Below are 57,671 nucleotides of genomic sequence, written 5' to 3'. Positions count from 1 at the left end.
AAGATATTGATCAGGTCGAGATCATTGGCACTAGATCCGTGATTGCCGATAAAAGTGAATATGTGGGAAAAATTCCATTAAAAAATCTCGAAAATCCCCAGGTCTATACAGGAATTACCAGCAGGCTTATTACACAGCAAAAAATTTATGATCTGGAAGATGTCGTGCGCTATGCGCCGGGACTAAATAAATCAAATGATGGTTGGGCAGGCAATATTATGTACGGCGGAGCCAGTTTCGTGATGAGAGGTTTTTCCACTCAGATACGTGCAACCAACGGATTGGCAAGTGACATCGCCTTACCAACGGATGTTCAGAATGTTTCCAGGATAGAGGTGATAAAAGGACCGTCCGCCACCTTGTTCGGAGGTGTTGTCACAACCTACGGAGGATTGATCAACAGGGTCACAAAACAGCCCTACAAGGAACTGAATGTTGCTACAGAGGCCAGTTTCGGTTCTTATAATTTCCAGAGAGTCGGCCTGGATGTCAACTTACCGGTAAATCAGGAAAGAACGCTTTTGTCTAGGCTCAATGCATCCTATACCAATCAGGGAACTTTTATGGATAATGGAGGGTATGTAAGAAATGTTCTGGTTGCCCCATCATTCTCCTATCAACCCAATGACGATCTGAAATTCACGGTCAATACGGAAATATTCAGCACTCAGACCGCCGGAAAGGTAAACGCATATATGTTTTCTATCCTTCCCTCTTCCGTGAAGCAGTATCTGCAACAGATCCTGACCGGTCAAAATGTTCCACAAGCCAATATAGACCATATCTTATGTCAGTTACCTACCACTGTAAAGGATGCTTTCGGCACTAACAATGTGAATGAAATTGGTCTGGACCGTAAACGTTCTTTTACCAATAAGAATATGACTTCCGGCTCCAAGGGATTTAATATTAATTTCGAGGCAGAATACAGGATAAATCCACAGTGGAAATCGGTGACAGCAGGCATTTTCAGTTCGGGATCAGATGAAGGGTATGAAAGCAGGCATATCATATTACCCAATATGGTAGAGGCCATTCTTACTTCGTTTCCGACAGGACAGATCAATTATGGAACGGCTGGCGCAGATTATATGGCCAGAACTTCAAGAAAATATGAGAGTTCCGTGGATGCGCACGACATCCAACAGAATTTTGTGGGAGATTTCAATATAGGAAATCTCAGAAATCGCATGGTCATCGGAATCGATTATTATCATTACAATGGTGTTTCCAACTGGCGTAATTATACCGGGAAACTATTCACAGTTCCCTATGAGTCTATTTTCGATGTCGTAAAGATCAATGGCGATAATCCAAATTACTACGATTTTGAACGTTATGCCGTAGATAAATTATTACAAAACAATCAGGCAAAGAAGACAACTTATGGCAACAATACGAATATCTACAGTGCTTATGTAAATGACGTGCTTAACATTACTGAAAGCCTGCTTTTCAATGCCGGGGTGAGATATGACCGCTTCAATGAAAAAGGAAGTTATAACGGAGTTACCAATACCTGGGATGGCGGCTACAATCAGACCGCATTTTCTCCAAAATTTGGTATCGTCTACCAACCTGTCCTGGACAAGGTCTCCTTATTTGCCAACTACCAGTCCGGATTTAAAAATGTTGCCGGAACAGATGAAAATAATAATTCTTTCAAACCTGAGCACGCCTTCCAGTGGGAAACCGGTGTCAAGTTTGCCTTCTTTAAGGGGCTGTTCACAGGAAATATGAGCTACTATAACATCATTGTCAATGATAAGGTAAGAACAGATCCTGACAATATATTCTTCAGTATACAGGATGGGACTCAAAGAAGCAAAGGCTTTGAAGCGGAACTTTTAGGTAATCCCATCCCTGACTTCAACCTGATGGTGGGATATGCCTACAACGACAGTAAGATGACAAAGGCAGATCCTTCAATAGAAGGACTTAGACCGGCAGGTTCCGGACCCTATAATCAGTTCAACATCTGGGGCCATTACCATTTTACCAAAACGTTCCTCAAGAATATGAGTGTCGGTGCGGGAATCAATTATGTGGGGGAAACATTTGTGATGAACCAGAATCCTGATGGAGCTTTCATAGCCCCTGCCTACTCTCTGGTCAGTGCGAAAATATCCTATGACGATCCGAAATATAGTTTAGGGCTGCGTGCCAATAATCTGCTGAACGAAGAGATTTGGACAGGAAACTGGTCCGTAACGCCTCAGATGCCCCGTCAGATCATCGCAAGTATCGCCTTGAAATTCTAATTATACTGCATCAATAATGACCGGTGGGCTTTATCAGTAAATTTCATGGTCTTTTATACTACTCACTATTATGCTTTTGAAAAAAATACGATCGCTCCGATTTAGGAAATTAAAAAAGATACAATAGGCATACCATCAGAAACGATGGTTCGGGAAATGGCATCTTTACGTAGGTATCTTTGCCGGATTTATATTGGCCATCGTAGGGCTTACCGGCAGTATCCTTGTTTTTCAGGATGAGATCGACCAGGCATTTAACCCGGAGCTTTTTGAAGTTGTAAGAACACAAAGAAGAATTCCGATAGAAGAGATCATCCCTGTCATACGATCCAAATATCCGGGCATCAAATTCGAATATATCATGGATACCGATGAGAATAATCCTTTCTCGACCTATCGGTTCTACGGTTCCGATAATGGACAGGAATATTTTATAAATCCCTATACAGCAGAGCTGTCGGGAAAAAGAATAGCAAGCAGTGCATTCATTAGAGTTGTCACCACGATACACAGAACATTGCTTATTCCTCAGGCGGGAAGGTATATTGTCGGGTTGTCAGCGCTCTGCTTACTTATACTTACCATCAGTGGCATCCGGCTATGGTTGCCAAAAAAGATCAAGAATCTGAGAAAGAGTCTTTCGGTCGATTTTAAGGCCAGTTTCAAAAGACAGAATTATGACTGGCATAATGTATTGGGGGTGTTCAGTGCCCCTGTTGTAATAAGTCTGGCCTTGACAGGTCTGGTGATCACTTTCAACACGATGTTCATTGCACTGTTGTTTTTATTCAATGGCAGGTCACCACAATCTACAGCTTCTATTTTCGGTTCCAAATCAAAGGTCATCCCTTATCAGAAACCATTGTCCCCTAAACAACTGAGTGAAAAGATATATAAGCTATTCCCAGATAGCAAAATAAAAGGTATTTCTATTCCAAAAGAAAAGAATGGATCCTATCGTTTTGATGTATACAAAGATGGAATACCGAAAACAGGAGAACGTATGCTATTTATCGTAGACCAGTATTCCGGTAAGATCCTAGTCAACAGTGAAACTGATTTCCCCAATACAGGGAAGTCATACCTAAGCTGGGTCACCCCTATTCATTATGGGACTTTCGGCGGATGGCCTACCCGTATTCTGGCATTATTGGGCAGTTTGATTCCTCCGGCATTGTTTATTACAGGGATCATCATCTGGTGGCCAAGATATAAGAAACAAAGGAAAAGCAAGACCTTCGGAACAGCTGCGGTAAAGGTTTCAAAAGAAAGATCGTTTGAAAACTTAAACTTCAGTTTTTATTTCAAAAACGGAGTTCGTTATGCATTGGTAATATTGGGATCATCATTGTTGTGTGGAGCTTTGTACGGACTTATTTCAGGGATTGTTACTGCACCTGCATTTTTTATGGCTTACTACATCAGCATGATCGTTGTCGTTAATTTCATCATCTCTGTGATCTGCTATCTATTCCGTTTGATAGGATTGCTTTTAAAAAAAGAAGGAAAATTATTAATGAGATATTTTGCCTATTCACTTGGTTTTGTGATTGTATTTATACCTTTGATCATAATTTTAAATGTTTTTGATATTAAAGTTTTCTAGTGAATATTCCTTAATGGAGCACTTGCATAGTACATTTGCAGTATCAGTCTAAACTAATAAATGTTACTGTTTGCCATTAGGAATATCAATGTCCTCCTAAGAACTTTTGTCTGGTGTAACATCCGATTTTTGATGTCGCTTATCTTTCCATTAAGCTAGATAACAACTGCCAGAACATCATCTAACCTTTCACCCGCCTGACGCACTACAGCGTAGATCACATCAACTGTGATGTTCTCGGCCTTATCACAGCTTGCCTTTTTCAAAGTCAAAAAGACCTCGGAACTCTTTTTTTTCCTGAAACAAGCTATTAGATTCCATATTATTCTTTTTTAATCTCCACGGCCTACAGAGTAATCCAGATTCTTCTTATTTGATCCACTCCCCTCTAACACTATTGTTTTCAATGTTTTAATGCTACAACTTTGCAACAGAAATCTTAATCAAAAAAAGATGAAAACACTTCTTTACTTTTTCTTTAGCCTTTTAACGATATCCGTCTCGGGGCAGGTCGGCATCAATACACCAGATCCCGAAGCTACCTTGCAGGTCGTCGGAAAACCTGACGACCCTAATCATTACGATGGTATCATTCCACCAAGCATCACCGGTGATCAGCTTTCAAAGAAAATCTATTCCATCTCAAAGAAGGGTGCACTACTATTCGTAACACTTCCGCCTTACATATTGTCCGGGCAGGTCATCAACATTTCAGAGCCTGGGCTCTATTATTTTGACGGCAAACTATGGCAACCTGCAAAAAACGATCAGAAGGTAGAATATCAAACGATCCTTATTTTTGACCGTAATACAGACAGTCCACTTACGGCATCTTCCAAATGGAGTGAGCCTGTCAAACTTTGGGACCATAAGGACACTTATCCTACCTCTACGAAATTCTACAGTTTGGGAACAAAAAAATTTGGTGGCTTAGAGGGAGCAGTCTCGTTCAAAAAAATTGACGGGATCATCAATGTGAAATTTCTGGTTTCACGAACAGCAGGGTCCGAACCTGTTTCAGATGATGCCATCATGAACATTTCTGATATCTGTAATGAAATAGGATACTTCCCTACTGACGTCGCCTGGCTCCATACGGAAAACTCCACAGCCCTGATGTCCGTTTTTCTGCAAAACAATTCAATTCATATCCCGGCATCAACTTTAAATGCCATAACTTCCAATACAGTGGGCGAAGCCAAAGGATATTCAAGCTGGACGAAACCTCATTTAAAATAAGCCAATACAAAATGCTATCAACAGCATTTCGAAAAATGATGAACGATTCTAAAAACACAATAAACCTTAACAAAAAAACAAACAATGAAAAACAATTTCCTAACCTTACTTTTTGCACTGGTCACTGTTAACCTGTTTTCACAGGTCGGTATTAATACACAGACACCAAAAGCTACGTTGGAAGTGGTCGGAAAACCAAATGATGCAAATCATTTTGACGGCATCATTCCGCCACGCATTACCGGTAATGAATTAGCAGCAAAGACCTATTCAGCGGCACAAAAAGGAGCTTTCGTATTCGTGACCTCTCCTGCAACCAATCTAACCGGACAGGAAGTTCACCTGACAAGATCGGGACTGTATTACTTTGATGGACAGCAGTGGCTTGAGATCTCTAAAGACGATCCACTGGAAGCGGTTGCACTAAGAGGCAATACTTCCACGGTAGAACTTGTCGTAAAGGATTTCCTTAAACTCGATTTTGACCAGAAAGAAAATTATATCCTGGGAAAATCCAGAAGTCCGATCACCGGTGAATACAATACCATCGTGGCAACAGATTCCAATATAACCTCCGGCAAAGGGAACTCAGCATTTGCTTATGCTATGTCTCAGGGAAAGGTGACTGGGAAATTGAATTACGGAGCGGGCGTATCGGCACTGAACGGTATTGCTAACGGAACCATATCCGGCAACAGGAATATTGGTATAGGACCCGGCGCCATGTCATACATCACTTCGGGAAATGATAATATCGCCATTGGCTATTTATCCGGAACGGGAAACCGCTCAGGGTCGAACAATATCTTTATTGGTGTGGGAGCAGGAAGCCCTGCCGTCGGAGATAGAAGCGTCAGTAACAAGCTGGCCATTCATTCTACGCCTGTCACTACAAACCAGAATGGTTTTTGGGATAGTATAACAAATAACTATACTGATTACAAATTTGCCCTTATCTCAGGCGATTTTTCTGAAAGATGGCTGAATATCAACGGCAAATTAAGTGTAACGCCCTCACAAATGCCCAATGCAGACGGAGATTCTGCCTATACAAAGAAAGTAGTGGCAAAGTCCGATGGTTCTTTTGGTTTCGCTACTGAAGTCATTCCCCCGCCACCAGCCGTTGGAACCTACGTCCTGAAAAGTGTGAACGGCATTCCGAGTTGGAGCTCACCGTGAAAAAAGATGGGAATACGAATTCTGAAGTGATCTTATTCCGTATTAAAAACGAAACAAAAGAGAACTGGAAACAAACATGTAAGGAACGAAATATTTCCTTGACCAGCCTGATCATCGATTCTGTAGAAAAAAGGCTTATGGATGATGAGAGAAGAAAGGTTCTTGAGTTCATTGAAAAACAGGATAACATCTTTGTAAAGATCGAAACCAATGTCAATCAGTTGGCAAGAGTGGTTAACGGACAGAAGTTCATCTCGGAAAGTCAATTAGAAGTATTTTCCGCACAGCTCACAGAAATAGCAAAACTGAAAGCACAGCAGAATATAATATTTGAAAATATTTACGCATTACTTTCAAAATGATCGTCAAGCTCATGAAGCCGGCAGGAGAAAACTTTCCCGGAGTAGATTACAACGATAAGAAGATAGATAAAGGAAAGGGAGAACTGATGCTGATGAAGAATTTTCCGTCATTCATCGATCAGGACAGTGGCAAGCAACAGGTCAGGGATTATCTCAAAGCGGTATCGAAAAGCAAGAAGGTACAAAAACCACAATTCCACGCGGTGATATCCACTAAATTTCAGGAGCATAACAAAGAGGAACTTGCAGCGATCAGCGAGGATTTTATGGATAAAATGGGTTACGGACAGCAACCATATATCGTGGTTTTTCACCATGATACGGAGAACAATCACATCCATATTGTTTCCACAAGGGTGGATAAACAAACCGGGAAAAAGATCGATGACAGCTACGAAAAGCTAAAAGCCCAAAAAGCTTTGGCCGAAGTGATGGAAAAACTTTACGGAATCAATGAAGAGGAAAAATTTAATCAACTTTTAAACTACAAAATTGGCTCTTTTCAGCAGCTGAAAACTTTGCTCAACAGAAATGGTTACCAACTGACCGAAAACGCAAATGATGGAAAATCCATTACCATTTCTAAAAACGGCATTGTGCAGCGAAGGATCTCGGCAGATCAAATTGTTTTCAGCAATAAGGAAAGCGAGAGACGGATCAGGCAGATCAGGGCCATTTTTTCAAAATACAGGCAGCTATACTCAAACAAAGTGTTTAGAGTAGATGATTACAGAAAACAGGAAGCCATGCTTCCCATAGAAAAACTGAAAGATCATTGGAAACCGGAAATCGAATATGAAAGTGAGCTACAGAAAAAACTAAGAGACTCTTTCGGCATCGACATCGTATTTCATCATAAGGATGATCGAATGCCTTTCGGATACACGTTGATCGATCATAAGACAGCAACAGTTTATAAAGGCAGTGAGATCATGAAGATGGGGGAATTGTTTGAATTCACTTCTGCTACGATGGATAAAAGGATATTTGAACAGCTGAAAGATTATAGCATTCCCAATGCGGAAACCAAAACGATAATGCTGAAATATCTGAAAGAAAGATACCCTGGAAATGAGCTGAACGATTTTATGCTGTTTGAGAATAAAAAGCTGAAGAACAGGGAAACATTCAATGCCATCAGAAGTGATGTAAAAGAATATCTTAAAAGTCAGGGTGGAGATCAAGTCAGTCTTTTAAGATCCGAGAAAGGAAAATATTACGCGATCCATGCCAGGTTTCACTTTGTCGGAGAGCTGCAATCTTTGGTCGGCGAACAGCAGTATCAAAAGTTTCTCAACACTGTACTGATCGATGAAAAACAGCCTGAAAACAATACCGAAAACGAGCTAAAGCAAGCGGTCAACAAAATGATTTTTGAATGGATGAAATCTTCCGGAACAGAAAAAGACCCGTCCGAGAACGAATTGAAAAAGCGAAGAAAAAAGAGATAAAAAACAACAATAAAGATGATTATCACCTTTGGAACACAAAAAGGAGGAACAGGCAAAACCACACTTGCGATTGCTTTTGCCAATTATATTTCGGGAATATCTGAAAGAAAGGTCAATGTGTTCGATTTTGATTTTCAGAAATCTTTCTATCACAAATGGATCGAAGATGAAGAATCAGAACTGCCTAAACTGTATGAAGTCAGGATTATTGATGAGGACAATGAACAGCCTTTCTCCGATCTTGAGCATCTGATCGAAATGAAAGAAAGCGATGATATCAACCTTTTTGATCTTGCGGGAACGTTAGACGCCCGGTATAGCGACCTTCTGATCTACAGTGATTTTATTGTGATCCCATTTGAGTATTCCAACGTCTCCGCAAAATCGACGCTGGTCTTTATCAACTTTTTGGGATTGCTTGAAAGCCAGGCAGAGCGAATATTCATCCGTTCCAAATATGACAAAGGCTATAAATACCATAACCAGGAAGGAATGGATGCTGAGATCCTTAAATACGGCATCCTGTTGAAAAATCCTGTGTTCAAAAGGAACTGTCTTCAAACCATTGATACGAGAAAACTGACCTATGAACAGAAATATGCGGTCAAACATCCTTTCAATGAACTGATCGATCACATCAACCATACACTTGAAATTAACATATAACGATTTTAAAAACACTTAAAATGATCAAAATATTTCTTATCATCCTGGCCATTTATCTGCTCTATTACGCAGGAAATATTGTCTACGACCTTTTTCTGAAAAAGGATGGCCTCGCCAAACAATCTGAAAGTGAAGAATATGCCCTTACAGCTTTTGCAGAAGAGAATACAAATCAAATAAAAGCAGTCAGCATCGATGATGTGGAGCATCTCAATACACCCGCTTCATTTAATAAGAAGGAACTGTTTTCTACAACTGACGAAGAATTTGATGAACCGCACGATTTAGAACACTGGCGTCAGAAATTTGAATTCGAGCAGGATATAGATGCATTTGAGACCAGGCCTGAAAATAATAGACATTCAACGGAAATAAACGAACTCAAGGAATACCATTCGGTTGAACAAGAAAATATTCATGGCGATGAGATAAAAGAGTTGTCAGCAGCTCCTTCTGAAAAAGAAGATAATGTTCAATCCAAACACAAGAAAGAAGATCCTGCTTTAAAGCTCAAACAACAATTCAACCAATTCCTCAACCTTGCCGAAACCCAGGTCCAGGTCCTTTCAGACCGTGATGGCTTTAAGGTCTACCATTCAATGATCTAAAAGAAACCCCAAGCTTTTAAATCTTCAGATGATTCGCTCCATTGAGCCGGATAGCACACCTCCTATGCCCTTTTCTGAACTAAAAAACACAATTCAAATATAAAATCTCAAGTATTATGAAACACAAATGCAAAAGTTATCCAACAACGAAAAAATTATACACTGCGGCACTACTTCTTATGGCGGTCACGCCCATGCTGGCACAGGGCGGGGCAACAGCCATTTCCAACGCAGCCAATGACATCAAGGACTATTGGGATCCTATCAAGCTGATCTTAAAGGCTGTAGGGGGACTGGTCGGTTTCATCGGTGGTCTGAGAGTATACAACAAATGGACAAACGGCGATCAGGATGTCAACAAAGAGATCCTTGGTTATGGAGGAGCGATGATCTTCCTCATCGTTGTTCCTGAATTTGTAACCTCATTCTTTGCCTAAGTTATGGGTTTCTATTTATACAAGGGGTTGAAAAAGCCTCTTGTATTCTTCGGGCTTAAGGGAAAGTATATCATTTATGCGATTGGAGTGATCGGTGCAGGTGTTGTTGCCGCACTGGTCTTATCCAAATTCGGATTGCTAGGCTCTTTGATCGGGCTTGCTGCTACCGGAGGTGGCGTTTATCTCATCTTCAACAGGCAGGACAAATACGGACTCTACAACAAGACCAAAAACTTTGATCAGATCTTGATCTTCCCAAAAAGATTAAACAACAAAACATTTTTAAAACGAAATGAAACCGAAAAAACAAATATTTGATATTCCCTTTATCGGCTATGATCACGGAAAAGATCACGGTTGGAACTTTGATGTACTTTTCGGACAGTATGGGAATCCCATTATCGGTATCAAAATAAAAAATACTGTGGAGCAGTATTCTGCAGATCCCGATAATTACCTGAACTTCCATACGGTTCTTAATCAGGTCGTGTCGATCATCGGTGAGGGAAGGATCGTTCAGAAACTCGATATCTTCAGCAAGAAAAAATACAAGGCAGAACCATCAAATCAATTTTTACAACAAAAATATTCAGAGCATTTTGACGGACGACTTTTCAAAACCATTGAAACGGTGCTTTTCTTCACGGATATTGTTGATGATAAACTTAAAAAGAAAAATAAGCACTACAATTTTTCCGAAAAAAGCTATAAAGAACTTCGGGACAAATGCCAGAAAGTATGGATGCTTTTGAAGCAAAACGAATGCGAGCCTCAATTTCTGTTCGAGAAAGATTTTGAATATTATATCTCAGGGGTTTTGTCAATGCAGTTTTCAGATATCCCAGTATTTGACAACATTAAAAGTACCAGTGAATATCTGAAAATAGGCAACCGGTTTGTCAAAAATATCTCCTATGTCGATGTGGAAAATATTGATTTGCCTTCTGAAATAGAACCCTACTCCATCCTAGGTGGAAACGGAGCAGCTTCCGAAACAGCGGTTGATAATTTTACCTTTATCAATGAGCTGGAAAACTACGAAACCATCGTTTACAACCAGGTCATTACCATTTCACTTCAGGCGCAACAGCAAAGGGAACTCGATAAGAAGAAGAAAAAGCACGAAGGTGCCGCTAACAATTCACCTTCCAATGCCATCATCGCAGAAGAAATCCAAACGCTTTTGCATAATATCGCTATTGATGGCCAACTGGTGGTCAATGCCCATTTTTCGATACTGTTTTCAACCAACACGCTGGAAGAAATGGAAGGGATACAGTCCCAGATTGAAAATAAGCTATTCACCAAAGGGATTATCATATCCAAAAATGCATATAACCAGCTGGAGCTATTTCGGGCAACAATTCCGGGCAATGCGACAGAACTCAGGGATTACGATCTATTTATGACAACAAGCGAGGCCGCATTGTGTTTTTTTTTTAAAGAAAGTTACCCCGTGAACGAAGAATCCAATTTCTACCTGCGATTTACAGACCGACAGGGCGTTCCTATAAAAATAGATCCAGCCGATCTGCCTATGAAAACGGGAAGAATTAATAACAGAAACAAGTTTGTTCTCGGTCCTTCTGGTTCAGGAAAATCCTTTATAATGAACACAATTGTAGAGCAGTATTTACCAAATAACTATGATGTAGTTATTGTTGATACAGGATACTCTTACTCTGGTCTGTGCTCATATGTAGGCGGAAGATATATACAATATACCGAAGAAAAACCGATCACGATGAATCCTTTTCTCATGGACAAGAAAGAATTCAATATCGAGAAAATTGAATTTTTGACCAATCTTATTTTTCTGATCTGGCAAGGTCCTGATGCCGTCATGTCAGCTGCCCAGAAATCTATTTTGGACAATGTACTGATGTCTTATTATCATCAATATTTCAATTCGGGAAATGATTGGTATGAGAATAAAACTTCAGAAGAGTTAATTCTTTATTTGAATAAATACAACATTCACGAAGAAGATATCTATGCTCAGTATGAAAATGAAGTTAATGAAGAGCGGACTTACTACGATGTTTTAGGAATTGCTTTCAACGCAAGTTCCGAAGAGATCAAGGATGCAGGAAGAAGGTTATTAAAATTCTATCATCCGGATAAGAACATCAATAATCCTGATTATGACAATGAAAAATTTTATACAGTCTATGAAGCTTATGAAACACTGGGTGATGAAGAGAGAAGAAGAATTTACAATGAAACTCAATTGATTCTCATAAAATCAAATGAGATCATTAAACAGGACAAAACAGAAGAAAACTGGGATGAGTCTTTTAGAAAAGCCATCATTAAAAAGATTAAAGAACTCGAAGAGAAGTTGGATGCAAAAGAACTTTCCTTCAATGGTTTCTATGATTATTGCGACAAATTTCTTCCTCTTTATCTGAATAATAAGAAACACAGTATCACAGAAAGAGAGTTCAACCTGAGAACTTTTCTATTTGTTCTGCGTGATTTTTATAAAGGCGGACGATATGGAACAACACTCAACGAATCTGCTGATAACACTTTGTTTGACGAATCATTCATCGTGTTTGAGATTGACAACGTAAAGGATAATCCCAAACTTTTTCCCATTGTGACTCTGATTATTATGGACACATTCATTCAGAAAATGAGACTCAGAAAAGATCGCAGAAAAGCGCTGATCATTGAAGAAGCCTGGAAAGCGATTGCAAGTAAACTGATGGGAGGCTACATTCTTTATCTGTACAAAACCGTCCGGAAATTCTGGGGCGAAGCTGTAGTGGTAACACAGGAGCTGGACGATATTATTGGAAATGCAGTTGTAAAAGACTCCATTATCAACAATTCGGACACTTTCATTCTTCTTGACCAGACCAAATTCAAGGACAACTTTGACCGAATTGCGGCTTTACTTTCATTGAACAAAGTGGAGCAAAACAAGATTTTCACGATCAACAATCTTAACAACAAACTTGGTAGGAGCCGGTTCAAGGAGTTTTACCTTAAACGAGGTTCCAAAGGTGAGGTCTACGGCAATGAAGTCTCCCTTGAACAATACCTGACCTATACTACTGAAAAGCCTGAGAAATCAGCCGTGGAGTATTATGTACAAGAGTATGGCAACTATGACGAAGCTTTGATAAAGATCGTCTCGGACTTAAAAGCTTTTGGTGACGGTCTTGAGAACCTGGTGTCTTTGGTGAATCTGTATCAGAAACCTCTCGACCTGAAGGTAAAGTCCTACTACCATAATTTGAAGAAAACCCATCCTGGGAAAAATGTATTCAAGGTTATCGCCCAGGAACTGGAAGAACGAAACATCAATTTCTCTGAATTAATAAATAAAAAAGAATATCAGTATGAAAACGCTTAGCCTTTTATTTTTAGGATTCTTTGGACTGCTATCTGCTCAGAACACCTACATCGATCCGACCGTAACTGCTGCGATGATCCTCTATTCGGAAAATTTGAAAGCCAAACAGAATGAAGTTATTGATGAAACGTCCAAACTAAAGGATGCCCAGACCTGGGTCGGAACCCAGATGGTAGCGGCCAATGACATTCAGAATAAGATTTTGAAAGGATTGAAAGAAGTTTCGGGAACCTTACAGAACGGGATCCAGGTACAGGAGATCTATTCCGAACTGAATAAGTGCTATACGTATTCCTCACAGGTGGTGCAGCTGGCATCACAGCATCCCCAGTATGCCATCTTTGGTACCAGGGCTTCGCAGAAAACCTACGAGCAAAGCCTGAAGATCGTAACCGATGTAACGGACATCCTGGCATCGGGAGAACTGAACCTCGCAACCGCAGGGGACCGTTATAAGATCCTGCACAATATTTCCGGAAATGTGAAGACTCTTAAGCTGTGGCTATTGGCCATCAGGCTTAGACTGGAGAAAGCCAATCGGTTGGGATTCTGGAATTCCATCAATCCTTTTGCAGGGTACATTAACACCGATAAGGCTATTGTGGATGACATTATGAACCGCTATAAAAGAAATTTTTAAAGCCTGTACAATGCAAAAGAAGATCTTCATAAGCGTATTCATTACTATCATATGTATGGTGATGATGTCTTCCGGTGGCAGCTCCACTCCCGCCTGGGAGAAAGAGAACGTTTCGTTCCCGATGATGGATCTTGAGATCAATGCGACGATGAAAGAAAACGACCGGCAGAAAGAGATGCGGCAAAAGCAAACGCTCAATGCCTCTGTGGAAACGGCCAACCAATCCCAATGGAAGAATTTCAAAGACAAGGTGACCAAGGTCCAGGACAGACTTCGTATGGTATCATTTGCAATCCAGGCTATTCCGGCAGGCGTTGCCGTGAGCAGGGAAATTACCAAGATCACGGATAATCAGACAGCGATAATCAACGAGATCAGTACTGCCCCCTACTCGATCATAGCGGTCTTGCCTTCACAAGTGCAATTTGTTGATGACCTGCAGATGGTGACCAGATTGGTGACCGGGATCGTGATCTCTTACGGCGCCATCAACCAGATGGAACAATCGGAACGAAAGGTATTACTGGATTATGCATTGGGCGAGGTTAAGTCGCTTAGTAGAAATTCAACCCATATGCTTCTGAAAATAAGGGATATCAAAGCCAAGGTACTGCGGAACAAACGAGCCTTCCAATACTATGTCAATAGGGACCGCCAAGTGGTGGAAAACATTATGAACCACATAAAATCCTTTTAGTGATGCAGAAACTAATAATACTCGGAATTTTCCTGTCTTCGTTTGTTGACATCAACAGCCAACAGATTGTGATAAACGATAAACTGCTCTCACAGATCACCGTCAATCACGGCGTACGACTGGCCAGTGAGCAGACCTTTCTGGATTCTTACAAAAAACAAAAGGAGCTCTATGATGATATCAATAATAAGACGACCCAGGTCATCGCCATTCAGGAGTATATCTATCAACAACTGAAGAATGTCAATTCCGCCCTTAGCCAAAGCAAAAAGCTGATCTACCTGTATCAATATATGGGAAAGATCGTCAACAATTCCAATAAGATGATGGACCTGTCTGCACAACATCCCGAGTATGCTGTGCTGGTTTCAAAATATTATGTTGAGATAGGTAAACAGGTCATAAAGCTCCAGCAGGAAGTTACGCAGGATATTCTGAACGAGGATAAGGATTTTCTGATGGATGCGATGGATCGCGAAATGCTGATCGAAAAAGTGTTTACGCGGGTGAGGAATATTCACGGGAACATCCTTTACATTATTATGAGACTTGAAAACGCGAGGAAAATACCGTACCTGTACCAGGTTCCGATCCTTAGGAATTACATCAACATTGACAGGGCCATCGTCGGAGATATCATCACCAAATACAAATACATCTTCAATTAAGAATTATGGAAATACTATTTAAAAAGGGGACATTCTTGCTTTTTGTATGTGTCGCCATTGCAGCATCAGCACAAATAAGTGTCAAACGACTGAACGATCCTTCGATCGTTGCCCAGCATAAGAGAATGACCTTTGAGAGCTGGGGAGACTGGCGGCCATACCCCAAATATTTCCTGGGTATCCAGACCAATTTTGCCTATGCAACGGTTTGGGGAATGTGGGCACCAAAAATTAACAGGGATTATAAGGACGGTGAAGATATCCGTCCGTTGAAGCCTACCGGAGAACAGAATCTACGGTTCGCACAACTAAAATTCCAGGAAGAGGAAGCTAAGAAGATCAAGGCTGCATCCGACACGATATACAAAAGAAGCGTTCAGGATCTGGCACATTGGACTTCGGCCACAGTTGATGCGGATCCGCTATGGTTACTGTACTACAAACGAATGCTCACGCCGATCACGGAATTTCCGGACAACCCGCAGAATTTTATCGAATGGCGGCTGAAAGATGAACCCACTTACGAGGCACTTAATACGACCGGCACCTTAAAACGATTACAAGAGGAGCTGGATCTGATCAAGGAAAAATATTCGATGTCGAGGTCGATGGATATGCCGAGGGGAAAACGTTTCATCATGTATCACGAAACCCTTATACGATGGCGAAAATTTGTGCAGGAACTCAGTAGGCATAATAACCGGACAACGCTGCTTCTGGATTATAAAAATATCCTGAACAGCCATTTACCAACTGCATTGCCAACACAATGGACACCTACCTCAGACAAAGGAATTGTTCAAAACGTGATGCAGCAATATAAACACAAATATTAGAGATGAATAAAAAATTAACTCTTTGCCTTTTGGCAATATTACTGCCGGTCATCACCTTTGCGCAGACCGATGGCGACTACAGCAACCTGCTTCAGTTTCTCAAGGGGGACGGCGCTTTTGAAAGGTGGTTTATGGAGGTCTTTACCAAGCTGGACACCAGTATTCAGGACAATGCTCAAGGTTCCGCATTGGTCGGAAGGGCTATCGGAGGACTGGGTGCATTGATGTATCTCGGCTATATGGGATGGCAGATGGCCGCCGGAGACCGGGAATGGGAAATCACCCCGATGCTTAAACCGATTCTGATCGGCTTTACTTTAGTGTATTGGACAGGATTTGTCAATCTGATACAAGCACCGTTCGAGGCCATCGCCGAACCCGGAATAGCTATTTTCAGCGATATCGAATCTGAGGTCAATGACCTGCGGGTGCAGCGGTTTAAAAAGCAGCAGCAATTGCTGGATGCCGTAATCAAGCTCAATGCCGAAGAAGATGCCAAGCAGGAAGTCATCAATAATACCTCTAAAGATGCAGATGATTCGTGGTTTGATATCAGCGACGGGATCGATAAGCTGCTACAACCTATCAAGGAATGGCAGATCAGGATGCAGTTCCAAATGCAGAAACTGGTCGCCGAGGTGATCGAGTTTGTCTGCCTCTCCATTCTTAGGATCTGTGTTTATCTGATATTCTTTATTCAGAAGATCTGGGCCTATATCCTTATCATTTTAGGTCCTATTGCAGTCGGAATGGCCCTCATTCCGGGATTTGAAAATTCGCTGTACAGCTGGGTATCCAAATTCATCAATATCAACCTTTACACGTTTGTCGCCTACACCATTATAAACATCGGGCAGCAGCTTATTGCTTCCGGCTACACGATGGAAATAGAACGCTATGACACCTTAGTCACCAACGGAACAGTGACCAATCTGGATGCCTTGATGGTCTATGTCAGTAATTCAGGAATGATCTACAACCAGCTCTTCACGTTTGTCGCTTACATCGTGACCGGTATCGGTGTTTTGATGACCCCAACAATAGCAGACAGTATTGTTTCAGCAGGCGGAGCGGGTGCGATGACAAAAATGAAAAATGCGGCAGGAAAGGTGGCAAGCAGTGCCAAAACAGCGGTACTGACTGTGAAAACAGGAGGTGCAGCAGCAGCGGCAACAGCAGCTAAATCTATTGCAACAGGTTCTGCTTCAGGGAGGGTGAGTACCGCAATGAATAACAAAAAGAAATAAAATATGTTGATAAAAAATATAGAACAGAGAATCAAGATCAATAAGATCGTATCCTTATCAGCCATTGGTTTTGCCATATTCATTGTCATTGCCGGGTTTTTCTTTTCCTATCGGATGATCCAGGATTCCCGCAGATCGATTTATGTTCTCGATAATGGGGTTCCGGTGTTGGCAAAGCAAACGGATGTGCTGTTGAACCGGCCGGTTGAATATAAGGCGCAGATCGAACTGTTCCACCGTCTGTTTTTTACCCTCGCTCCGGATGATGCCTACATCAAGGAGAATATTCAAAAGTCACTCTATCTTATTGACGACAGTGGGAAAAAGGAATACACCAATCTCAGGGAAAAAGGATTTTATAATCAGATCGTGGCTTCCAGCTCAATGGTCAGCATCCACGCTGATTCGATCAGCCTCAATATGGAGCAGAATAAATTTCAATTCTTCGGAAAGCAGATGATCACCAGAAAATCTTCAGTCATTACCCGGAAGCTGATCACCGAAGGATTTTTTGAAGACATCATCCGAAGCCCCAACAATCCTCACGGGGTGTTGCTTAAGAACTGGCGCATCATCGATAACGAGGAACTCTCCAATCAAACTAAAAATTCCTATTAAGATGAATGCTTTTATAAAAGAAACCGGACAGAAATTCCTGGACCGTGTGGCTAAAAATCCGAAAAGGTTCTTTACCTATTCGATGATCTTTCTTTCGATCTCATTTATAGGATCGCTGATACAGGGTATTTTCTTTCCTTCCCAAAAGACCTTTACCATTAAACCGCCTGTTCTTTATTCCAATAGTGGGATCAGCCAGAATACGGCTTCTGCTCAGGACACGGAAATGGAAAAGATCGTCAGCGAGCTGAAATTCCTGAAAGAAAAAAGAGACCGGAATTCTCTGCAAAAAGTAGACAGCCTCAGAATAGAGTTTCTGTTTAACCGATTCCAGCAGTTAAAAAATAGCCGCTAATAACGAAGACCTCTCATCTAAAAATCAAAACGCAATGAAGAAAATTAATTTCAAACAGAAAAAATATGTGCTGCCGCTTCTGGCTCTGCCGTTCCTGCTTCTTTTCGGGTACGTCGGTGCGGAGTTCTCGAAAGAGGATAAGCCCAAAGACAAGCCTAAGGAGCTTTCCCTTTCGCTCGGAGAAACTAAGGATTCAATTATGAATAAGAACGATGCCTACGATGCATTTTTCAAAAAAGATGATAATCGGACAATGCTTGGAGGACTGGATAAGGAACAGGACAGCCTTTTGAGTTATGATGACCAATTATCATTAGCGCAGAAAAGAAAAATTGATTCGCTGAAAGCGGTAGCGGGAAGACAAACTCAGTACACAGGGAAAGGAAATCCTTCATCCTACTACGATCCAAAGAAAAATGATGAGGATAAAGATTATAAAAGGTCGGCGGAAATGATCCGGATGCTCAATGATAAATCGTATGGTAAAGCGGAGGCGAACTACGCAACAGAAAATCCTAGGGCGACACAAAGTATCCAACCAGATCCCGTCAAATACCTGAAAGAGCAGATGCTTGTAATGGATTCCCTGGAAAAAGCCAGAGATCCGGAATACCAAAGTAAACTGGCGGCAGAACAGCGGCTCAAAGCCAACAGGGAAAAGATGGAAGATTTTCTTAGCTCCACATTCAATGTCAGTAAATCAGGAATTAACGGTGGATTCAATGCTTTTTATAAGGAAAAAGAAAATGATTTTATCAAAGCAGTGATCGATGAAAACAACAAAGGATTTTTAGGAAGCAGGATCAGATTTCGCTTGCTAGAAGACATCTTTGTCGGAAACAGAAAGATCGGCAAAGGTTCTATTTTATATGGTCAGATCTCAGGATTTTCAATGCAGAGAGTCGAACTGAAGATCATATCAGTATTTACGAAAGGCGAAATATTCCCGGTCAATCTCTCTATTTACGATCTGGATGGAATGAAAGGGCTATATGTTCCCCAAAGCGTTTTCCGCGAGATGATGCGGGAAATGGGAAGCAACTCGGTACAGGGGACACAGATGGATATGGGAGGAGAAGGATTCTTCACGAGCATTGGTTCCAAATTATTCACTTCAACTTCGAAGTCGATCGCCAATCTGATAAAAACCAATAAAGCCAAGCTGAAATACAATTCCTATGTATTCCTGATCGACGAAAAACAACTTAAAGAATCACAAACCCAGCAAAATAAATAAACTAATGAGAAATTTATTATACAGTCTGACCCTGTTTACAGTAAACCTGTTAACCGCACAAACAGCAACCACGGAGCAGATCATTTCTGACCTGCCGGAACTTGAGATCAGCGAAGAGATCAACCTTCATATGATTTCACCGGAACCCATTCAATACGTTGACCTTTCCACTGATAAACTGACCGGGGACCTCCCTGCCAACAATATCGCAAGGATTAAAATTACCAATAACAATACCTGTGATAAGGATAAAAAAAAACAGTCCACACCTTTTTTCACCGGAAATACAGTGGGTATCATCACGGTTGTCGGGCAATCTTTCATCGCGCAGTATAAAGCGGTTTATAGAAACGCAGATAATCTCAATACGGTTACCAATATCCACATTCAACCCGAAGCGATGCAGCCTATCGAGTTCGATAAAATGAGCTTCTCAAACCGTGAACTCAGACAGTTTGCTTTGGACATCATTCAGAATAAAACCGATAAAAAGCCGGTCAGAACTGAAAAAAACCTGAATCTCAGTATGCAGCTTAACAATGTATATGTAATGAGCGATTATATTTTTCTCGATATGACCTTTAAAAATACTTCCAATCTGAGCTACGATCTGGAGGCTCTTAAGTTTTCAATAGAGGATAAAAAGATCCATAAGGCAACCAATAATCAAAGCATTGAAATGACACCGGTTTTCCAGCTGAATTCTCAAAAGCACTTCAGGAAAAACCTCAGAAATATATATGTCTTTAAAAAGTTTACCTATCCGAACTCAAAAGTGATGATCATACGACTGATCGAAGAACAGCTCTCCGGTAGGACCATCGAAATGAAAGTGAACTATTCAGAAATTCTTAAAGCGGATACATTCTGATGAATTTAGAAATTTTGACAAAATACATAAATGTATTTTTTGGAACGGGGTTCGGGTTTTTGTTCATCATGTTTATATCAGAACATTTTAGCAAGAAAAAGCAAATTAGGGAGAATAGGTTGAAAGAACAGTTTTTAGATCTTGAAAATCAGATCAATTCTTTAGATCTAAAAATTTCCCAAGCAAACGAAATAAATGAAATCTTGAAAAAACATATTAGTGTAAACAGGCGCAATATTCAAAATTTGGAAATAAGGAATACCAGATTAAAAAATAGGGTTGACTACTTTAAAGATCAAATAAATAACTTAAAACGGCAATGCAAGAACAACAACATCAAATAAAGATCTACGGATTCCTGCAAAAGGCAGTTTATGCTGTCGTTGCATTGGATTGCGCTTCCCTTTTTTACCTCCATACTCAAGTCCCGGTAATCTCCAACCTATTGAAGAACTTCTCGAAGATGAGCTTTATTTATCCGCCAGTTAATGCCAAGTTTGCCACACTCATTTTGATCGGGTTGGTTGCTGTCGGGACAAAAGCAAAAAAAAAGAAAGACCTCAACGTTGCAAAGGAGATCATTGTTCCAATGGTGCTGGGACTGGCTTTGATGTTCTGTTCCCTATTTTGGCAGAAGGAAGCAGGAGACGCCAAGCTTCCAAAAGTCTTCCCCGGGATGAACCTGTACCAGGTCATTTATGCGGTTCTCTCTTTTCTGGGTGCTGTAATCCTTCAGATGGGCGCAGACAGCATCTCCAAGCTGATGCAGCAGAAAATGGGAAAAGACCGATGGAACGTGGAAGAAGAATCTTTTGACCAAAATAAGGAGCTGGTCAATACTGATACCAGCATTAATATTCCTTATCTGTTCCGGTATAACGGCAAGATCAACAAAGGCTGGATCAATCTTAATCCATTTCGAGGAACTATGATCATCGGAACGCCAGGCAGCGGTAAATCTTTCGGGGTGATCAATCCGGCCATCCGTCAGATGATAGCCAAAGGTTTCTGCCTGTGTATCTACGATTTCAAGTTTCCGGACCTAGCACAGATTGCCTACTATCACTATTTGATCAAAAAAAGTAAAGAATCGGAATACAACTATCAGTTTCATGTCATCAACCTGAATGAGGTCGAGAGATCAAAAAGGGTCAATCCTTTTCATAAAAAGTATATTCAAACCCTTGCGGAAGCACAGGAAATGGCGGAATCCATGGTGTCCTCACTACAGAAGGGCGGAAGCAGTTCAGGAGGAGGATCGGATGCGTTCTTTACCCAATCTGCGATCAACTTCCTCTCATCCTGCATTTACTTCTTTGCCACCCTGGAAAACGGAAAATATTCAGACCTGCCTCATATTCTCTCTTTTATGAACCGAAGCTACCAGGAAATCTTTGATACGCTTTTTACCAATGAAGAAATAGGCTCGCTCCTTTCTCCGTTCAAAACGGCATACGACAATAAAGCTTTTGACCAGTTAGAAGGGCAGATCGGAACATTGAAAATATTTCTCTCAAGGTTAGCTACCAAAGAAAGTTTCTGGGTGTTTTCAGGAGATGAAGTGGAACTGAAGATTACCGCCAGGGAAAATCCGTCCATCCTGATTTTGGCTTCAGATCCGGGCACACAGGATATCAATTCCGCATTATATTCATCGGTGTTAAACCGCACTTTGCGACTTATCAATTCCAAGCACAATCTGCCGGGAGGCATTATTGCAGATGAGTTCCCGACCATTTATATCCATAAGATCGACAACGTTGTCGCAACCGCAAGAAGTAACAGGGTTGCCGTGTTGCTTGGACTTCAGGAGATTCCGCAGCTCCGCCAATTTTATAAAAAGGAGGTAGCGGATACCATTTCTTCCATTGTCGGAAATATTCTTTCCGGCTCTGCCAGAGATAAAAATACGTTGGATTGGTTGGAAAAACTGTTCGGAAAGATCAAGCAGAAATCTTATTCGCAGTCCATATCACAGCAAGGAACAACGACCAGCATTAATGAAAAAATGGACCACATGATTCCGGCCGGAAAAATAGCAGCATTGAAGACCGGCGAAATGGTGGGAATGATCGCGCAAGGAGAAGAAAACGATGCGGAAGAATACAAAACGTCAGCAATTCATGGAAAGATCGATCTGGATATGAAAGCCATTAAAGCGGAAGAAAAGAACTACGTTCCGATGCAGGTCTATTATTCATTTCTGGACAAAAGGGGAATTAACCGCAAAGAGGAGGTTCTGATGAGCAATTTCCGGAAGATCAACAAGGAAGTCGAGCTTATTGTTAATGAATTTATAAGACCAGCCTCATGAAAACACTTAAAACATACTTTTTGATCGGATTGCTTTTATCTTTTCATTGCGCTGTATATGGGCAATTCAACACGCTTACGCCTGCATTGCCAAAGAAAACAGATAATGCTCAGATCTTGGAGAAGACGGGAGAAAATAAAGTTCTGAAACAGCAAAAAGGCAAAAAATTCCGGAAGGATATTTTTAGTACGATCTCTAAAGCAGACCTGAAAAAAGAACTGGACTCTCTGAAAACAATGATCAAAGAGAATACAGAGTACGACATTAAAAAATGGAATATACAGAATGTGAAGGATTCCCTGATTTTTCAGCTTCACAGTAAAATTATTGATGAACAAAAACGAAATAGACCTCTAACGAAGAATGGCCTTGAAAATAAAATTGAAAACATAACGTTGCCAAAGATCGCAATGCCATTAAACCGGGGAATTTCAGTGACATCATCTTACGGAAGGAGAATACATCCAATATTTGGAAAGTCAAAAATACATAACGGCATTGACCTGAAAGCCTACTTCGAAAATGTATATGCCGTAATGGATGGAATGGTTAGCGCAACAGGCTGGGATCCCAAAGGCGGTGGAAATTACATCAAAGTAAAACACTACAACCGGTATGAAACAGCTTACCTGCATCTCTCAGAGATCTATTACAAAGTTGGGGAGCTCGTAAAAGCGGGTTATGTCATTGCCAAAAGCGGGAATTCCGGAAATTCTACAGGAGCACACCTACATTTCGCAGTCAGGGAAAATGGGAAGTACATCGATCCTGTCCATTTTCTCAATGACCTTATCGTAGCAGATCATTGGCTTGTTACATCCTATCAAAACTAAATATTCTTACACTCTAACGAAAAATATCATCATATGGAAAATAACAATTTACCCACGGAAGAACTGAAAACCTATGGCATCATCAATGAAGACCTGACATTTTCAAAAAAGTTAAGTGCTAACGACGTCCAAAAGTTTCTCCGAGGCTATACGATTGTCGCTGATAATGACAGGAACCGCGCTACTTTTCAACTCACCGACAATAATACCCAGCTGAAGGTCATCTTTCTTGAACGGGACAAAAGCCTTGCGGAAATTCTGGAAAATAGCAAAGAAAAAGTCCAGTACACGGACATCAAAGACCTGTCAAGATCTCCGGACCAATGGAATATCGAAAAAAAAGCATTCATCTTCGATAAGGAAAACAGTAAAACAGTGGAATTCGATTTTATTAAAAATGCCACTGAGCTCACCGCTATTATTGCCGATCAGAAGGACGTGCAGGAACTCAGTCGCTATAAAGCCGAACTACAGAAACTGAAAAATTACCTCTACGATAAAATCGACCAGTACCCGGAAATCGCCAAAGCAATTTCTAATGATATAAACATTGTCTCCAGGGAAATTGATTCCGTTACGAGAATATCTGTAAAAGATAAAAGAATGCACAATGGTACTTCAGATGTTCAGCTCAACGTCAATGATAAGGATCGCTATGAAGACGCCAACCGCAATCGGGAAAATGAGGAACAGCAGCAGGAAGAAAAACGAAGATTCAAAAGATAAGTCCTTTAAGAGAAACTGACTAATTCCTTAGAAATATATAAACCTTAACGTAAAAAATAACAATGGATCTATTTGAAAATTACCACCTACTTCCGGAAGAATTGAAGGCGGTCCTGGATAAATGGCAGCAAAAAGAAGCAAGCGTTGGACTTGATTACAAGGATTGTAAAGCTTTTCAGGAGGAATGTGAAGCTGTCGGTTACACCTTCGACTATCAATTAGATGCTCAGCCATTTGATCTACGACCTGTAAGTTCAGACAATCTACCATTAAATAATTTGATCGATCATCATAATACCGACAATATGATATCAACAAATGAAACGCAAGCAGCTGATCTTCCAAAAGGATGGAGTTGGAATGATTACGATGATGGAAGCGGTTCCCTGAAAAGTCCGAATGGGAACAGCTTTTATGGTTATGATCTGCAAACCCAGGAATACCGATTACCGTGCGGTAAAAACGAGTGGACAGGTATGAAGGTCTCTTTTGATATTTCACAAAGCCTAAGCGAATTTAAAAGCTTTGCGGAAAATGATCTGAAAGAAAAGGCCCTACTCAACCTTCTTTCCCCGAAGCTTTCCGACCAAGAAATCAATGATCTCCTCGATCACAAAAATAGTACAAAAGAGAAAAAACTTATACTGGAAGATCTGAACATCACCCAACACCAAAGGGAGAGCTACCTGGAAGAGAAAGAATTCGGAACAACAAGCGGAGACTACGCTTTAACTGAGCAACAATTAAGACAACTACCGGATTTCATTGATGGACACCAGCTATCTAAGAATGATAAATACGAGTTGGCTTATGGCCTACTTCAAAAACAGCAGTACGCAGAAGCTTACTCTGTATTGCCGGGAGGTGAAATTATCAAAATGTTCCTGGACGAAGAAGAGATGTCCGCATACAGGCCATTATCAATCAATGAAATAAAATATAACGATCAAAATTCAAACATTATGGAAACACAAAAAGATTTCGACCAGGTGCAGTACCTGAAAGACCAGCTGAAATATCTAGGTTTCGGCGAAAGCGAACAGCTTCACAAAGATCTCGAAAAAGGCATTAGATCCAGCAAAACGCAATTTGAACTAAAAACGTCCTCTGATAAGACATTGCCTGAAAATAAGGTAGGGTTTCTATTGCGATTTAACAAAACGGATAGCGGGGGTGTATTTTTCAATTCTTACCATGCAATCCTGGATAATGACAAAAATGAGACCATCCATCAGAAATTCCAGGTCAGCAAGGAGCATACATTCACCGCTAAGGAAGCCGTGAATCTTCTGGAAGGGCGCGCCGTTAAAATAGAATTTAAAAACCCGAAGACCGAACAGATGGAACCGGCGTTTGTCCAGTTAAATTTCGATGAGCCAAAAACCGATAACGGAAACTACTACTTCAAGAACTTCTATAAAAATTATGGGGTTGATACATCGAAGATCGTAGAGAAAGCAAATTTGATCTTCGATAAACCGGAATGGAAGGATAATGCTATAAAATCGTTGGAGAAAGGAAATATCGTCAAAGTAAAATTTCAGCAGGACGATAACGTCATAGAGGGAAAAGCAGTTCTGGACCCTCAGAACAGAAACCTTAAACTCTATGATAATGATATGAACAGGCTGAATACCAATAAACCTTTGGAGGGTTTGGAACAAGATAATAAGCACGAAAAAAATAACGTGAAAGAGCAGAGCATCAAACGATAACGAAATACCTGACCAATATCCGAAAGCGGCAGGTCTTATGGTCTGCCGCTTTTTTAAAATCAACACGATGAAAATAAAATTGACAATATTATCCTTTGCGATCATTCTATGCTTTAGCTCCTGCCACAAGGAAGTCAGATCCGAGAAAGGAGGAATTGATATCATTTCCAATGTCTATTTCGAAGCCTCCAGAGGCCTTGAAAGGATGCAGAGCTTCCACATTTCCAAAATGAGCTACTCAAACGATAACCTGATAGAGATCGTTCCCGACCGAACCTTTCCGGAAATGAGTAAGCAGATCTATTTTATCAAAGATTCTCTCTGCTATGCAATAGGCTACGAAAGAAAGACCACCATCTTTTCGGAGATTGTCTTAAAACAAAAGCCTTTGCTCGTGTGGGATAAGAAAGAGGGTGCTGTTTTCTCAAAAGAATGGATCCCGAATTACAGGAACAGAAGAAAATTATCTGACACCGTTTTGTTTGGAAAGCAATACAAACGCTTTGAAATTAATTCCCCCTGGAACTATACCCGGTTCTACATTTACCCCACCGACACCATCCTACCCTACTCATTATACCGGCACGCGGAACTTGATTATCACGGCCGTTTGGAACGCATCGACTCTTACAATAAGAAGAACGACATCTTTGTCACGCTTCAATTGATTCCGAGAAAAAACTGGGATGACATAGCTAGAGAATTATTTGAGTTTGATCATTTTGTAACACGCAGTAAAAATGAGTGAGTCTTTACAAATTAACGATGACCTCACTATCATTGAAGGAAGTAAAAATGAACTGGTACTTTTTGCAAAAAGTGAGGATGCTAAGTCGTTCCAAAAACTTTTGGAACTTAACGGGCAGTCCAATAGCAGAACCCTTGTTACCCTTAATACCGCTGTCAATGCGAAGAAATTCATTAACCGGTTCCAACATTTTGAAGGTAAGATCTTTTTGTGTCTTGAAGCAAACCGGACAGGCGATGAGGAAACGCTGAAGATCCTGATGGATCTTAAAGAAAAGAATATTAAAGACATCCGGAAAATGTATGACATATCCGCCAATGGAAATAAGGATCTGTCTCAATATCTTGAGAACAAATTAGATGATCTTTATAAAAACAGTAATTTAGTCACATCAAAAGAATCAGAAAATGCAGCCACTACTATTAGACCAAACGGAATATCCGACACTCAGCAACTGGAATCCGGATCTGCTGGACGAGATTCTGGAAAACCTGTGCAGGACAGCCAATCCGAGCAAAAAGGAAATAACGAAACAGGACAAAATTTGGGCAGCTCAAATGCTGGAAATGGATCTTCAGGCGCAGAGCGGAGCAGTCTCACAGCCGGAGAACGAGGAAGAAGATCCGCTGACGGAACACAACCGCAGCATGCTGAAGAAAAACCTTCCTTGGGCAGAATCCTATTCGGGCGAATTGCACCCAACACAGGAAGAGCCAACGGACAAATACCCAAGATAAACACAAATTCTGCAAATGTTGCAGAACTAGACGGTCTCATCTCAAAATATAATGGTCAGAAGCTGACCAACCAGCAAGTTGCAGAAGTCGTTTCTGCAGCTTGTTTTATTTCCGAAAGCAAAGAGGTTGTTTTTAAGGATGCTATTGCCATTACCAATGAATTGAAAGACATCTGCAACCAGTTCAAAAGCGGCGGTGTCGCAAAAGAGGGTCGCGGCATTCTGGATGAGTATTACACCGATTGGAAAATCGTAGATGCCGTCCGAAACCTCATCACAGACAAATTTAAAAACAGGAAGGGAATAAACGTTTTGGAACCAAGTGTCGGGACGGGTAACTTTCTCTATGCCGCCAAAGACCTTACGCCGAGTGTCAATATTTCTGCTTTTGAGATCAACGAGACCACCGCAACAATTGCGAAAATACTGCATCCGGAAGCAACTATCAATCTCCGTTCTTTTGAATCTGAATTTATTGACGAGAAGGGAAACAAAAAAGAGCACTCTCAGCAATATGATCTGGTTATCGGTAATCCTCCTTATGGGGAACATCGTGGTCTCTATAAAGGGTTGGGTGAAGAACCTAAGATCTCCAAATACGAAGATTATTTTGTTAAACGCAGCCTGGATGTCCTGAAAGACGACGGGATCCTGGCGATGGTCCTTCCCTCCGGCTGGCTAAACCGCCAGAAAGAGCTTGAAAATGCTGAACTGCTTAAAGCTTTCCGGTTACCAACGGGATCATTTGCAGGAACACAGGTCGGAACGGATATCATTATCCTGAAAAAGTCCTCGCAAACAATCAAGCGTAATATCTCTGATCACTTCGAAAAGTTTCCTGAAAACGTTTTGGGTGAGATCCGTGAGAGATCGAACCGTTACGGACGGATGGAACTTTATGTCCACGGAACTTTGGATGATGCATTAGCAAGGCTACACAGGCTTGAAACCAAAAAGCAAACTGAGAGGATCGGAGATCTATTTGAAGACCTGCTTTTTGAGAATACCAAATCCGAAGCAAAAATACAACAAACAGTTCTGCCCGAAAAAAGTGGTGATCCGGAACACGAAACTGAAATTGATCTTTCAGGGGTTCAGGATAAACTCCAAACGGTCGTCTCTCAACTAAACGACATCAAATTCAAGTCACCGGCTATTTTAAAGGAGATCGAGAAATACACCAAGCTTCAAACTCAGCTGACTAATAATCCTAACAACTTCAATAAGGATCAACTGTCTGAAATTATTGAAAAGACCGATAAAATACTTCAGGCTCAAAATAAAAGAAAGGAATCTGAATACAGCGTCCAGACCAAACCGCAAATCAAAAAAGGAATATTAAAATACCTGTTTTCCAAAACAGATGAAGTAATCAATACTTCGCTTCAGAATAGCTCTGATATCAGCCCGCAACAGATTGAAGCTTTTCGGGACACGGATTATGACGGAACGATTAATAACAGGGGCAAACACTATCCATTCGCCAACTTTATAAACGGCAGATGGGTACACGACTTTTATTATGCGGAAGGAAACATCTACGCCAAGTTGGAGCAGCTTGAAAGGGACTTTGCCGATAAACATTCCATAGGTGGGACCGAAGACCAGTACGAAAAACAAAAAGCATTACTACAGCGTGTTTTGCCGAGACCAAAATCTATCGATGAAATATCGATCAGTCCCAATCACGAGTTTGTCCATCGATTCGCATTAGGACAGGTGGAAAAAGAGCGGTACAACTATAACACAAAACTAAGCGAGGTCGTCACTGTTGACTATAACCTGGCAGAGAAATTCAAAGATTTTGTCGGAACTCTATCAAGTGATGGTTTTCAAGGTTCTTCAGCCTGGGAGGTCAGACAGTTTGTGGATAATGAGACCGTAACGGGAAGTGATAAGGAACGAAATGCGTTGGTTCGGGACAGAAGAAAAGCTGCGGCCAATGATCTCTTTCAAAAATTTATCCGTGAAGAATTATCGGATGAGCTTAGGGAACGGTTTGTTAAAGACTTTAACAAAAATTACAACAACATTCACGTTCCCGATTATTCTAGGTTTCCTTTATTTTCTAAGATCTATAAGAATTTCAAAGGACAGGAATTACGATTAACCGAGGTTCAGAAAGCAGGAATAGGAAGGCTGACGACAAAGGGTGTCGGCTTACTGGCACACGAGGTTGGATTCGGAAAAACTTTATCCGGAATCCTCTCAATGCACGAAGCGATGGAACGGGGAAATTCCAAAAGACCGTTGATCGTGGTTCCCAACGACAGCATACTCAAGCAATGGGTCGAAACCATCTTTGAAACGATACCGGGTGCTAAGGTCAATGTATTAGGCAATCTCGGTAAAGATTATGATCTTTCAAAATTTGACAACAAGGACGGAGAAATTACCATCGTGACGTATGAGGGCTTCAACAACATAGGTTTTTCGGAAAATATTACCCAGGACCTCGCCTCAAAGTTCTCTTATATTTCCGAAAGTGAACTACGCAGTGTGAACTCGATCAGCGAGAGAGACTTCCAGAAAGAATTGGAAAAGACCAGAGAGGTGGAGGGTAAAATGAAGCGCGGAAAGATCTACGACTGGGAGGATTTTGGTTTCGACCATATGACCTTCGATGAAGTACATAATGCCAATCATATTGTGGGTAAGGTCAGAATTGAGGACCGAAGATTTTCCTCGGACTTCAGAAGTCAGAATCAACAGACTTCTAAATTAGGAATCAACACATGGATGGCTGCACAATATATTCAGGAGAAATACGACGGAAGAAATGTTACCCTGCTTTCTGCAACGCCATTCACCAACAAACCGCTCGAATATTATTCCATCTTGTCCCTGATCGCCAATAAACGGCTTGAAGAATCGGGGTACTTCAATGTCAATACCTTCTTCGAAACCTTTATGGAGGCGGATACCGATATGGAAATTGATGCGAAAGGTGATGTGAAGTTCAAAGCAAACGTCCGAAGATTTAGGAATAATTCTTTGTTTCAGCAGCTATTATCAGAATTTATTGACATCAAAGGCGAAGAGGATAATCCAGAATTGATTCGTCCTAATAAGATCAACAAAGAATACAAGATCGAGCAGAATGACCTGACTCGTGAGCAATATGATCTATTGACCGAGAATTTCAGCGAAACGGAAAAAGGGGCGATTCTTATCCATATTCTGAATGCGAGATTAATTGCCATTTCTCCGTATTTGTCGCCTTATTACGAAGGAGAATTTCCAGCTGTAGAAGAATTTATTGAAAATTCACCGAAGCTCAACGAAACGATGAACCTTATCCGGCAGAATAAAAATGACATTCCGGAAACCGGACAGATTATTTATTCAGAATTGGCAGTAGCTGAGTTTCAAAGGATGAAAGAATATCTTGTGTCGAATATCGGTTACAAGCCCGAGGAAGTGGGTCTTATTACTGGTGCTACATCCAAGACTCAAAGGATATCCATTCAAAACGATTTTAATTCCGGAAAGATCAAGATCATTATCGGTAGTGAGGCGATTCAGGAGGGGATGAATCTCCAGGAAAATACGACGGATCTGTACCTACTTTCCCTACCCTATAATTTTACGACTTTGAGACAGGTGGAAGGCCGTGCCTGGAGACAGGGAAATAAGCACGAGAATGTAAGGGTAAACTTCATGCTGACCAATGATAGTATTGATGTGTTTATGCTGCAGAAATTGCAATCGAAACAGGCAAGATACCTGGAAGCAATGAAAAAAGGTGCGGATGTACTTGATGTCTCCGATATCAGTACGCAAGAACTGAAAACGTCTATCATTACCAATCCGGAAACAAGGGCTAATATTGAGATCGAATTGCTGAAAAAGAAAATTGAAAGTGAGAAAAATAAGCATCTGGCAGATATTGCGTTCGTCCTTAGAAAACAGGAAGACTTTCTAAAAGTGAAGGAAATGGTAACCAAAGCTGAACAATCTTATAACAGGATCTTAGGCTATACTCAAAATCCAGACGAAAATACCGATTATTGGAAAAATCAACTTCCATCTTACCAGAAAACGATCGACCTGGCTAAAGCGGAAGTTCTAAAAACAATCGAAATCTTAAGTGAAAAAGGAGTTAATGTTGCAGAGATAGAAAAGCAAACTAAAAATACGGAAGCTAAAATTGCTGAATTGGATAAAAGATTAGAAGAACTTCCTGAACTAAAAATGGAACTATTCGATAAGTATAAAGCGGAAAAGGAAGAACGATTGAAGATTATTAATGAAAGAGATTTCATGAAAGAAAGAGATAATGAGAATCAAGCGCTATTTTGTTTATCTTCAAATAAAATCTCATCGAGCAAAGGATTTTTGGATCCTAGAACCAATCGAATAGAAGACTATTCTTATTTATATAATCAAGAACTAAAAAGAAGAAGATAATTTAAAATCTACTTTGGAAAACCTGTTCAAAATTTGAACTTTTTGCTTGCGGATTTGGGCAGAAATTTTTACTTTTACTACGTAAAATTTAATTAGGATTTTACCACTTTTTTTTGAAAACGACCTATTTAAGGCCATTCACAGAGATGCCACAGCGAAAATCTTATTCATAAAGCGATGGGAAAAGGGCACAAAATCCCTAACTGAACACCATAAAAAACAGGTGAAAATGCTGGCTTATATTATTATTTTCATATTCTATCAATGATTTCTTTTTAATTTCTGAGAATAGTTCTCTCCAAGCGGGTCGATTAAAATTTTTTGCAGAGTAATCTTCCCGATAAATTCTTTTGACTTTAATATTGTTGTATTTACAATACTTTAGTAATCTATCCTCCTGCTCTGGAAGGAATCACCTTTTCTTTTTTGTTCGTCCGCACTTACACGGACATACAAGTAAGCTGTTTTCATAAACCTAGTTATTTAATAATTAATTCCTTTAATACATGATTTCTTAAAAAAATAATCTCGATTAATTTAATTTTAAACTATTCATAAATATAGTTTACAAAAGTTTATTATATTTGGTTTAAACTAGTAACCAAATATGTATCTGTCATTTATAAGAATTGAAAACTATAAGGGTATTGAACTGATAGAAACTGAATTTGATCCTAAAATCAATATTATTATTGGTGAGAACGGAAGCAATAAATCAGCATTAGTAGATGCCATTAGATTACTTTATAATATAGGAGAACCTATTAGAGAAATTTCTGCGTCTTTTGACGATTTTCATCAAAAACAACTTCCATGTCCCAGTGGAGAAAATTTTACATACAAATCACCTTTCATAACTATAACCTATATTTTTAAAGGTCTTTCAACGCTTCAAAAAGGTGCATTTTATGAATATATGGTCATTGATCCAAATAATGCCGATGATGATTATGCAAAGATTTCGATAACTTATGAAGATAAAGGCGGAAAATATCCATATTATTCTTACAATACCGGTAATATTGATGGTCAAAAGGCTGATTTCAAAACCTTCGAATTATTTCAGCATTATTATCTAGGCGCATTAAGAGACAGCACACGAGATTTACTTAGTACCCGAAATAATATTTTAGGTAGAGTTATCCGAAAGTTTGTCAGGAGAGAAGAATCCGAAACCGAAATCGAAAATATAATCAAGGAGGCAAATAGCAAACTACTGGACAGAGATGAGGTAAGAAATACTCGGGAAGGTGTAAATACAAACCTAGACGGAATATTTAAAAAATTTATCGATAATAAAATCGGACTTAGAATTGAAGAAGCCAAGACAGAATATATTGTCAATGCAATTAAACCCTATTTACCACATAATAGGGAATCGTTAACCGATGAAGGGTTTCATTTATGGCAAAATAGTTTAGGGTTTAACAATCTTATTTATATTGCGGTTGTACTAGGTGATATAAAAGAGCAAATAAAAGATAACGGATTACCACATTTTGCATTGTTAATTGAAGAACCAGAAGCACATCTTCATCCTCAATTACAACTAAGTTTGTATAATTTTCTTACAAAAGCAAATGCTTCTGAAAATAGCCAATTATTTATAACCAGCCACTCACCCACTTTGACATCTAAAGTTCCACTCAAAAGTCTAATTCTATTAGATAATGGAAAGGCAAGCAAATTAGATTCTCATTTCAAAAATCGAAATACCGAAAATATAATTGAGGACACTACCAAAAATATTGTTTTAAGTGAAATAGATTATACAGCACGTCAAAAGAAATTAGAACGATATATAGACGTTACAAAATCTCAATTATTATTTGCAAAATCAGTATTATTTGTTGAAGGCATCTCTGAAGAATTGCTTATATCCGCATTTACCCAGTTGCAGGATTATTTTTTAGAAGATTATAGAACTGAGATTGTAAATGTGAAAGGAACGTCATTCTACCCATTTCTATATTTATTTAATAATATTGATGAGGCTAATAGAATAAACAAACCGATAACAATTTTAACAGATGACGACAGATTCACAGATTCTAAAAAAACAGAATATAGTTTTGCTCATTTAATTCTTGATCCAGCTTTACTAAATGCCTTAGATCAAGAAATTCAAAACGGAACCCAAGTTGCAAGAATTAGGAATCTTAATTCAGTAAAAAACAATGCAAACAATATTAAAGTAATTGCTTCATTCAAGACACTTGAATATGAAATAGCATTTCATAATACCAATTCAGATAGAACAAAATTTAGAGATAATTTCTTAGTTAAATATCTTATCCAAAGTCACAAAGATAGAATTGATGAAATCGAAGCTTATGCCCAGACATTTCCTGCTGACAATATTAGTCCAGAGGAAATAAGAAAGATTGCAATTTTGTTATGGAAAACGTTACCTTCAAAAGCAGAATTTGCACAAGATTTTTCAATTTATCTACTTGACAATTTAAGTGATGCTAAACATTCTTTTATTGTCCCAACCTATATTACTGAAGGTTTAAATCATCTAAAACAAGGATTGTAATGTATGATTTAAATGAAGAAAGATCAGCCTATCTCAATGCGAGAGGAAAAGTTATACTGAACGCTTGTCCTGGAAGTGGAAAAACAACCACAATTGCAAGAAAAATAATACATCTGCAAGAATTAAATGAAATCGGAGATTACTCCGGAATTGCTTGCTTATCCTTTACTAACTCAGCAAAAGACGAACTGAACGAGGCTTACACAAAACTTACAGGTAAAGTTATACAATTCCCCAATCACGTATCTACCATCGATAGTTTCATTAATAAATTTATAACATTACCATTTTACAATTTGTTAAACAGAAATTTTGGACGACCAAAAATTTTAGATCACATTAATATTTTAGATGATATGTGGAAAACCCGATATCAAGATAAAAAAGGAAATTGGAAGGACGGATTAAAAAGGCCTTTAAACAATGATGGATACAAAGCAAAAAACAATAGAAGTGTCTATCATTTATATCCACCTAGTGACATAAGGATTGAACCTAATAATTCTTATAGTATTAATGGAAACCAGCCTTTAGCCGAAAAAGTAGATAAACAGATATTTGTAAATTATTGTAAACTAATCAAACAAACCCAATTTTCAAAAGGTTTAATTTCAACTTCCGACTCGGCATATATAGCACTCCATTTACTAAGGAAGAATCCGAAAATATGTGAATGGTTAAGTCTTAGATTTCCATATATAATTATAGACGAGGCTCAGGATAATTCATTATTGCAACACGCTATTTTTGAAGAACTATCTAAACAAGGTCTGAAAAATATTGAATTAATTGGAGATCCTTATCAAAGCTTGTATGAATGGCGAGATGCTACACCAAATGAGTTTTTAAAAAAGTATAGTACTCAGTCTGATTGGCAATCTTTTGATTTAAGTGATAACAGAAGATCACCGCAAAGTATTATTGATATATTTTCATTACTAAGAAAATCTGATGATGTCAAAATCAACAGCTTAAATTGCATAGAAAAAGAAACCTCTGTAATCATTTATAAATACAATGTAAATAATTTTCAATCCATTATTAGCCATTATGAAAACTTTTGCGATGAAAACTTTTATACACAAAACAATATTGTAGCGAGAGGTAATGCCTTAAAAAATTTTTTATTGGGCAAAAAATTAGAACAAGTACCTTGGAGTTCTGAAATTCCTAAAGAAATCATTACAGCTAAAAATCTTTTTAGTGGCGGAGATATAAAAACTGCAATTAATGAAATCAGGAGAATATGCCTAAGTTTAATTTACAACAATTCAGACTATCATACTGTAAAAGATATTGAAAAACAAAAAAAAGAGGATCATCAATTTAATGCACTTCTAATCTCAATTTTAAATGAGCTTCCAAGTTTTGATCAATCAATAGCAGATTGGTCAAGTAATACCACTTCATTTTTAAAAGTGAAACTTGGTTTGGACTACGATATAGATTTTAAATTGAGAAAAAGAAAATCAAAAAATTTCGATAAAAAAACGCTCTCCGAATCAGTGAATCTTCACTTCAAAAAATCATATTCAGAATTAAATATTCCAATTACAACTATTCATCAAGTGAAAGGAAGAAGTTTGGATTCGATTCTTGTATTTTTCAATGAGAATAAACATAAGGATAATATTCTATTCAATGATATTTGCAACGATGATAATATCTTTCCGAATGAAGCAAAAAGATTAATTTACGTCGCATTATCAAGACCAAAATCACTTTTAGCGATGGCATTTCCAGATACTATAAGTGATGAAGAAATCTACACAAAATTTGGACAAAATTTAAAAATAATACCTTTAAAATAAATGCCGTCAAACAATTATATATTTGCTATTGGTATCGATGATTATTCTTCCCCTCTGTGGAAGAATCTTAATAATGCTGTGCTCGATGCAGAAACCTTAACCGAAATCTTAAAAAAACGATATTCGTTTGAAGCATTCCCAGACAATTTATATAATAGCAATGCTACAAAATCAGAAATATTCAATTCTTTGAATAGTTTAAATCAAATGGTAACTGAAGAAGATAGCCTTATTATTTTTTTTGCAGGTCACGGCAATATGGATCCAGCCACAAAAAAAGGGTTTTGGATTCCGACTGACGGGACCTTAGACAGAAGTACGTGGATAGAAAATTCAAGCATCAAGAATTTTATCAGCGACTGTCCTGCAAAGCATATTCTGCTAATAATAGATTCCTGTTTTTCTGGTACTTTCTTAACCACCACTAGAAACGGAAATTTAGAAAGAACATATTTAGATTTAAATTCAAAAAAATCCAGATGGGTTATTTCGTCCGGAGGTGAGGAAAAAGTCTCAGACGGATTACCTAATGAGCATAGTCCGTTTGGAAAAAAGATCTTTGATTTTCTAAATAAAAATGACAATGAGAATTCTTCTGTGTCTGAACTATTTAATTACATACAACTCCTAATATCATTAAGAAACAATCAAAAACCCCTATGTAATTATATAGACGGGGTTGGGCATAATGATGGTGAACTCGTTTTTACAATATCAGACAGTATCAAATCTAAAGTTACAAAAACGATTGGCATTCCTAATTCAGAAATACTTAGACAAGAATTTTTAGCCAATATTTCCACCGATAATAGATTAGCATCTGGAAAAGAAATACTAATTGTAAAGTCAATTTTTGATGACTACGATTTTATGATTATTGAAAATTTCAGATTCAATGATGAAAATGAGAAAAAGATAAAATTTATAGATAATAAAGGAATTCTTGATATCAACAATATCGAAAACAGCTGGGATGTAATAAGACGCTTCGCGACCGTTGAAGGAATGATAAATTATATTCAAAAATATCCAGAGTTCAATGGAGAGAAAACAATATTTCTTGGAGCACATCCGGATATTGGTTATGTAGAAGAGCAATTATATAGCATATATTACAGTCAGTATTTAACACAACTTTTAAATTCCAATCCTGATCAAATGCAATGCTTGCATTGTGGTGAGAAAATTACTGACAATGACAATTATTTAATCGAATTTGATGACTATGGCTACAGTACGGCTGTTGGAAATGTACATAACGATTGCTTAAGACCCATCGACAGAATTTTAGGAAAAAGTATTTATAAAGATATCGTACAAGACCACTATCTCAAAAACTTTGATTTTGATAAATGGATTCAATTACTTCAAGATGGTCAGGGGCAATTAGCATTTTTAAAAAAGCATAAAAATTTACCCGACATTAACATAATCTCTTGGAACCCTGAAAATCACTTGAATAATGGGAGTTATTGCATAAAAATTCTATTTGATAATGGTGATACTGATTATGTATTTGTAGGAAAGCAGATACAGAGATTCACAGAAAAAGAAATTGATTCTTTGATAAAAAGATTTACAGATGCTTTGACAAGTAAACCGTGTAAAATCATACAATCAGGAATTAACGGTTATATTGATACAATTCAAAATATTATTGAAGATGATCAAACCATTAGTTACGTGCTTTCCTATGAAAAAGTTCGCTACAGCAAATTATTGGAGAAAACTGAAACAACTATAATCAATGATTATACTCCACTTTGTTATTTCACTAACTCAAATGACGAATTGTTAGAAATTAATAATATGGTACCATTTATTTCTGATCCTCAAAGCGTTGAAGATTACATCAAAAACTGGCAATCTACTGAGGATATAGATGAAAATTATAAGATTAAAATTGTAGAATCAGATTTAGAATTAGCTAATTTAATTTCCGTGTATTACCAACAAAATAAAACGTTTGTAATTAATCCAATATTTGATGCAGATATCAAACAATTAAAAAAAGGAGCGATTATTAAACCAATTAATGAAATGATTAAATAAAAAAATGCTTACCAATTCAGCTACAGACTGCCAGACTTATTCATTATGTTAATTATTAAAAAACTTCTCAAATGTTATGAACAATTATATAAAAGAAATTAAGGCGATTTCAGTATTTATTGCAGTTGGATTGTTACTTTATAGCTTTGTATTTATCTTGGGATATTATGATATTCAAAATTATTTCTATTTTTCAATCTTAGCTTACATATTGGTAGCAGGTATTTTTGCCATAGCAAGCAACTCTATCAAATCGCAGCTTTTACATAAGATCATAAATATTATCTTAATTCCATTATTTATTATTCTCAGTGTCGGAACTATATTCATTCCCTTTGGATTTCTATTTTTACATGTCATTTATTATGTAGGTCTTTCACTTTTAATCCCATTTGGAATAGTTGAAATATTTGACTATTTCAAAATTGTAGTGATAGCAAATGAAGACACTAAATTATATATTAAGTTTACTGCAACAGTATTTATAGCCGTTATTCTTAATTATCAACTGAGGAAATTAATTTATAAAATATCAATTGCGAGAATTAATAATTCACAAAAACTTAAACCTTATGAATTAGATAAGCTCACCGACTATTTACTTTCTGAAAATAATATTCGTTTTCTAATTTACAGTTTATATGTTGTCTTATTATTTGTAATTAATTTTTACAATTTCGAAGATAATTCTTTAACTAAAAGTATCTTAAATGACAAGGTGATTCTCCAATCTTTTGTTTCATTCATAGCTTTTGAACGAGCAGTAACCCTTCTAAAACAAGTTGAATTCAAGCCATCTGACTTCCTTCATAAAATAGGAAAATCAATACTCAACAAGTACAATGATCTAGATAAAAATGACGATAAAAAGACTTAATAGTTTTAATTTCTTGTTCTTGGGGCAGATTGAGCATCACAAATGGGTAGTGCAACCTTCAAAATATTTATGCTTAAAATATGGGATTGAAGTGATTCTAGATCAATTTGATTTAAACGCAGGCTATGCCCCACTTAATAGAATAATCAATAAGGCTTGGGAAAAAATTTTAACATCTTGTCTTCCGAAATTTATGAAGTGAAAAAAAGTAAACATACCTTTCTGAAATCGAGCATTACTCCTTATCATCTTCTCTTAAATTTTTTAACTCAAGTAAATTTTTAATTTTAGAATCATTTTGCTTGATCACTTCAAAAAAAGCTTTTTTTTCTTCTGAAATCCAGTTATGAAAATATTTTCTAAGCGCAGTATTAAAATTTCTCAAAGCGTACAATTCATCAAATTTATCATTTTGAAATCTGGAAAGTCTTGCGAGCTTGACCTTATTCTGCTCAATTACTAACTTTATTTCAGTCAGGTTACTACTTTCAAATTCACTGGCAATTTTCGATGAATCAGTAGTTTTTTCTATACTATAAATAAAGTCTTTAACTAATTTTCTGGTATTTATTGAAGCTTCTTCCAATATGTATTCTAGCTGACAAGACACTGTAAGGAAATTGTTTATAAAATCATCTAAATCTAATTTAATTTCTGTTTTTTGGGTTGGATGAAGTTTATTCACCAACTCGAAAAATTGTGAAAACTCTCGATATCCAACAAAATCAATAGAATTTCTTTGTTTAATCAATCTTTTTATTTTAATCATAGGATGATCCAGTTCATAATAGACTTGTAAGATATGTTCCAAATCTGTAAGCAAATCGTAACATTTTAATTTCAGGTCGGTTTCAAACCCTGTATGAGCAAATTTATTTCGTAAATCGGTAATCATATATTGATAATAATCAAAGTACGCTTCACTCAGCATATAGGCAGGCCTTACTTTCTTCACCTTTTCTGATAATGATTTGCCTTTGTCATCAGGATTAACTGTCCTCAACATTTCAGTGAAAAAACCCTCCACCTGAGGAAGTGCCAATGCAAAAAATGCCATCCACCTACTTGCTTTAAAAAGCTTTTTGAGTTCTAAAAATATCGGTTTTCTATCATTATTGTGAGGTATATGGTCATAATGAAAATCAATATTTGAAAAGATTTGCGATACTGGTTTTATTTTAAATAATTTATTATAAAAATGTTGTTTATTTTTATAGTACACTTCCTCTAAATCATCACCTATAGAAACATCATGACATCGATGTGCTACTTTATTAATCTTTTCATAATCAAAATACTGATCCCAATAAATCATCCAGCTTCTGTATGGGAAATCTTTAAATGCTGTATTAAAAACAAATGAACTTAAACCTAATTTAGTATTTGCTTTGTAAATTGCCCTGTCCTCAATCCCATTTAAATAATAATTAAGAATCTGATCTCGTTCTTTTATACAACGTTTATAGAAGTCAAGCAACATTCTTTCAAAATTATCAGCTGGCGTTTTCTTATCCTGATTATAAAGTTGAATAAAAATTTTATTTTCATATTTTTCAATTAATTCTAAGATAAATCTTAAATGAGATTCTACACTATTTTTTAGATATTGCAGCTCTATATAAGGGTTAGTGTCAAATCCAAGTATCCAATAATTAAACAAATCAACATTCGTTTCCACTTTTTTAGGCTTTATTTCTTCGAGCTTATTTTGCGCATTAATTTTTTTAACAACTGTTTTTGGAAAGTCAAAATGAAACATTACCTTATTAATTGCGTTAGCAATGGAATCTGGGTGATTTTTGACAGATCTTCGAACATCTTTGATTTGCCTTAAAGCTTGAAACTGTAAAGTTTGGAAATCTTGAAAGCTAAAAATTGCCTTTCCCAGATTTTCTCTTATTTTATTTTGAATATTTACTGCATCTTTGCCTGTATTACCGTGGTCCTTAAGACTAATAAATTTTTTCACTTCTGTTTTTTTTGAAAATTTAGTTAAATTTTATTTTCATTATTTTTTGCAAAAAAAAATTCACTTTCATTTATTGTTTGAATTTATTAAATATTATATTAAGCAAGTGTTTACAAGTAAAAAATTCTTAAAAAAAAATTTAGCAAAAAGTAATTGATTATATTTGATTGAAAACTCCAATTTAATAATAAATTATCACTAATATGGACAAAGATTTCAGATTTCTAAATGATTTATTTCTCGCTATAAGAACTATTTAAGATGAATACTGCAATTGGGAATACCAAGATTCTTTACAGCAAACTGAGCGTGTATTTGCCTATGAACTCTATTATAAGTTAAAGTTGATTTCTAATATTAAAAGCTCTCAATATGCAGGTATAAAATTTAATGGTGAAATCGGAAAGAAAATATTCAATGATATAAACAACCTTGGAACTGTTTATACAGTTGACCAGAAAGATTTCAATCCTGATTTAGTTTTACACCTAAATCAAATTGACAGTTCATCAAAAAATCAAAAGTTGATAATTGAGATCAAGACAAAAAATAAGTCTGATGAAGATGTTGCAAAAGATATTATTAAATTAAACTATGGAATTGAACATTTAAATTTTCAATTTGGAGTTTTCATTTCAGTCAATACTAACTTCGAAACAATTATAAAAAAATTGCGAACGATATTTATCTTAGAAAATCTTACGAAAGAGTATCTTATTAACTTTAATTCAATATATATCGCAAACTATAAAAGTAGAAAGTTAGATATCCTTACTCTTGATAAAATATTGCTGCCCAATCAAAACTAAAATATATTATTGAGGATCATACCTGATTAAATATTATCTCCTGATTCAAATAAGTCATCTTTTAAACCCAATTTTTTATAGTGATTTACTAAGCTTATCAAGGAATTATTAATATATGAGTGTTCTGTAGGAAGCATATCATGCCAAAGATTATGTATCATTTTATATCTTGTAAAAAATTCATTTGGGTTCACAATCTTTTTTACATCATCATGTTGATCTATCGATTGCTCCCAACTTCTACCATAGCTACTTAACCAATTATAAAACAACATAATTTGTTCATAGTTAGAAAGTTGGGCTCTTAATACTTTTAAATAACTCATTTTTCTACCATAATCTAAAAAGGACTCGGGCTGATTAGCAACAAATTTTACTGTTTGAAAAAGATGCCTGTAGTAATGTCCTAAGTAACTATGATATCCTTGCAATGCGAAAATATCTAATTCTATATGGACATTTATATCGCAATAATATTTATCTGCAATATATCTAACCTTTTGCAATACATAGGCAGGCAATTTATATGTGTATCCTGATTTATATCCCCAAAATAATATATTATATATTTCTATAAAATAACTATCAATTTCCTCATAATTGGAAGGTCTTTTAATAACCTCTCCATCTACTAAACCCGGATTAAATTCAACTCCTTCAAATTTATTCCCAAAGAAACTCAATAATAGTTGGATCTCTTTTGACATTGAATAAAATACATCTCTTCCCTTAGAAGTTACAAATATGAATTCTCCTGAATGTCTATTTTTATATTTCTTTTGAGTGACTTCTATCTCATTTACATTTTCCTTATGGAGTCGAAGCATTTCATAGAATTGGCTTTCAAATTGCTGAATTTTAAATTGTTCCTTAATATCATCGTTGGCAACTTTTTGCATATAAAAAGCTAGGAAAGTAAATATCACCCCACCTATGGCTATAAATGGTCCCATGGTTCCTCCGTAAGTATCACCTACAATATTTGGTTGTAGTGTTCGTGTATTTTCAATCTTTGTTAGGAAACTGGGCGCAAAAACACCAAAAACAACAGCAACAACACCTAATATTATAAAAATTGAGATGAGAATGTTATTGTACTTTTTCTTCAATATTATATTTAATGATTCTTGTATTTTAGACATCAATATTAACATTAAAAATAATATTAACACAATCAGGAATAAGGCAATGTTATTACTCATTTTAAACGTGAATTCAGGTTTTAATTAATTTTGTTGCAAAATAGTAATTTTACATTATCATACAACGCCTTTTTTGCCATTAATGATAGATTTTATATGAGAAACTTCAAGCTCGCAGTTTTGACAAATGTAAAATTCTTTCGAAATCTTCAACCAAACGTTTCGATACTTCTTCGGTTATGTGTACCAGACCAAAATAGCCAATTAAAGACTTACAATTCCAATAATGATTTCTAAAAGTTTTGTAAATTAAATTGCATTAATGTTATTGAGTAAAAGAGGCGAATATGATTCGCTTTTAATTGACTTAATCGAGCCAAATCATCGATAAAAGTGTTTGAAGATAGGCTCGTTATGGTCCCTTGACAGGATTAGTCCTGCACTCTTTGTATTCAATAATAATTATTCTCCCTAAATTACTTTGGTAAGCACGAAAACACTTATTTATTTTCTTCTTGAAGTTTACTTCTTAGACTCAACATATCATCACTCACTTTTTTATCTAGAATCTTCGCATAATGCTGAGTAGTTTTGATATTCGTATGCCCAAGCATCTTACTCACACTTTCAATAGGAACACCATTGGACAAAGTAACAGTAGTCGCAAAAGTATGTCTAGCAATATGGAATGTCAAATCTTTATTGATACCGCAGATATTCGCAATTTCTTTTAGATACGAATTCATTTTCTGATTGCTGAGAACAGGAAACAGAATATCCGAATTGACACATTGTGGATGATTTTCATACTTTAAAACCAGCTCCTGAGCCACAGGCAATAACGGAACCCTGGTTGAGGTATTGGTCTTTTGACGATGGGTAAAAATCCATTGGTCTCCATCAATCCCGACGTTGATGTTAGATTTTGACAATTGCTTGACATCCACATAAGCCAATCCGGTGTAGCAGCTAAGTAGAAAAATATCCCGAACTTGGTTCAATCGATCTGATATAAATTCCTTTTCGTAAATCATTTGTATTTCTTCTTTGGTAAGAAAAGGACGTTCCACAGTTTTAATCTTTGCTTTATAGCCCAGAAACGGGTCTTTAGTGATCCATCCGTGTGCCATACATAACCGGATAATCTTTTTGAAATTCTTGAGATATTTCACAGCGGTATTGTTTCCGCATTTACGCACACTGCGCAGCCAGAAATCATAATCACTGATAAAACCGTGATCGATTTGCGTGATATCAATATCAGAAACTTTGTATTTCCAAGTGATGAATTCTTGCGTATGCTTTAAAGATGTTTTATAGCGCTCCAATGTTCCCGGCGCAAAATCCTGACCGACCAAGGCTTCCACTTTGTCATTATGCTCCTGGAATATCGGAATAAGCATTCTTTGCTCAATATCGTTTCCAAGCAGTTTAGATTTTAAACCCTCTGCTGTTACAAAGTTTTCTTCTTTCAGCATCAAGTAGTGGAAATCGTAAACTTTTTGTTCCAAAGTTTTAAGATAGAGATTCAGTGTTTTGGCCTCTTGCGAATTACCCAATGCCTTGTGTGCTTTAACATCCCATTTTTTCGGATCGATATACCTTTTAGCAGCAATGTCTGCTGCCTTGCCGTCTATCGTAATTCGTAAGTAGATGGGAGCGGTTCCGTTGGTTCTGATCTTGTTCTTTTTGATGAAGAATAGCAGGTTGAATGTTTTGTTCATTGTGTGATAACTTTAATGGTTTAACAATTTACTTTTTGTTACCACTTTTTGCAAGATGTACAATCGTTAGACTGCCTATTGGTCGGGCTTTCCTCGATTTTTCGTGACCCATTTTTGTGTTTTTTTGAATGGGACACGAAATAGGACATATAAATCGTGACCTATTTTGGTTTTTTTTAATACTGCGCTAAAGCAAAAAACGCTGTAAACATTGATGTTTACAGCGTTTTAGCTTATTTTGGTTTCTAACCTGGCGGAGAGTGAGGGATTCGAACCCCCGGACCTGTTACAGTCAACAGTTTTCAAGACTGCCGCAATCGACCACTCTGCCAACTCTCCCTGAACTCCGGTGTTATCGTTGTTTTTCAGTGGTGCAAATATAGAATTATTTTTAGTTCTGACAAAATATTTTTAGCACACATTTGGAAAATGGTTTGTATTTATCAATTCACAATAAAAACTTTAATCGGATTAGTTGATTTGTTACGAAAAAACCGTAAACGTCATCTAAGAATCAGAAGTAATTTTGAATTACTAAAAAACAATTTAAAAAATGGGCTGGAGTTACAGGAAAAGAATAATGGTCATACCCGGAATTCATTTAAATATCAGCAAGAAAGGAAGATCCACAACCGTTGGCAGACGAGGTGCCAGTGTAAATTTCAATTCGTCCGGAACAATGATTCACAGCATGAATGTGCTGGTAAAAGTTTTGGTCAAACTTTTTAAATGAAATCTTAAACGAAAAACCTTCAGACTGGCTGAAGGCTTTTATAAGATATTTAAATCTTTGAAATGTCCATCTTCAAAAGTATAGACTCATATTGCTGAAGCTGTTGAATAAGGAAAAGATCTTTCTTAAAAAAATGAGATTCAGCAAATATATTTCTGTAATAATCAATTCCTTGTAAAAGGTTGTTTTTAAAAGCATTCCATTTTTTCATCCGCGAATTGGTGATTTCTCCAAAATGGTCAGCAATTTCTTTTTGAAGATGGTCAACATACATTTTCAGTTCATTAACAAACATATTCGGACGGTTGTTTGGTGAGAGAATATTCGTATTTCCATAAATATGCTGAACCATTTCAGAAAGAGAAACTTCTTTATCAAAATATGCCAGGTTAGGTCCCGGACAAATGACAACTCCCTGCTTTTCTCCTTTTATGGGAATGTTTTGTTCAAGGTAGGCAGCATTCACCAATCCTACACAAAGGCAGGCCTTCTCAGTGATCTCCTCCATTTTTCTTTTAATTAAACCCTCAGAGAGATTGCCCTTTTCGGCATCCAGTTCCCTGAATTTAATATCCTGGTATTTTTTTGATGCCGTGCACATTCCTTCCGGCGCATATTCCCGGCTTAAAGCCAGCAGTTTTTTGGGGCATGAACTTCCATACCTGTTTTTTTTCTGTTTCTCTTGCCTGATGATCTCATTTGATGTTCCTTTCACCGTATTGAAAGGAACGCTTAAGGGAGAAAGATTACTTAGATAAAAGTCTGCTTCTTTTGACTGTATAAGCAGTTCCCGGGTTTCATGGTCTACAGAAGTTGCTTCCGGTACCAATAGAAACGGAGAGCCCCAACCGATACTTTCGACGTTATAGGTATGTAAAAGGAAATCATGTTCTTCAGAAGTTCCTATCCCGCCCTGAACTGTTATTTTCATCTCCGGAGGACTGGAAAAGGAATACCTTTGTTTCTGTTCCAGGGCTTTGATAATTAAAGCATACGCCGACTGGACCAATTCGTTTTTCTTTTGTTTGAATTCTTCCAGAATCGTTCCTAATAGCAACCCTTCGGTAGCAAAAGCATGCCCGCCGCAGTTCAGACCGGATTCTATTCTGTACTCGGAGACCCAAAGCCCTTTTTTAGCTAAAAAATTCCCCTGAATCATTGCAGAACGGAAATCACTTACTTTCAGGATAATCTTCTTTTTGAGTACTCCGTTCCTATCAGGAAAGAAATCATCAAAATCTTCCAGATATCCATACAGCCGGGGATTCATTCCTGCAGAAAGCACTACTGAAGAAGACAGTTTGCTTTTCGCAAAACCGCGTAGAGATGCATGCGCATCATTGAAAATTACCGGTAATGGTTCATCATTTTTAAAGTTCTCTTTATCCACTTTCGTCATAATATTGACGTCTATGTTTCCTGGTGAAAGGTGCTTTTCGATAAAACTTCTAATTGTTGAGGTAACGTTCTGATTCTGGTCCAAAATACTTTTCATACCGGCCTTGACCTCTGAAGTATTAGGAAGCATGTCTATAAAATTTCTGAGTGCTGTTGCATTCTTCGAAATTTCTTCTTTGAATGTCTCAAACTTTTCATTTACAATATCGTCCACCATATCCAGGTAGGCAGTAATTCTTTTGGCACGGTAGTCATCGATCCTGCTAGAAATGCTGCCATAGTCAAGATTGAATTTCTTGCTGTAAAAATTTTTCATTTTTTCTATAATCTCATCATCAATTATAGAAATTACGGAAGATATTCCGTACTGTGCCACACGGATAGGGCTGTCTATCGTGTAAGCCAATCCCATCACGGGAATATGGAAATTGTGTAAAGGCTTTTTGATCATTATATATTAATAATTTTACCTCTAAATTCCCATCAATTCATTCACTGGTGCAAAAGTATCCGTTTTAAATGAATTATGCAGCAAATAATATACGAATTTAATAAGACCTGCTTAAAATCATGAGTCAGTTGATATTGATTTTTATTAAAAGTTCCGGACAATCTTGATTTGTCCGGAACTTTTAAAACTTTATCGCTGGAAACTTTAGATTATACTTTATTTGCTGAAGACTTTGATTTGAGAAACATGAAAGCCAGCCCTAATCCCAAACCGGCAAGAGCGGCTATTTTTGTTTTTTTAGATACTACCGGAAGGATGGTCTCTCCATAAATCCTGTGTGGTTCCGGTGACGGCTGTAAAATATTGCCTGAATCCGACGGTGCATTTTTCACCTTCATCATCAGCCGCATGCCTGCAGATGCTGTATTGATAACGGGTTTAGGAAACAGCTTGTAAACACTGGTAAGAATTTTAGACATGGTATCAGGAAACATTTCTTTTCTGGGATTTTTTGCCAACTCTACAAACTTTGCCGCGGTATCACGAGGATCTGCTGCTAATGGCGGAATTTTAAAATCAAGTCCCGAAAATTTAGCAGAATGCATATTACCGGTAGAACGCTGGATCTGCGGATAGATATTGCAGATATGAATATCCGGAAAATCTGAAATTTCACCGTGCAGACATTCCATCATCCCGCGGATGCCGAATTTGGTTGATGAATACACAGCACTGTACGGTGCCGGCATAAAACCTCCGATAGAAATATTATTAATAAGAATTCCTTCTTTTTGTTTTTTAAAGACCGGTAAAGAATTGTAAGCACCATGCATATATCCGAAAAGATTGGTCTTAATAACCTGTTCGTTTAAATCCATCGGAATTTCTTCAAACTTTCCGCTTGCCATTACCCCTGCATTGTTTACCCAGATATCAATTCTCCCGTTAAACTGCATGGCTTTATTGGCAAGATTCTGAACATCTGAGGCGATAGATACATCGGTCGGAATGCCCAACGCCACCACACCCAAATCCCTGCAAAGGGCAACCGTTTCATCCAGAGCCTCCTTACCTCTTGCAGCAATGACTACATTACAGCCTTCCAAAGCGAATGCTTCTGCGGCAGCTCTTCCCACTCCACTGCTTCCACCGGTTATGACTACTGTTTTTCCTTCAAGACTTCTGTCAATATTATGATCTGATTTCATTTTGTGAATATTTTGGCTGTGACTGAAATTAACCTATTATTATGCCATTAAAGATCCTTTACAGCACTTTATTGTATAAAATATGGTATTTGCAGAATAGATTATAATAAAAATCCCCTTATCAAAAGGGGACCTTGTTTTCTTATTCACCAAAGGTTACTTTGCTGTCAAAAAGCAGCCTGCCGTTAAATGGCTCGCTCCAGAAGATTTCCACATAATCGTCATACCTATGAATATGTGCCTGAACAACTTCATGTTCACCGGAATCATCTATTCTTTCTACAGTAAGATCTGATCCTATTCCTATTTCATCTTTACGGAACTGTAATTTATAATCTTCTGAATCACTTTTTACAAAATCTTCTTTTTTAAAAATTCTTTCTGCCATGATATTATTTTTTAAGTATTGTACGTATAGAATAAAGTGTGCCAGAATAAAAAACTATTAATTTTTCTTAAAAAATCTTAATTTTTACTAAACATTTGTTTAATATACATTAGTGGCATAATATTTTAATACTATAATTTACTCATGTTTAATTTGAGTTTTCATGGTTATTAGTTTTTATCCTCAGATCCTATTCTGGGGATTTTTTATTAATTCCAAAGCATGGATACACAAAAAAAAGAATAACTAATAAGTTACTCTTTAATATTTTCGGATATTTATAAAATAATCTGCTTATACAGCATACGCTCCCTTATTCTGGAACACATTAATACCTTCTACTTTATTATTCATCGTATTGTAAATCATTTCTACTGTAAATTGTGAAACTTCATAAAGTACGTATTTAATCGTATTAATTGTCCTTTCGTTCATTACGCGTCCTTCATTCATCACTAAACTGCGCTGTTCATTATCCGGCATATTTTTAAAATCGTAGTACGTAATATTCATAGCTGTTGTTTTTTAATACTTTCATTTACATATACACAATTTCTTTGCCAACTTATGTTAAAACGGTTAATTATATATTTTCTTAATAAGCACCGTTTTTCATCTTATTATTCATCTATAGTAGAGTAGAAATCTCACGGATCATTCTGAATGTAAGATTTATTCTCGGTTTTAAAGGCTGTGCAGATTTTGCAATACGGTGTTCCCAATGCAGCTGAAGATCGCCTTTCATAATCAGCAGTGAACCATGTTGAAGAGGCAGACTGTGTTTTTTATTATGATCATCAACTTTTCTGAAATCAAAATTTCTAACTTGGCCCAGACTTACAGAAGCAATAGCCGGCCTGTTACCCAGTTCACTTTCTTTGTCACGGTGCCAGGCCACGGAATCGTTTCCGTCACGGTATAAGTTCAGCAACACAGAATTAAATTCATAACCTGTCGCCTTTTCAATCTTTTTTTTCAGATTCAAAAGCTCTGGTGACCATTGATTGACCATAAACTCATTACCGCCTAAATGATAAGATTTGCCCGCATTACCATACCAGGCAGTGAGTCTTGGTGTCTGGACGGTTTTGTTATATATTTTTTGTGTATTTTGCTTCCATGGTGTAGTTTCTAATAGCTTTTTCTCAAGCTTAGACGCTTTTTTAGCGTCTAAAAAGTGTTCGGTATACTCCAGCAGTTCTTCCGGAAACTGAAAATACTCATCTGAATTAAATAAGCTTAACTGACTCATCCCCGCTACATTATTTTTGCTTAAGATCTTTATTAATCTGTTTTTCAGCATTTTTGGCTTTCTGTTCCTGCGCTTCTTTTTCTTTCCGCTGCTGTCTGCGGCTCTTCTTTTCAGCCCTTCTTTCCTGACGGATTACTTTATTCGTTTTTTTATTATATACGGCATCCAAAATCCCCTGCCCTTTTTTGCTTAATATTTTGATTTTAGGATTTTCATGAGTGCCTGTTACCACAACCGGGAAACCGATCAGTCCACCCGGAAGAATTCCTATTCTGATCCTTAAGTCAAGGAGGCCGTTGAAACTGGATGTACCGCTGACTGTAGGCCTTAAGATAGATACCTTAAAGGTAAATTTATCTACGTGAATCAGATTATTTTTGATATGAGTTTCAATATTAACGCCCTTCATATCCGGATTATTAAAAGCCTTTGCCCCGATATTATCCCCTACAGCAGAAAGCATTTTAAGGTTTTTCACTTCCACCTCTCTGAGATTGACAATCCCGCCGCCTTCAAGAGAAGGATAAATAGGCTTCATGTTTTTATCAAAATCGCCTTTCAGTTTGTAATCTACAGAAACAATCCCTTTAACATTTTTTGCTGCTGTTGCCATCTCACGGACCATATCGATTTCCTTGTAAGCTCTCTGCACATTAAAATCAAGGACTTTAAGCGCTACATCATAATTGGCAGTCAACGGAGATTCATCCTGGTAACGCGCATCAATATTCATCCGGCTTCCGATGATGTCAAAAGAGGTATTCTTAAGATATACCTGACCTTTTTCTACTGATGCGGTTCCTTTAATATGGTTTAATCCTAACCCTTTAAACTCTACTTTTTTTGCATTTACATTTAAAGCCACATCGAGATTCTTAGGAACAATTACGACCCCGCTGCTTTTCGGGTTTTCTACTTTTGCATACTCTACATTTATTGATTTTTTATCATTATCACCGTTTTTCAGAGCCATGAATTCATCAATCAGTATGTAATTGGAATTTAGCCCGAATGTCCCGTGAAGTGTCCCTTTACGTTCAATAAAATAGTTGATGGTATTTAAAAGATAACCGTTTAAGGCAAAATCAGATTTTCCGTACGTAGCGAAAAATTTCCTGAACCACATTTTTTCATTCTCGAACTGGAAATTTCCCTCTTTAATGAAGAAAGATTTCGGAAGATATTCGGTGGTTGCTTTTATATTTTTTAAGATCAGGTTTCCTTTATTATCAAGCTTACTGTATTGGCCGGTAGTCGCATAGCTCTGTCGCCCGTTTAATGACAGGTCTGCCATGATCAGGCCGTTCACATCAAATCCTTTTTTAGCAAACACTTTATAAATCCTTCCGACATTCAGGACACCTTTTGCACGTACTTTATACAGTACATCCTCAAAATTCTGAAGGTCTGCATTAATGAACACCGGGTTTCCTTCAAAATCAAATTTGAAAGGGTTTAATTTAACTCCTAAGCTTTTGAAAGTCCCATCTGTATTAACAATATTAGCCACCATATTGATATTCTGTATCGGGTTCGGATAATATTTTGTTTTCAGCCATCCGTTTTTCAGATTAAGATATCCGTTGGTTTTAGGAAACAGCTTCTTATCCAGACTGAAAATGCCGTTTGACTTGATATTTGTATCCATCAAGCCTCTGACATCAATATCTTTTAATCCTAAGGCCTGATCAAGCGTTTGCAGATTGACTGCTCCTTTGATATCTGCATTTACCATCATCTCATTGAGCCCTTTGGTTTTTACCACTGCTTTGAAGCTGTTATTCGGCCCCAGATCAAAGCTTAAATTTTTAAGGTCGATTCCCAATAAGTCCGTATTCAGAGAAGGAAGGTCAACATTCAGATCCATATTAAGGTGATTCATCGGAACCGGTGCTTTACCGTTAGATACATAGCCATCCTGTACAAACAGCCGTGCGTTCAGTCTTGGTTTACGGTTTTCTTTTTCGCTGAATTTCCCTTTTAAACTGAAAAATAAGTCGCTGTTTCCTTCTATATTAGTATCTTTTGCCCAACTCAGATATTGTGGCGGCAATACGGAAATCATATCACGGATTGTTGTTTTTTCAGAAGCTGCCTTGATATCAAGATTATACCCGTCTTTCAAGATACTCAAAAAACCTGTAAATTTTAACGGCAGTTCATTGATTCTAAGCTCGTTTTTTCTTAATACAAAAGTTAAGGCATTGGTATTGATCCTCGTTATCAGATCAGCATGTAATCTTTTTTGCTGGGCATAATACACTCTGTTCAGGCTGAAATCAAGCTTATCAATATCAAGATCGGTTTTAAGATCAAAGATATCTTCGCTTAATCCTCCTTTTCCTGTATAATTCAATCCTTTGGCATCTACAAGAACCCTTGCCGCATGGTCATTATATTTGATATTCCAGTTTTTTAATTTAATCAGATCAAGCTTTATTGAAGGGCCTGCACTGGAAGTATCTTTAGGCTTCTTTGATGGTTTTGAAACATACACATTGTAATTGGCCTCTCCCTTGGTATTGACAAATACATTCGCATAAGCATCGGTTACGTAGATTTCATCTATTTTCACCTGACGGTCGAAGATCAGGTTCTTCAGATTGATTCCTACTGAGACTTCTCTTGCCGACAGCAGCGTATCATTCTGAAAAGGTTTTGATCCTTTCAATAAAAAATCGTCTACCGAAACGGTGAGTGAAGGAAAATGCCTGAAAAAAGTAAGATGTGTTTTTCGGTAGTCCAACTTACCAGCCAAATGTTTATTGGCAAATATCTTTACCTGTGCTGAAATGGTTCCCGGAAACAGTATGGGCAGGATAAACATCAGAAAAAGGACGGATGCTATAAAAATTCCTGTCCATTTTAAAATTTTCAATGTTATTTTTTTAAACTTTCCCATCAATGGTTATTTTGATATTAATTGGAAAACAATTATCTAAAATCAAGCCATTGCATTAAAGATAAAAGCCGTTAGATACCACAAACAGTAAGTATTTTCTTAAAATATAGCAATTGGCATAGTTTGTTCATTAATTCACAAACTCTAAAATACAGATATGAATTACCAGGAAGCTAAAGAGCGCAAGAAGGAATCTCTTCGGAATGCCGATGAATCAGTATTAAATCTTTTTCATGTAGTGATTACCCCAGCCAATACAGATGAAAGTGCAAAGTATATTGAAGATTTCTTACAGTCTCCGGAATCTTTTACTGATGAAAGCTGTAAAGAATATTGCTCAGATGGAAATTATGAAGTAGTAAGCTTTAAAAAAGAAAAGGAAGAATAGTAACCGTATGCTGAAAAAGTACAAACCTACTCACTTCCGCTAATCAAGGCTTCGAGCTCATCTATAAATCCTGCCTGTGCGGGATTTATTTTTTTCCGGGCTTCCTTTGTTTCAAACCACTGCCATTGGTCGACTTCAGGAATTTCCATTTTTTTGCCTGATCTTGGCGGCCAGTCAATAAGTATTGTATTGCTTTGTAATCCCGACAATACCAGATCTCTTTCCAATGCCCAAGCGTAAACCTTTTTTCCTGATTTCTGCCTTATCGGCTGCAATTCAATAAAATTTCCTGCTATAGCTTTGCCTGTTTCTTCTTCAAATTCAATCACAGCACGGTCCAGTAAGCATTCTCCTTCATCAGATTCACCTTTCGGAACAGACCATGCCCCGATATCCTTATTCTTCCAGAATGGACCACCCGGATGCACTAAGAAATAGAAAATTTTTCCCTGATCTTTTTTAAATAATAAAATGCCTGCACTTGTTTTCATACTAAATTCCGTTTGCAAATCTGAGGTTAAATATAAATCATTTACACATCTTTTATTGATTGTTAAATAAAAAATAAAAGCCGGAAGATTTTCTTCCGGCCATAATTACAGTTACGTCACTTTTATATTAAATGGTTACTGCTTGATAAACTTTTTCTGAACGGATTTATTTCCGGATGGGGAAATTTCCACCAGATACATTCCTGAAGGAAGCTGTCCGATGTCGATGCGGTTTTTACCGGCACGCAATGGCTGGTCTTTAATGATGAGACTACCTTTAGCATCGAATACGGAAGCGGTACCGGAAGACTTCAGCTCAATGAACACTTCTGTCTTGGCCGGGTTTGGGTACAGGCTGATTTCATCTTTACCGGCAAAAATATCTTTGGTTGCCAATGTTGTAAAGCTTAACGGAAGTACCGATGCGGTGTAAGTATTTTCCTCTGTAAGATACGCTCTGAAAGGATTGATCATCGGTTCGCTTCCTGCCACTACTTTAGAGAATTGCGGGGTTCCGTTAACCGTCTGTAAAATATAGCTGTTGGCCGGAACTTTTATGGTGTTGTACACCCCGTTCATCTGGTTGACGGTGATGGCTTTCGGCGTGGAAACATTTCCGGTTCCCTGGAAGGTAACGGCTCCTGTGGCATTCACCAATACCGGTGTATTGGCAGGAATGGTTCCGTTCGTAATAGCGGTACAGCTGATTCCGGTAGCACTCGGTGCTAACTGATAAACACTCACTCCGGACGGAATCGTTGCCGTAAAAGGCAAAAGCAGCATTTCAAATCCGTTGAATGTACGGGAATACGATGCAGCTGATGCACTGAAGGTAAACGGAACCTGGAAATCTTTCCCCTGGTCTGAAAGGACAAGATTGGCAGCACTTATTCCCGAAATTACGTTGTTATTAGAAGAAGTTACCGTGGATGGCACATAATAAATGCTGTTGGAATTGGCACTTCCCTGTTGCCAGTTGTTTGCAGAAGTTGTTCCGGTTGTATTCCTGAAATCTACTGAAGTGTAATAGCCGTTTTCCAGGGCATCCATCAGATTGCTGTCGCCGTCGGAATAAGAGCCTGCAAAATTTGAAGCCACTTCGTTACCGACGTTGAAATACACATCGCCTAAATTCAGGGTGAGCACAGAGCCGTAATTGGAATTCCGTAGTCCTAAAATACCTTTGCAGCCGTCCGTTAGCACCTGTCTTGAAATATCCAAAGTAATATCAAAGTTTCCTCCTGCCGGGAAAGTGATTTTTCCGTAGTTGTAAGATTTTGTGAGCCCCTGGCTGTTGATGTAATACAATGTGGTATTGTCGGAATAGCTCTGTCCCGCTGTGGTAAAGCTGTTTACGTGAAGTACCATTTTGTTGTAGCGGTCGTTCAGCTGTAAATAGCCGTTAGCCGCAGTGGTATTGGTGCTGATCAACGGACTGGCATTGGAGAATGTTGCCGTCGTATTGCTGATGTTAAACCCTGTTCCGAAAGCGGAATTGGTCGGCGTCATCGTTTCAATTTTGTTGTAACGGATATCGCTTCCGGTCATCGTTGAGACCGGGCGGTCACCACTCTTATTGAATACGAAAGTCATCACACTGGATGCGTTGATCGTTACGCCGGGACGGAAGGTCTGCGCCATCGTGATCGGTGTCGTGGCCATATTGTTCTGTGCATCGGTCAGCACTTTGGTGCCCGAAGTGGAATAAAACGGCAGATCGATTTTAAGATTGTAGGCACTCGCTGACGGATTGATGACCATCAGCACGACCTGATTGCCATCCAGGGAAATGTAGGAAGACCCCTGAAGCATCCCGGTGGTGTCGCCCCATGTTGCGGCGATACGCGTTTTTCCAGTGGTATACTTGGCGTAATGCGAAAGAATATAGCCTCTTTTGGTCATGACCCCGGTGGTTGTTCCGTTGGTTCCGTCACCCATCAGCGCATAATATCGCTTGGCGGCATAATGGATCCAGGCATTCACATTGCCAAGCATGGCATTATTGATGCTGGAAGCAAAGTTAAAGGCATCCAGGTTCCAGCTGAAGTCGCGTGGCGTCCCGGTAGAAGGGTTCCAGTTGATGAGGTATTCCGTCTGCCAGATTTCTTTGTTGTTGTTTTGGAATTGTTTGTAGGCAGATTGCATCAGGCCGTACTGGTGTCCGCCATAGACTTCAAAATTGTCCATGGTAGGCTGGTTGAGCATGGCATTGGCGAAATTATCCGTAAAGCCCACACTTTCGGGAGCGATGACTTTACAGTTGATCAGCTGACCGTAATCACGTACAAATGTAGCGATCTGCGCCGGTGTCCAGATGCATCCCTGGTACTGCGCCATTTCATCGGGTTCGTTCTGGATGGAAATATAATCCAGCGTTACCCCGTTGCTCTGCAGATAGGTAACGAAGCTATTGAGATACAGAGCATAATCCTGGTAATTGGCGGTTTTCAGGTAACCGACCTGCTGTACGCCGTTGGCATCGGTGTACACCGCATTTACATGATTATTGGTTTTCCAGGCGGCCGGCATTGTCCATGGACTCGCGAAAATGGTCAGTCCCATCGATTTTGCCAGCTGGGCCGTAGCCAGCACGGAACTCCAGTTGTTGCTGTCTTCCGGGATGTACAGCCTCATGATGTTGTATCCTCCCTGGCTACCGGCTCCCCAAAGGGTCTGGATTTCCGAAGTCGTCATGTGATTATACCCGAACTGCGGACTGCAGACAAATCCGCCGAAGCCGGTAATTTTCTGGTAGGTCGTGTTTTTGTTAATTCTTACCGTGGTAAGCTGCCCGGAAACGCTGATGCCTGTAAGGATACAGACCGCAGCAAGGGCAATGCGCTGAGCAAGTTTTTTCATAGTCTTGTTGTTTTAGGTTAAGCTCCAGCAAGCTGCTGAAGAGTATTTATATCTGTTTCAGAATGATTGGTTTTGTCACTAAGAAACCTTCCTGACTGTTGGATAGTCAGGCTAAAATCGGTACACAAATTTGTTGGAAATGTTCCTTTCGTATTCTTATGATCTGTTGAAACCATTTTAATACAAAAGGCAAAGCAGAATTATGTATTCATATTATTGTATGGATTTGGATTTGTATCTGTAATTTTTAATGAAGCCTTTAAATCCTGGAACTGATTATTGAATACCACTTCATTATTAGAAAAATCACCATGATTTTAAATCATCCGCGAAGAATATATACCCTTTATCAAAAATTCAATAAATCTGAAATCATATTCCATTATGAACAAAATTTCATATTCCGTTACAGACAAATATAACATTCTATTTGAAATAAATGTATAAAATACACTTTATTTTCATAAAATCGATTCAAACAGTTGTTTAACAAATATAAACTCACATGCATCTACCTGACAATCAAAAATATAAATATCATCAATTCAATGATTTAAATTTCATCTATTTAGATTCTAAAAGTATCAAACGGGCCATTTTTGTCATCAGAAACCTTATTTTTCAATAAAAAATTTAACCGAAAATAGAGTCTGTCACGGTAAATCGGACGGGAAGGTGAAAGACGCTTTCAGATCAAGAATGGATGTACAGGATGAGAATAAGCCACAATCACATGTCCAGATTTTTTCATTTATTTAATGATAAGCAATCATCATAAAAAAGAGGCTGTCCAAAAAGTTTGGTCAGCCTCAATTTTTTGTTGAGATTATCTCTAAAAAAGCTATCTTAGAGTT

Annotated in this window: 44 protein-coding genes, 1 tRNA gene and 1 pseudogene (1 of these 46 running past the window's edge); 33 read left to right on the top strand and 13 right to left on the bottom strand. The window is 37.8% G+C overall.

Features of this window, described 5'->3' with window-relative positions:
- The 26 genes and pseudogenes from MKJ01_RS10090 to MKJ01_RS09965 all read left to right on the top strand — a co-directional run.
- Positions 1 to 2,261, top strand: the 3' portion of a protein-coding gene (locus MKJ01_RS10090; RefSeq protein WP_241613741.1) for a TonB-dependent siderophore receptor. 79 nt of this gene lie to the left of the window's left edge; the window shows 2,261 of its 2,340 coding nt (coding positions 80-2,340); the start codon falls outside the window, past its left edge; the stop codon is at positions 2,259 to 2,261.
- Positions 2,262 to 2,427: 166 nt separating this feature from the next.
- Positions 2,428 to 3,867: pseudogene (locus MKJ01_RS10085) on the top strand (PepSY-associated TM helix domain-containing protein); the annotation flags it as partial.
- Between the two features lie 453 nt (positions 3,868 to 4,320).
- Complete coding sequence (locus tag MKJ01_RS10080; protein WP_241613745.1) at positions 4,321 to 5,106, top strand: hypothetical protein; 786 nt, start codon at positions 4,321 to 4,323, stop codon at positions 5,104 to 5,106.
- Positions 5,107 to 5,190: 84 nt separating this feature from the next.
- Positions 5,191 to 6,285, top strand: coding sequence for a hypothetical protein (locus MKJ01_RS10075; RefSeq protein WP_241613748.1), 1,095 nt, complete (start codon positions 5,191 to 5,193; stop codon positions 6,283 to 6,285).
- A complete protein-coding gene (gene mobC / locus MKJ01_RS10070; protein ID WP_241613749.1) occupies positions 6,282 to 6,647 on the top strand; it encodes a plasmid mobilization relaxosome protein MobC in 366 nt (121 codons plus the stop codon). Before MKJ01_RS10075 ends, mobC begins: the two co-directional genes overlap by 4 nt.
- Complete coding sequence (locus MKJ01_RS10065) at positions 6,644 to 8,098, top strand: relaxase/mobilization nuclease domain-containing protein (protein ID WP_241613750.1); 1,455 nt, start codon at positions 6,644 to 6,646, stop codon at positions 8,096 to 8,098. The genes mobC and MKJ01_RS10065 overlap by 4 nt, the downstream gene beginning before the upstream one ends.
- Before the next feature lie 15 nt (positions 8,099 to 8,113).
- The gene (locus MKJ01_RS10060; protein WP_241613751.1) at positions 8,114 to 8,764 is read left to right on the top strand and encodes a ParA family protein; all 651 of its coding nucleotides are present in this window, start codon (positions 8,114 to 8,116) and stop codon (positions 8,762 to 8,764) included.
- Between the two features lie 20 nt (positions 8,765 to 8,784).
- The gene (locus tag MKJ01_RS10055) at positions 8,785 to 9,372 is read left to right on the top strand and encodes a hypothetical protein (protein ID WP_241613752.1); all 588 of its coding nucleotides are present in this window, start codon (positions 8,785 to 8,787) and stop codon (positions 9,370 to 9,372) included.
- Positions 9,373 to 9,488: 116 nt separating this feature from the next.
- The gene (locus MKJ01_RS10050) at positions 9,489 to 9,809 is read left to right on the top strand and encodes a DUF4134 domain-containing protein (RefSeq protein ID WP_241613753.1); all 321 of its coding nucleotides are present in this window, start codon (positions 9,489 to 9,491) and stop codon (positions 9,807 to 9,809) included.
- 3 nt (positions 9,810 to 9,812) lie between these two features.
- Positions 9,813 to 10,127 (top strand): hypothetical protein, encoded by a 315-nt coding sequence (locus MKJ01_RS10045; protein WP_241613754.1) that lies wholly within the window; start codon positions 9,813 to 9,815, stop codon positions 10,125 to 10,127.
- The gene (locus MKJ01_RS10040) at positions 10,102 to 13,173 is read left to right on the top strand and encodes a TraG family conjugative transposon ATPase (protein ID WP_241613755.1); all 3,072 of its coding nucleotides are present in this window, start codon (positions 10,102 to 10,104) and stop codon (positions 13,171 to 13,173) included. The genes MKJ01_RS10045 and MKJ01_RS10040 overlap by 26 nt, the downstream gene beginning before the upstream one ends.
- Entirely contained in the window at positions 13,160 to 13,813 is a 654-nt protein-coding gene (locus MKJ01_RS10035) for a hypothetical protein (protein WP_241613756.1), read from the top strand. Before MKJ01_RS10040 ends, MKJ01_RS10035 begins: the two co-directional genes overlap by 14 nt.
- Positions 13,814 to 13,823: 10 nt before the next feature.
- Positions 13,824 to 14,510 (top strand): hypothetical protein, encoded by a 687-nt coding sequence (locus MKJ01_RS10030; protein WP_241613757.1) that lies wholly within the window; start codon positions 13,824 to 13,826, stop codon positions 14,508 to 14,510.
- A gap of 2 nt (positions 14,511 to 14,512) precedes the next feature.
- Positions 14,513 to 15,178, top strand: a complete 666-nt coding sequence (locus MKJ01_RS10025; protein WP_241613759.1) for a hypothetical protein — start codon at positions 14,513 to 14,515, stop codon at positions 15,176 to 15,178.
- Positions 15,179 to 15,183: 5 nt separating this feature from the next.
- Entirely contained in the window at positions 15,184 to 16,014 is an 831-nt protein-coding gene (locus tag MKJ01_RS10020) for a hypothetical protein (RefSeq protein ID WP_241613761.1), read from the top strand.
- 2 nt (positions 16,015 to 16,016) lie between these two features.
- On the top strand, positions 16,017 to 17,261 hold the full coding sequence (locus MKJ01_RS10015) for a hypothetical protein (RefSeq protein WP_241613762.1): 1,245 nt from the start codon (positions 16,017 to 16,019) through the stop codon (positions 17,259 to 17,261).
- Between the two features lie 3 nt (positions 17,262 to 17,264).
- Entirely contained in the window at positions 17,265 to 17,879 is a 615-nt protein-coding gene (gene traK / locus MKJ01_RS10010) for a conjugative transposon protein TraK (RefSeq protein WP_241613763.1), read from the top strand.
- Position 17,880: 1 nt separating this feature from the next.
- Positions 17,881 to 18,234 carry a hypothetical protein gene (locus MKJ01_RS10005; protein WP_241613764.1) on the top strand — a complete coding sequence of 118 codons (354 nt, stop codon included), beginning with the start codon at positions 17,881 to 17,883 and terminating at the stop codon, positions 18,232 to 18,234.
- A 34-nt stretch (positions 18,235 to 18,268) separates the two neighbouring features.
- Positions 18,269 to 19,471, top strand: coding sequence for a conjugative transposon protein TraM (traM, locus tag MKJ01_RS10000; RefSeq protein ID WP_241613765.1), 1,203 nt, complete (start codon positions 18,269 to 18,271; stop codon positions 19,469 to 19,471).
- A 4-nt stretch (positions 19,472 to 19,475) separates the two neighbouring features.
- Entirely contained in the window at positions 19,476 to 20,342 is an 867-nt protein-coding gene (gene traN, locus MKJ01_RS09995; RefSeq protein WP_241613766.1) for a conjugative transposon protein TraN, read from the top strand.
- 319 nt (positions 20,343 to 20,661) lie between these two features.
- On the top strand, positions 20,662 to 22,656 hold the full coding sequence (locus tag MKJ01_RS09990) for a type IV secretion system DNA-binding domain-containing protein (RefSeq protein WP_241613767.1): 1,995 nt from the start codon (positions 20,662 to 20,664) through the stop codon (positions 22,654 to 22,656).
- Entirely contained in the window at positions 22,653 to 23,489 is an 837-nt protein-coding gene (locus MKJ01_RS09985; protein WP_241613768.1) for a M23 family metallopeptidase, read from the top strand. The genes MKJ01_RS09990 and MKJ01_RS09985 overlap by 4 nt, the downstream gene beginning before the upstream one ends.
- A gap of 33 nt (positions 23,490 to 23,522) precedes the next feature.
- Positions 23,523 to 24,215 (top strand): hypothetical protein, encoded by a 693-nt coding sequence (locus MKJ01_RS09980; RefSeq protein ID WP_241613769.1) that lies wholly within the window; start codon positions 23,523 to 23,525, stop codon positions 24,213 to 24,215.
- Positions 24,216 to 24,277: 62 nt separating this feature from the next.
- Positions 24,278 to 25,930 carry a DUF6449 domain-containing protein gene (locus tag MKJ01_RS09975; protein WP_241613771.1) on the top strand — a complete coding sequence of 551 codons (1,653 nt, stop codon included), beginning with the start codon at positions 24,278 to 24,280 and terminating at the stop codon, positions 25,928 to 25,930.
- Positions 25,931 to 25,997: 67 nt separating this feature from the next.
- The gene (locus tag MKJ01_RS09970; protein ID WP_241613773.1) at positions 25,998 to 26,678 is read left to right on the top strand and encodes a hypothetical protein; all 681 of its coding nucleotides are present in this window, start codon (positions 25,998 to 26,000) and stop codon (positions 26,676 to 26,678) included.
- Positions 26,671 to 31,824 (top strand): SNF2-related protein, encoded by a 5,154-nt coding sequence (locus MKJ01_RS09965; RefSeq protein WP_241613776.1) that lies wholly within the window; start codon positions 26,671 to 26,673, stop codon positions 31,822 to 31,824. Before MKJ01_RS09970 ends, MKJ01_RS09965 begins: the two co-directional genes overlap by 8 nt.
- A 199-nt stretch (positions 31,825 to 32,023) precedes the next feature.
- Here the strand turns inward: MKJ01_RS09965 and MKJ01_RS09960 are convergent, their stop codons facing one another.
- The gene (locus MKJ01_RS09960; RefSeq protein ID WP_368366349.1) at positions 32,024 to 32,185 is read right to left on the bottom strand and encodes a hypothetical protein; all 162 of its coding nucleotides are present in this window, start codon (positions 32,183 to 32,185) and stop codon (positions 32,024 to 32,026) included.
- Between the two features lie 246 nt (positions 32,186 to 32,431).
- On the opposite strand from MKJ01_RS09960, the gene MKJ01_RS09955 reads away from it, so the two are divergent.
- The 4 genes from MKJ01_RS09955 to MKJ01_RS09940 all read left to right on the top strand — a co-directional run bounded on the left by MKJ01_RS09955 (position 32,432) and on the right by MKJ01_RS09940 (position 39,103).
- Complete coding sequence (locus tag MKJ01_RS09955) at positions 32,432 to 34,363, top strand: ATP-dependent endonuclease (protein ID WP_241613779.1); 1,932 nt, start codon at positions 32,432 to 32,434, stop codon at positions 34,361 to 34,363.
- Positions 34,363 to 36,174: a UvrD-helicase domain-containing protein gene (locus tag MKJ01_RS09950; RefSeq protein WP_241613780.1), complete on the top strand. Its 1,812-nt coding sequence runs from the start codon at positions 34,363 to 34,365 to the stop codon at positions 36,172 to 36,174. The genes MKJ01_RS09955 and MKJ01_RS09950 overlap by 1 nt, the downstream gene beginning before the upstream one ends.
- The gene (locus MKJ01_RS09945; protein WP_241613783.1) at positions 36,175 to 38,226 is read left to right on the top strand and encodes a caspase family protein; all 2,052 of its coding nucleotides are present in this window, start codon (positions 36,175 to 36,177) and stop codon (positions 38,224 to 38,226) included.
- Between the two features lie 76 nt (positions 38,227 to 38,302).
- Entirely contained in the window at positions 38,303 to 39,103 is an 801-nt protein-coding gene (locus MKJ01_RS09940) for a hypothetical protein (RefSeq protein WP_241613785.1), read from the top strand.
- 235 nt (positions 39,104 to 39,338) lie between these two features.
- Here MKJ01_RS09940 and MKJ01_RS09935 read toward each other — a convergent pair whose 3' ends face one another.
- Positions 39,339 to 41,072 (bottom strand): hypothetical protein, encoded by a 1,734-nt coding sequence (locus MKJ01_RS09935; RefSeq protein WP_241613787.1) that lies wholly within the window; start codon positions 41,070 to 41,072, stop codon positions 39,339 to 39,341.
- Positions 41,073 to 41,416: 344 nt separating this feature from the next.
- Between MKJ01_RS09935 and MKJ01_RS09930 the strand changes: the two genes are divergently transcribed.
- Entirely contained in the window at positions 41,417 to 41,881 is a 465-nt protein-coding gene (locus tag MKJ01_RS09930) for a hypothetical protein (RefSeq protein WP_241613789.1), read from the top strand.
- Between the two features lie 26 nt (positions 41,882 to 41,907).
- Here the strand turns inward: MKJ01_RS09930 and MKJ01_RS09925 are convergent, their stop codons facing one another.
- From MKJ01_RS09925 to MKJ01_RS09915, 3 genes are all read right to left on the bottom strand, one after another.
- Positions 41,908 to 43,023, bottom strand: a complete 1,116-nt coding sequence (locus tag MKJ01_RS09925; protein ID WP_241613791.1) for a putative phage abortive infection protein — start codon at positions 43,021 to 43,023, stop codon at positions 41,908 to 41,910.
- A gap of 500 nt (positions 43,024 to 43,523) precedes the next feature.
- Entirely contained in the window at positions 43,524 to 44,747 is a 1,224-nt protein-coding gene (locus MKJ01_RS09920; protein ID WP_241613792.1) for a site-specific integrase, read from the bottom strand.
- A gap of 251 nt (positions 44,748 to 44,998) precedes the next feature.
- Positions 44,999 to 45,086: transfer RNA gene (locus tag MKJ01_RS09915), tRNA-Ser, on the bottom strand.
- Positions 45,087 to 45,300: 214 nt separating this feature from the next.
- Between MKJ01_RS09915 and MKJ01_RS09910 the strand changes: the two genes are divergently transcribed.
- Positions 45,301 to 45,480, top strand: a complete 180-nt coding sequence (locus MKJ01_RS09910; protein WP_302850483.1) for a DUF4236 domain-containing protein — start codon at positions 45,301 to 45,303, stop codon at positions 45,478 to 45,480.
- Between the two features lie 49 nt (positions 45,481 to 45,529).
- On the opposite strand, the gene MKJ01_RS09905 is transcribed toward MKJ01_RS09910, so the two are convergent.
- From MKJ01_RS09905 to MKJ01_RS09880, 6 genes are all read right to left on the bottom strand, one after another.
- On the bottom strand, positions 45,530 to 47,329 hold the full coding sequence (locus MKJ01_RS09905) for a hypothetical protein (protein WP_241613793.1): 1,800 nt from the start codon (positions 47,327 to 47,329) through the stop codon (positions 45,530 to 45,532).
- Between the two features lie 209 nt (positions 47,330 to 47,538).
- Positions 47,539 to 48,537 (bottom strand): SDR family oxidoreductase, encoded by a 999-nt coding sequence (locus MKJ01_RS09900; RefSeq protein ID WP_241613794.1) that lies wholly within the window; start codon positions 48,535 to 48,537, stop codon positions 47,539 to 47,541.
- 142 nt (positions 48,538 to 48,679) lie between these two features.
- On the bottom strand, positions 48,680 to 48,925 hold the full coding sequence (locus tag MKJ01_RS09895) for a hypothetical protein (RefSeq protein ID WP_241613795.1): 246 nt from the start codon (positions 48,923 to 48,925) through the stop codon (positions 48,680 to 48,682).
- Between the two features lie 294 nt (positions 48,926 to 49,219).
- Complete coding sequence (locus tag MKJ01_RS09890; RefSeq protein ID WP_241613796.1) at positions 49,220 to 49,438, bottom strand: hypothetical protein; 219 nt, start codon at positions 49,436 to 49,438, stop codon at positions 49,220 to 49,222.
- A 115-nt stretch (positions 49,439 to 49,553) separates the two neighbouring features.
- A complete protein-coding gene (locus tag MKJ01_RS09885; RefSeq protein ID WP_241632594.1) occupies positions 49,554 to 50,228 on the bottom strand; it encodes an alpha-ketoglutarate-dependent dioxygenase AlkB in 675 nt (224 codons plus the stop codon).
- A complete protein-coding gene (locus MKJ01_RS09880; protein WP_241613798.1) occupies positions 50,188 to 53,079 on the bottom strand; it encodes an AsmA-like C-terminal region-containing protein in 2,892 nt (963 codons plus the stop codon). The genes MKJ01_RS09885 and MKJ01_RS09880 overlap by 41 nt, the downstream gene beginning before the upstream one ends.
- A gap of 157 nt (positions 53,080 to 53,236) precedes the next feature.
- On the opposite strand from MKJ01_RS09880, the gene MKJ01_RS09875 reads away from it, so the two are divergent.
- Positions 53,237 to 53,467, top strand: a complete 231-nt coding sequence (locus MKJ01_RS09875; protein WP_241613799.1) for a hypothetical protein — start codon at positions 53,237 to 53,239, stop codon at positions 53,465 to 53,467.
- A 26-nt stretch (positions 53,468 to 53,493) separates the two neighbouring features.
- Here the strand turns inward: MKJ01_RS09875 and MKJ01_RS09870 are convergent, their stop codons facing one another.
- Together MKJ01_RS09870 and MKJ01_RS09865 are read right to left on the bottom strand one after the other, a co-directional pair.
- Positions 53,494 to 53,958: an NUDIX domain-containing protein gene (locus tag MKJ01_RS09870; protein WP_241613801.1), complete on the bottom strand. Its 465-nt coding sequence runs from the start codon at positions 53,956 to 53,958 to the stop codon at positions 53,494 to 53,496.
- A gap of 135 nt (positions 53,959 to 54,093) precedes the next feature.
- Positions 54,094 to 56,817: a T9SS type A sorting domain-containing protein gene (locus MKJ01_RS09865; protein ID WP_241613802.1), complete on the bottom strand. Its 2,724-nt coding sequence runs from the start codon at positions 56,815 to 56,817 to the stop codon at positions 54,094 to 54,096.
- Positions 56,818 to 57,671: the final 854 nt, after the last annotated feature.

The sequence above is a fragment of the Chryseobacterium sp. SSA4.19 genome (assembly GCF_022601875.1).
In the GTDB taxonomy this organism is placed as follows: domain Bacteria; phylum Bacteroidota; class Bacteroidia; order Flavobacteriales; family Weeksellaceae; genus Chryseobacterium.
The sequence above is the reverse complement of the archived record's forward strand: the minus strand, read 5'-3'. Positions and strand labels throughout refer to the sequence as shown.

Coding starts and splice junctions, on each gene's coding strand:
- MKJ01_RS10080 (WP_241613745.1), top strand. CDS start 4,321: ATGAAAACACTTCTTTACTTTTTCTTTAGCCTTTTAACGATATCCGTC.
- MKJ01_RS10075 (WP_241613748.1), top strand. CDS start 5,191: ATGAAAAACAATTTCCTAACCTTACTTTTTGCACTGGTCACTGTTAAC.
- MKJ01_RS10065 (WP_241613750.1), top strand. CDS start 6,644: ATGATCGTCAAGCTCATGAAGCCGGCAGGAGAAAACTTTCCCGGAGTA.
- MKJ01_RS10060 (WP_241613751.1), top strand. CDS start 8,114: ATGATTATCACCTTTGGAACACAAAAAGGAGGAACAGGCAAAACCACA.
- MKJ01_RS10055 (WP_241613752.1), top strand. CDS start 8,785: ATGATCAAAATATTTCTTATCATCCTGGCCATTTATCTGCTCTATTAC.
- MKJ01_RS10050 (WP_241613753.1), top strand. CDS start 9,489: ATGAAACACAAATGCAAAAGTTATCCAACAACGAAAAAATTATACACT.
- MKJ01_RS10045 (WP_241613754.1), top strand. CDS start 9,813: ATGGGTTTCTATTTATACAAGGGGTTGAAAAAGCCTCTTGTATTCTTC.
- MKJ01_RS10040 (WP_241613755.1), top strand. CDS start 10,102: ATGAAACCGAAAAAACAAATATTTGATATTCCCTTTATCGGCTATGAT.
- MKJ01_RS10035 (WP_241613756.1), top strand. CDS start 13,160: ATGAAAACGCTTAGCCTTTTATTTTTAGGATTCTTTGGACTGCTATCT.
- MKJ01_RS10030 (WP_241613757.1), top strand. CDS start 13,824: ATGCAAAAGAAGATCTTCATAAGCGTATTCATTACTATCATATGTATG.
- MKJ01_RS10025 (WP_241613759.1), top strand. CDS start 14,513: ATGCAGAAACTAATAATACTCGGAATTTTCCTGTCTTCGTTTGTTGAC.
- MKJ01_RS10020 (WP_241613761.1), top strand. CDS start 15,184: ATGGAAATACTATTTAAAAAGGGGACATTCTTGCTTTTTGTATGTGTC.
- MKJ01_RS10015 (WP_241613762.1), top strand. CDS start 16,017: ATGAATAAAAAATTAACTCTTTGCCTTTTGGCAATATTACTGCCGGTC.
- traK (WP_241613763.1), top strand. CDS start 17,265: ATGTTGATAAAAAATATAGAACAGAGAATCAAGATCAATAAGATCGTA.
- MKJ01_RS10005 (WP_241613764.1), top strand. CDS start 17,881: ATGAATGCTTTTATAAAAGAAACCGGACAGAAATTCCTGGACCGTGTG.
- traM (WP_241613765.1), top strand. CDS start 18,269: ATGAAGAAAATTAATTTCAAACAGAAAAAATATGTGCTGCCGCTTCTG.
- traN (WP_241613766.1), top strand. CDS start 19,476: ATGAGAAATTTATTATACAGTCTGACCCTGTTTACAGTAAACCTGTTA.
- MKJ01_RS09990 (WP_241613767.1), top strand. CDS start 20,662: ATGCAAGAACAACAACATCAAATAAAGATCTACGGATTCCTGCAAAAG.
- MKJ01_RS09985 (WP_241613768.1), top strand. CDS start 22,653: ATGAAAACACTTAAAACATACTTTTTGATCGGATTGCTTTTATCTTTT.
- MKJ01_RS09980 (WP_241613769.1), top strand. CDS start 23,523: ATGGAAAATAACAATTTACCCACGGAAGAACTGAAAACCTATGGCATC.
- MKJ01_RS09975 (WP_241613771.1), top strand. CDS start 24,278: ATGGATCTATTTGAAAATTACCACCTACTTCCGGAAGAATTGAAGGCG.
- MKJ01_RS09970 (WP_241613773.1), top strand. CDS start 25,998: ATGAAAATAAAATTGACAATATTATCCTTTGCGATCATTCTATGCTTT.
- MKJ01_RS09965 (WP_241613776.1), top strand. CDS start 26,671: ATGAGTGAGTCTTTACAAATTAACGATGACCTCACTATCATTGAAGGA.
- MKJ01_RS09955 (WP_241613779.1), top strand. CDS start 32,432: ATGTATCTGTCATTTATAAGAATTGAAAACTATAAGGGTATTGAACTG.
- MKJ01_RS09950 (WP_241613780.1), top strand. CDS start 34,363: ATGTATGATTTAAATGAAGAAAGATCAGCCTATCTCAATGCGAGAGGA.
- MKJ01_RS09945 (WP_241613783.1), top strand. CDS start 36,175: ATGCCGTCAAACAATTATATATTTGCTATTGGTATCGATGATTATTCT.
- MKJ01_RS09940 (WP_241613785.1), top strand. CDS start 38,303: ATGAACAATTATATAAAAGAAATTAAGGCGATTTCAGTATTTATTGCA.
- MKJ01_RS09925 (WP_241613791.1), bottom strand. CDS start 43,023: ATGTCTAAAATACAAGAATCATTAAATATAATATTGAAGAAAAAGTAC.
- MKJ01_RS09920 (WP_241613792.1), bottom strand. CDS start 44,747: ATGAACAAAACATTCAACCTGCTATTCTTCATCAAAAAGAACAAGATC.
- MKJ01_RS09910 (WP_302850483.1), top strand. CDS start 45,301: ATGGGCTGGAGTTACAGGAAAAGAATAATGGTCATACCCGGAATTCAT.
- MKJ01_RS09905 (WP_241613793.1), bottom strand. CDS start 47,329: ATGATCAAAAAGCCTTTACACAATTTCCATATTCCCGTGATGGGATTG.
- MKJ01_RS09900 (WP_241613794.1), bottom strand. CDS start 48,537: ATGAAATCAGATCATAATATTGACAGAAGTCTTGAAGGAAAAACAGTA.
- MKJ01_RS09895 (WP_241613795.1), bottom strand. CDS start 48,925: ATGGCAGAAAGAATTTTTAAAAAAGAAGATTTTGTAAAAAGTGATTCA.
- MKJ01_RS09890 (WP_241613796.1), bottom strand. CDS start 49,438: ATGAATATTACGTACTACGATTTTAAAAATATGCCGGATAATGAACAG.
- MKJ01_RS09885 (WP_241632594.1), bottom strand. CDS start 50,228: ATGCTGAAAAACAGATTAATAAAGATCTTAAGCAAAAATAATGTAGCG.
- MKJ01_RS09880 (WP_241613798.1), bottom strand. CDS start 53,079: ATGGGAAAGTTTAAAAAAATAACATTGAAAATTTTAAAATGGACAGGA.
- MKJ01_RS09875 (WP_241613799.1), top strand. CDS start 53,237: ATGAATTACCAGGAAGCTAAAGAGCGCAAGAAGGAATCTCTTCGGAAT.
- MKJ01_RS09870 (WP_241613801.1), bottom strand. CDS start 53,958: ATGAAAACAAGTGCAGGCATTTTATTATTTAAAAAAGATCAGGGAAAA.
- MKJ01_RS09865 (WP_241613802.1), bottom strand. CDS start 56,817: ATGAAAAAACTTGCTCAGCGCATTGCCCTTGCTGCGGTCTGTATCCTT.